Raw genomic sequence first — 57671 nt, 5'->3', positions numbered from 1 at the left:
GGTCGTCCAGACGCACGGCATGGTGGACCCGACGGAGAAGCGCGTCGCCCAGCTCACCGACCTGCTCGGTGTCCGCAAGGTGCTGCGCGGCGCCGACGCCGTCCTGTATCTGACGGAGATGGAACGCCTCGATGTGAATGCCGTCGCGGCCCCCGTCCCGCTCACCCGCACCGTACGGCTGGTCAACGGAGTCCGGCCGCAGGAGCGCAAGCCCGCCCGGGACCCCGGCAGGCCCCCGACGGTGCTCTTCCTCGCCCGTATCCAGGAGCGCAAGCGCCCGGAGGACTTCGTCGCCGCGATGCCGACGGTCCTGGCGAAGCACCCCGACGCGCGCTTCGTCCTGGCGGGCCCGGACACCGGTGCGCTGCCCGGCACCCTCGCACTCGCCCGCAGGCTGGGTGTGACGGACTCGCTCGACCATGTGGGACCCCTCGGTCACGAGGAGGTGCTCGCCGCCGGACGGGAGGCCGATGTGTACGTACTCCCGTCGATCGAAGAGCCGTTGGGCGTCTCCGTCCTCGAAGCGATGTCCGTCGGCACCCCCGTCGTCATCACCCGCACCTGCGGGCTCGGGCCCGATGTGGCCGAGGCGGGCGCGGGCCGGGTCGTCGACAGCCGCCCCGGCGAGGACGCCGCCAACGCGGAGAAGGTCGCGCAGGCAGTCCTCGAACTGCTGGAGCCCGAGGCCAACGAGCAAGCGGGCAAGGCCGCTTGGGGTCTGGTCAACGACCACTTCACCATCGAGGCCGTGACCGGAACCCTCCGGCGGACCTACGAGGACGTGGTCCGCCGGAGTCGCCGGTGACTCAACCCGTCTTTCCCTCACGGGACTTCAGCGCGATCTGCCACCGGTAGAAGCTCATCGCCAGAGCGAAGTCGAGCCCCGCCCGCCCGTCGAGGAAGCCCCGCCGGTAGAGATACATGTACGCGAAGGACACCAGAGGCTTGAACGGTGCCTTGTGGAAGAGCTGCCCCTGGCGGGACTTCACCTTCCGCACCTGCTCCTTGACGTCCGGGTGGTGTTCGAGCCACGCCTCCCAGTCCGAGTAGCGGTTGTGCCGCTCGAACCAGGCGGTGACGGGATCGAGGTCCTGGTGCTCGATCGGGTTGGCCAGCGAACCGCTCGTGGGCGCGACCGGCTGGTAGTGGCCCTCCACCTCGCCGATCCCGGGGGCGTCGAGGTCGCCGACCTCCGGATACTGGCAGCGGGTCCGGTCCGTCAGGGACCGCTTGCGGATGGTGTAGCCGTGCCGCAGCCGCTTCCCGGAGAACCAGTAGCCCAGCGGTATGTCGTACGCCGCCGGCTTCTCGGCGGCCGGGTCGGCGAAGATCTCCCGCAGTTCGGCGAGCAGCCCGGGACTGAGCCGTTCGTCGCCGTCGAGCAGCAGAATCCAGTCCAGGTCGGTACGGACATGGTCCAGGCACCATTGCTTCTTACGGGGATGGCCGCCGTCCCAGGTGTACGTGACCACCTCGGCCCCGCACTCCTGGGCGATTTTCGCCGTGTCGTCCGTGCTGTCGGAGTCCACCACGACGACCGCCTCGAAGTGGCCGAGTACCGATTTCACCGCCTCGGCGATGTTGAGACCCTCGTTCTTCGTGGGGATCGCGACCGCGATCGGCAGCTTGCTCATCCGTCGTCTCCTTCGGGCAGCCAGGCGTAGCAGCCTGTAGAGGTAAAGGTGCGCGCCGTGCGGGGAATGGTGATCCGTGTCGGCTTCCCGGTGTCGGACGAGCCCGAGTCCAGGGCCTTGCCCGCCCCGTCCTCGATTCTCCAGGTGCAGTCCTTGGTGGGGGCGGCCGAGCGGTAGCTGCCCGCCCGGAGCTTCTTGCCCGTGTGGGTGCCGTCGGCGTAACCGAGGGCGGCTTCGTCCACCAACTCCTGGTGCTGGGTGCACAGATGGGAGACGGCGGGCTTCGCGTCGGGGATCTCGCCGGTCACGATCGAGCCGACGGCCGTGTCCCGGTCGACCTTGACGAGGTAGCGGAGCTTGTCGCAGGTCTCCTGCCCGGTCTGGAGCACCGCGGCCGGGTCCATGCCCTCGGGCACCCGGTCTACCAGGAACTCCTTCTGTTTCTTCGTGAACGACCCGGTGGCCGGGGTGATCCGGTCCGCGGGCACCTTGGGCGGTTCGCTCGTCGCGCTCGCGGAGGCGTCGGGACCGGGTTCTTCCGGGGCTCCGGTAGACGGTCCGGCGACGGGGGGCCCGGAGGCCGCGGATTCTGTGGCACCCGCGGCCTCCGGCCCGTTCCCCTCGGCGGACGAGCCGCAGGCTGCCAGCGCCGCCGCCAGTACGACGACGGCGGCGCCGGCCAGGAACGGATACTTCATCAGCCCGTCCTCAGGGCGTAGTGCGCGCTGACCTGGGAAGAGCTCAGCGCGGTCGGGTAGACGGCGGTCTCGTCGAGCTGCCCGGCGAAGAAGTTGCTGGTGGGACGGTTCGGCCAACTGCTCAGGTTGTCCCCGCCGACCCGCCAGTAACCCGGGTAGTTCTCGTTGCCGGTGTACAGGAAGTTCGACGCACGCAGCTGCCCGTCCACGTACAACGCCATTCCGCTGGTGCCCTGGGTGGCGACGACATGGTGCCAGCCACCGTCGTTGTAGGCCCCGAGCGAGGTGACCGTCCTGGTTCCCCCGCTGTAGACGCCGAACACCAGCCGCCCGTCGTTGCGCATGTATACGTGCTTGTCGTACGAGGAACTGTTCTGCATGACCCGGTTGCCGAACCCGATGATCTTCCCTCCCCGGGTGGTGGTGGTCTTGATCCAGGTCTCCACCGAGAACCGGGCGGGCGCCGGCCGCAGCCTGTTGCTGTAGGCGTAGTCGGCGGTCCCGTCGAAACCGATCGCGGTCGAATCGCCCGCGACGGCGGCCGGGGTCTGCCGGTAGGCGGGTCCGTTGCGCAGGAAGCCGTTGTCCAGACCGGCGCCGATGTCCGCGGCGAAGGTCGAGGCCCCCTCGTCGTAGCGCCAGTACAGCGACGCCCCGTCGCTGAGGACCCGCGCCGGATACGCCTCGGCCGTGGCCGCCACGGTCGCAGACTGGGCGGGGGACTTGGCGCTGGTGTTGATGCCGTCGCTCGCGGTGATCCGGTACGAGTGGGTCTCGCCCGGGGCCACGTCGGTGTCCGTCCACTTCAGCTGCGGCCGGTCCCAGAAGAGGGAGTAACCCGTCGTGGTGTGTACGGGGGTGGTCGCCCCGTCCTTGTAGACGCGGTAGGTCAGTTCGCCGTCGTCGGTGTCGAAGCTGGTCTGCCAGTTGACGTCGATCTGCCCCGCCTTGACCGTCGACAGGCTGACGTTGGGCACCCAGGGGGCGCCGGTGTCCGGACCGTCGGCGAACCGGGTCAGGCTCTGCTGGGCAACGCCGTTGACCGTGGTGAACTCACCGCCGACCCACAGGTAGTGGCGGCCTCCGCTGTCCGTCTGGGACATCACCCGGGGCCCGACCGGCTCGCCGATGCCGTCGTTGGTGTCCGGGAACCAGGGCAGCAGCTTGGGATCGTTGACGGACTGGGCCAGCAGATGCTTGCGCGGCTGGTCGGGGAACGCGCCCATGCTGGAGCAGTCATGGGCGTGGCTGCCGCTGTACAGCACGCCGGAGTGGACCAGTACCGACTGGGTGGCACCCAGGCAGGTGTCGCGCCAGCGCTGCTGGAAGTCGTCCAGATCGACGGCGATCCGACCGTCGAAGACACCGCCTCCGGTGCCCTCGTTGGCGGTGTAGAAGCCGGTCGCGTCCGTGGTCAGGTCCTGCACGGTGGACGTGTTCGGGATGAAGCCGGGGTAGCTCTTGGTGAGCGCCCCCGTGGTGGCGTCGACCACGGCCAGTGCGTGCGAGGTGGTGCCGTTGACGGTGAAGAAGTCGCCGCCGAGCAGGACGTGCTGCCCGTCGGGTGTCACCTCGACGGCCCGGGCCACCTCGTCCGCGTTCGCCGTCCACGGCAGCAGGTCGGCGCCCGTGGTGACCGCCGCGAACTTGTTCCGGGTCTGCCCGCCGACGCTGTTGAAGTCACCGCCCAGATAGACGGTGCCGGAGGTGACGGCCAGGGCCCGTACCGTCGCCGAGACGCTGATCTTGAAGTCCTGGCGCGGGGTGCAGGTCGCCGTGTCGATCGCCGCGATATTGCTGACCCCGACATCGTTGACCGCGCCGAACTGACCGCCCGCGTAGAGGGTGTTGCCGTCCGGGGAGAGGGCCAGCGCCCGCACTGTGGCCGTTCCCGAGGCGAGCGTGAACGACAGGGTGCACCCCGTCGGTGCCCCGGTTCCCGCGTCGAACGCGGCGAAGTTCACCGCGGGCTGCTCGCCCGTGCCGGGTGCGGCGTCCGGCGGCCGGACGGTGGAGAAGGTACCTCCCGCGTACACGACCCCGTCGGTCGCGGCCATCGACCAGACGATTCCGTTGGTCTGCCAGGTCGTGAGATCGTCCGCGGTGATCGACACCGGCGGTGTTAGCGCGGCAGCCGTTGCGGCTCCCGCCACTGTGGCGGTCAGGGCTCCGGCCAGCAGGCACAGCGTGGCGGATGCGGCTCGCACCCGGCCACGTGGCCCCCCGGATCTCTGCCCCGTACGTCCGTTCATCATTCAGCTCCGAAGGTGAGAACGAGCTGCGGCCGGTAGGCCGCGGATGATGCCTCGCTCGACCAGATGCGCAGACTGTCCGTCCCGCTGCTGGTCAGGGCGAGTGAGTAGACGGAGCCCAGCGCTCCGCCCAGTGCGGACGCGTTCAGGTCCACCGAGTAGTCGGTGGAGACCGAGGCCGCGTCCGTGATGGTCCCCAGCACGGACGCGGAGAGCGCCGGCCGGGTGTTGTAGGTGACCGCCGACTCGGTCCAGGCGCCGGTGACCGGTACCAGGGTGTGGCTGTCGGTGGAGCCCGCCGTCGCGTCCGACGAGGTGCGGAAGTCGATGCGGGCGCTCCTGAGCACCTGCCCGGGCGGGGCCGCGGGCAGGGTGTAGCGCAGATAGCCCAGATACGGCGTACTGCCGCGCGAGGCGAGCTGGGTGTCGTTGTACGTGGTGTTCGCCGCCACGCCGTTGACGTACGCGTCCTCGTTCGGCGTGAGGGTGACCGTGGAGCCGGTGGGCGGGGGAGTGCTGTCCGCCAGATTGTGGTGGGCGGCCACCTGGGCGGCGGTCAGTGCCGTCGAGTAGACGGCGGTCTCGTCGACCTGACCGGCGAGGTAGGTGCTCGTGGGCCGGTTCGGCCAGGCGTTGCTCATGGCGTCGCCGCCGACCCGCCAGTAGCCGTTGTACGAGCGGTTCCCGGTCGCCGGGTTGGTGCCGACGGCCACCCCGTCCACGTACAGCACCATGCCGGCGGGGCCCTGGGTGGCGACGACGTGGTGCCAGTCGCCGTCGCTGTAGGAAGCGCCCGTGGTGATGGTGGGCCGGGTGGCGCTGCTCCCGATCTGGACGCCGAAGGCGAGGCGTCCGTTGTTCGTCAGATAGACGAGCTTGTCGGAGATGCTGCTGGCGTGGCCTTGGGCGGTTCCGACGCGGTTGCCGTACCCGACGAGCTGACCGCCGCTCGTCGAGGTGGTGCGGAACCACGTCTCGATGGAGTAGGGCGTGGGCGAGGTGTAGCGGTGCATCCGGTCGCTGTAGACGTACTCGTCGCTCCCGTTGAGCGAGAGCGCGGCGGAACCGGCCACGGCCGAGGGGGTGGAGCGGTACGTGGGTGTGTTCCCGTACACCCCGCCGTTGTCGGCCGACGACGCGTCCGCCGCGAACGCCCCACCCGCCTCGTCGTAACGCCAGTACAGCCCGGCACCGTCCGCGAGCGCCCGCTCCTGGTACGGGGACGCGGAGGAGGCGGCGGTGACGGAGGCGGTGGCGGACAGACCGCTGGTGTTGGTGCCGTCGCTCGCCGTGATCCGGTAGCTGTACGTCTGTCCGGCCACCACGTTCGTATCGGTGAACGTCAGCTGCGGCCGGCTGTAGAAGAGCGAGGAGCCGGTCGTGGTGTGGACGGGCGTGGAGCCGCCGTTGCGGTAGACCCGGTAGGTGAGCAGGCTGTCGTCCAGGTCGTGGCTGGAACGCCAGCTGACCTTGACCTGGCCGGCCCTCGGTGCGGACACACTGACCGCGGGCGCGCCGGGCGCGCCCGTGTCGGGACTGTTGGCGAACCGCGTCAGGGCCTGCTGGGCGACCCCGTTGACGGTGGTGAACTCGCCGCCCACCCAGAGGAAGTCGCGGCCGTCGCGGGACGAGACGGTCAGGGCCCGGGGGCCGACCGGCTCGCCGATTCCGTCGTTGGTGTCAGGGAGCCAGCCCAGCAGCGCCGGATCGTCGACGGACTGGGCGGTGAGGTGCTTGCGGACCTGGTTGGGGAAGCCGCCCATGGTCGAGCAGTCATGGACGTGACTGCCCGCGTACAGCACGCCCTTGTAGACCCGCAGCGCCTGGGTCGCCCCCTGGCAGGTGTCCCGCCAGCGCTGGTCGAAGGAGTCGAGCTCCATGGCGAGGCGCCCGTCGAAGGACGCACCGCCCCGGCCCTCGCCCGCCGCGTACCAGCCCTCGGACGCCGAGTCGGTGACGATGTCCTTGATGACGGCGGTCGACGGGATGAAGCCGCCGCTGTAGGCGCGGGTCAGTGCGCCGGTCGAGGCGCTGGTCACCGCGAGCGCGTGCGAGTCGGCGCCGCCGACGGTGAAGAAGTCCCCGCCGATCAGCGCACTCTGCCCGTCCGGGGTGGCCTTCAGTGCCCGGCCCGGGGCGTCCGCGTCGGGGTTCCATCCGGTGAGGGCCCCGGCGGCGGTGACCGCGCCGAAGAAACGCCGGGTCTGGCCGTTGACGGACTGGAAGTCGCCGCCCGCGTACACCGTGCCGTTCGGGGCGACGTCGAGTGCCCGCACGGTCGCGCTGAAGTCGGGCGAGAAGGCGGGGCGGGTCCGGCAGGTCGCGGTGTCGATGGCGACCAGGCCGTTGGCGCTCGCGCCGTTGACCGCGTTGAAGTAACCGCCCGCGTACAGGGTGGACTTGTCGGGCGAGACCGCGAGCGCGCGCACGGTCGCCGTGCCGCTGCTGCGGGTGAACGAGAGCGAGCAGCCGGTCGGCGCACCGGTGGCCGCGTTGAGGGCCGCGAAGTTCACGGCGGGCGTCGTGCTGCTCCCTGCGGGGGCGCCGGCCGGCCGGACATTGGAGAACGTGCCGCCCACGTAGACGACCCCGTTCGCCTCGGCCAGCGCCCAGACGATGCCGTTGGTCTGATAGGTGGAGAGGTGGTCGGCGGTGAAGCCGACCGGCGGTGTCAGTGCGGCGGCCGGGGGCGCGACGGCCCCGGCCGCGGACAGCACACCGGAGGCGAGGGCGAGCACCGCGGCGAGCGCACCGCAGCGGTTGCGTCCGAGGCGTCCCGGCCCTCTCATCGGTGCGCCCGGGCGGCTGCTCCGCTGAGCTGGTCGTCCAGCCGGCGGATGTCCGCGTCGACCATGATCCTGGCCAGCTCCTGCGACTTCACCGAAGGCTTCCAGCCGAGCAGCTCCTCGGCCTTGGACGCGTCCCCGATCAGCGCGTCGACCTCACTGGGACGCTCGTACTTCGGGTCGTAGCGCACATGCTCACGCCAGTCGAGCCCGGCGTGCTCGAAGGCGAACTCCAGGAACTGCCGGACGCTGACGCCCTCACCGGTGGCGACCACGTAGTCGTCCGGGCTGTCGCACTGGAGCATCCGCCACATCGCGTCCACGTACTCGGGGGCGTACCCCCAGTCCCGTACGGCATCGAGATTGCCGAGGTGCAGACGGTCCTGGAGCCCGGCCCTGATCCGGGCCACCCCACGGGTGATCTTCCGGGTCACGAAGGTCTCGCCCCGGCGCGGGGACTCATGGTTGAACAGAATGCCGTTGACCGCGAACATCCCGTACGCCTCACGGTAGTTGACCGTCGCCCAGTACGCGTAGACCTTGGCGACGCTGTACGGGCTGCGCGGGTGGAACGGCGTCCGCTCGTTCTGCGGCGGCGGGTTGGCGCCGAACATCTCGGACGAGGACGCCTGGTAGACCCGGGCGTCGATGCCACTGGCGCGCACGGCCTCCAGGAGCCGGATGGCACCGAGCCCCGTGACGTCACCGGTGTACAGCGGTGCGTCGAAGGAGACCCTGACGTGCGACTGCGCCCCCAGGTTGTAGACCTCGTCGGGCTGTATGTCGCGCAGCAGGTTCACCAGCGCGACGCCGTCCGCGAGATCGGCGTGATGGAGCACGAAGGAGCGGCCGGCTTCCTCCGGGCCCTGGTAGATGTGGTCGATCCGCTCGGTGTTGAAGCTCGACGAGCGGCGGATCAGGCCATGGACCGTGTACCCCTTCTCGAGCAGCAGCTCCGCCAGATACGAACCGTCCTGGCCGGTCACGCCGGTGATGAGCGCGGTCTTCGCCATGGTTCCCCCCTTCTGTCCGCCCGAGAGGCGGTCTCACCGAAATTTCAGAGTTTGAGTGTTCTGCGGTAAAGGTTCACTGACTCACATGGCTCCTGGCAGAATCCGAGCCATGACGACTGATCTCCCCGGCCTTCCCCAGGAATCCGTCCGCCCCCTGCTACGACCAGGCTCCCGCGTGTTCGTCGCGGGCCACCGAGGTCTGGTCGGCTCGGCGTTGGTGCGCCGCCTCGCCGCCGACGGCCACGAGGTGCTCACCCGCGGCCGGGACCTCCTCGATCTGCGCGACAGTGCGCAGACCGAGGCGTATCTGCGCGACGTCCGCCCGGACGCCGTCGTACTGGCCGCCGCCAAGGTGGGCGGGATCATGGCCAACAGCACCTACCCGGTGCAGTTCCTGGAGGACAACCTGCGCATCCAGCTCAGCGTGATCGCCGGGGCGCACGCGGCCGGCGCCGAGCGGCTGCTCTTCCTCGGCTCGTCCTGCATCTATCCCAAGCACGCCCCGCAGCCCATCCGCGAGGACTCCCTGCTCACCGGCCCGCTGGAGCCGACGAACGAGGCGTACGCGCTGGCGAAGATCGCCGGAATCACGCAGATCCGCTCCTATCGCAGGCAGTACGGCGCCGCGTACATCAGCGCCATGCCCACCAACCTCTACGGCCCCGGCGACAACTTCGACCTGGAGACCTCGCACGTCCTGCCCGCCCTGATCCGCCGGTTCCACGAGGCCAAGCGGGACAGCGCGCCCGAGGTGACCCTCTGGGGCTCGGGCAGCCCACGCCGCGAGTTCCTGCACGTCGACGATCTCGCCACCGCCTGTGTGCGGCTTCTGGAGTCCTACGACGGGGAGGACCCCGTGAACATCGGTTGCGGCGACGACCTGACGATCAGGGAACTCGCCGAAACCGTCCGTGATGTGACGGCGTATCAGGGAAGCATCGCCTGGGACACGTCCAAGCCCGACGGCACCCCGCGCAAGCTCCTGGACGTCTCCCGCCTGACCTCCCTCGGCTTCAAGCCGCAGATCCCGCTGCGCGACGGCATCGCGCGTACCTATGCCTGGTGGCTCGGACAGCGGTCCCCGCAGAGCTGAGGGCGCGGACCGGCCGCCACCGCGTACAGGGGCTCCTCGCATCCGTTCCCCGCCCACGTCAGTAGGCCCCGCGGCCGTCGGTGACGGCGCGCACCGTACGGGCGAGGAGCCCCATGTCCGTGGCCACCGACCAGTTGTCGACGTACCAGAGGTCGAGCGAGACGGTCTCCTGCCAGGACAGGTCCGAGCGCCCGCTGACCTGCCACAGGCCGGTCAGCCCCGGCTTGACCGCGAGCCGCCGGTGCTCGCGCTCGTCGTAACGGGACACCTCTTCCGGCAGTGGCGGACGGGGACCCACCAGTGACATGTCACCCCGCAGTACATTGATGAGCTGCGGGAGTTCATCGAGCGAGGCCCGGCGCAGCGCCCGGCCCACCCGCGTCACCCGCGGATCGCTGCGCATCTTGAACATCGGACCTTCGGCCTCGTTCGCCGCGCTGAGCTGCGCCTTGCGGACCTCGGCGTCCGCCACCATCGTGCGGAACTTCCACATGGTGAAGGGCCGGCTGTGCTGGCCGTGGCGGATCTGGCGATGGAACACCGGGCCGGGCGAGGTGATCCGTATGGCCATCGCGATCACGAGCAGCAGCGGAGCCAGGGACAGCAGCCCGAAAGCGGCGCCGACCCGGTCCACGAGCGTCTTGAGCACCGGCTGCGGACCGCTGCGCAGCGGCGGGGCGATGTGCAGCAGGGTCAGCCCGGCCGCGGAGGAGAGCCGCACCCGGTTCGCCGCGGTCTCCGACAGCTCCGAGAGCACGCACAGGGGCACTCCGCTGTCGTGCAGCCCCCACGACAGCCGCCGCAGCCGCTCCTCCGCGAGCTCCGGCCCGGGAGCCACCAGCACGAGATCGGCGTCGTGGGCGAAGGCCCCGCCCAGCACGGTGGAGAGGTCGTCCTCCGCCGGAGTTGCGGCGAGTCGGCCGGGAACCGGTGCCTCGCAGCTCAGAGGGGTGGCCCCCACGGGTATAGCGGCGGCCACCGTATAGGCGTGGTCCTTACGGGAGTTGAGCAGATTCACCGCCCGGTCCACGCCCGCCGCCTGGCCGACCACGAGCACACGGCGCACCGCGAGCCGCCGCCGGGCGGACGACAGCCACTGCCGCAGCCCCGATACCAGGAGCGTCACCGCGAGGCCGGGCACCAGGGCCACCACCGCGATCGCCGGGTCGACGGACTCACCGGACACGGTGAGCAGCACGGCGAGCACCCCCACGAGCAGCAGCCAGTCACCGGTGGCGCCCAGTGTGCCCCCGGTGGCCCCGGGCAGCCGCTGCGCGTACCGCCCGCGCGCGGAGCGCACGACGGCCCACACCAGCGCGGACAGCGCCGCAGTGATGAGCGGTGCGGGCTGGTCACCGGCCTGCTGGACGAGCCAGGCCGGACCCCCCAGTCCGAGTACATCCGCCAGGACGAGCAGCGGCAGCTGCCGGCCAGGACGCTTCCTGGCCCGGGGCCGCTCGGTGTGTGCGCGCTCCGCGGTCGGCGTCCTCCACAACTGCTCCAGGGCCGCGTTCCGGTTCCTGGACGCCGCGGTGCGTGGTCGTGGCGCTCCTGCCAGTCCAACGTGCCCGGATATGTCTGTGTCAGGTATTTCGACATGCCCCATGAACCCCCCAGCCCAAGTCGCATCCCCACAAACGGGACGCACCCGTCGATCCCATGGACTGACGGATGCGCCCTCGCTCGGTGCACGATATCCACACACGTGCCATTTCGCTGGAGTTCCAGTGAAGTTCAGACAGGTCGGACGGTTCGCATCTCGTCCGGTTCCGGGCGGGAACTCAGCTTCTGTGCACGCCTGTTCGGCTTTCCAGGGGTTCGGCAAGCGCTTGTCGACCGGACGAACCGGGCGTAACTACCTTACGCGGGTGCGATATTGAGTGGTCCTGGGCGCGAGAGGCGGTGGAGATTGACACATGCTGAGAACCCGTCCGTTCACCCTGCGGGACGCCGATGTGCTCACCGGCTGGCTCGACGGCCCCGACGCCCTGCGCCTCTGGTTCGGGCAAGCCTTCTCCTGGCCGCTCGACCCACCTCAAGGGCACCCATACCCCGGTAGGGTATGGGTTGGTCATATATACCCCCACCCTGTATCTCTGGCAAGTGGTCGGGGGATGTGCCGGGCATGGACTTCTCGACCGTCCTCATGGACTCTTCGGCGCTCGCGGCCACCGCCGGTGGCAGGGCCCCTAGGCTGACGGACCGTCATGACGCGGCAGCCCCGGCCGTTCTTGTCGCGTACGGGACCGCGTGACCCGGGCGATGCCCGGATGCCCCTTCAGCCAGCTGCCCTTGGAATCGCCACAGAAGGCTCTCCCCCGACTCCGAAGAGGTCCTCACCCGCATGCCTGAACTCAATCGCCGCCGCTTCCTGCAGATCGCAGGCGCGACCGCCGGCCTATCGGCCCTGCAGGACAGCATCGCCCGCGCCGCCTCGATCCCCGCCCGGCGCGTGTCCGGCACGCTGGCGGACGTCGAGCACATCGTCGTGCTGATGCAGGAGAACCGGTCCTTCGACCACTACTTCGGCTCGATGAAGGGCGTACGCGGATTCGGTGATCCGCGTCCCACGTCGCTCCCGAGCGGGAAGTCGGTCTGGCATCAGCCGGACGGCGCCAAGGATGTCCTGCCCTATCACCCGGACGCCGACGACCTCGGCATGCAGTTCATCGCAGGTCTCAACCACGACTGGGCCGGCGGCCACAGGGCCTTCAACAACGGCAAGTACGACCAGTGGATCCCCGCCAAGTCCGCGGGCACCATGGCGTATCTGACCCGCGAGGACATCCCGTTCCACTACGCGCTCGCGGACGCGTTCACGGTCTGCGACGCCTACCACTGCTCCTTCATCGGAGCCACGGACCCCAACCGCTACTACATGCTTTCGGGGCACACGGGCAACGACGCCAAGGGCGGCGGTCCCGTTCTCGGCAACGAGGAGGCCGGGTACGGCTGGACGACGTACCCCGAGCGCCTGGAGCAGGCCGGGGTCTCCTGGAAGGTGTACCAGGACATCGGCGACGGCCTGGACGCGAACGGGTCCTGGGGCTGGATCAACGACGCGTACCGCGGCAACTACGGTGACAACTCGCTGCTGTACTTCAACCAGTACCGCAATGCCAAGCCCGGAAACCCGCTGTTCGACAAGGCCCGCACCGGCACGGACGTATCGAAGGGCGACGGCCTCTTCGACGTCCTCCGCGCCGACGTCGGCGCCGGAGAGCTGCCGCAGATCTCCTGGATCGCGGCGCCGGAAGCCTTCACCGAACACCCGAACTGGCCCGCCAATTACGGCGCCTGGTACATATCCCAGGTTCTGGACGCACTGACCTCCAACCCGGAGGTGTGGAGCAGGACCGCCCTCTTCGTCACTTACGACGAGAACGACGGGTACTTCGACCACCTGATCCCGCCGTACCCGCCGTCCTCCGCGGCCCAGGGCCTCTCCACCGTGAGTACCGCGCTCGATCTCTTCCCCGGCAATTCCAAGTACGCGGCCGGTGTCTACGGCCTGGGCCAGCGGGTCCCGATGATCGCCGTCTCGCCCTGGAGCACGGGCGGTTACGTGTGTTCGGAGGTCTTCGACCACACGTCGATCCTCCGGTTCATGGAGCGCCGCTTCGGTGTGAGCGAACCGAACATCTCGCCGTGGCGGCGCGCCGTCTGCGGCGACCTCACCTCGGTCTTCGACTTCGGTCTCCGGGACACGACGCCCGCCTCGCTCCCCGGCACCGACGGCTACCGGCCGCCGGACGGCGACCGGCACCCCAGCTACGTACCGAAGCCGCCCGCGGTCGGTGTCCTGCCCGTCCAGGAACCGGGCTCACGCCCCTCCAGGCCGCTGCCGTACACCCTGGTGGCCGACGGTACGGCGACCCCCTCGACGGGCCGCTTCACGCTGTCCTTCGGCGCCGGTGCGCAGGCCGGCGCGTTCTTCCACGTCACGTCACCGAACCGCACCGACGGCCCGTGGACGTACACCGTGGAGGGCGGCAAGACGCTCACCGACACCTGGAACACGAGCTACTCGAAGGGCGTGTACGACCTCTGGGTGTACGGCCCCAACGGCTTCCTGCGCACCTTCCGCGGACCCGGCACGACCGCGGGCCCGGAAGTGACCGCCCGCCACGACAACGTCGCCGGCACGGTGGTGCTCACGATGAGGAACCCGGGCGTCACCGACGTCAACCTCACCCTGAGCAACGCCTACGGCGGCGCCCCGCAGACCTTCAAGGTGGCCAAGGGCGCCACGGTGACCCACACGGCCGACCTGCGGCCGAGCGCGCGCTGGTACGACCTGACCGTCGTCTCCGACGGGAACAGCACCTTCCGGCGACGGTTCGCCGGACACGTCGAGACGGGCGCCCCCGGCGTCAGCGACCCGGCGATCATCACCGGCTGACCGGCGTTCCTGCCCGGGGGCGGCCCCGGGCAGGAACGAGCACGGTCTCAGCCGCGCACCTCGAAGCGGTACAGCGAATAGCCGTACGTCGTCTGCCGTTTGATGCCCTGCATCCGCACATGGCGGGTGGTGACGGGCTCGGGGAGCTCCACGGTGTCGACGCCCGCAGCGGTCCTGGCGCGCCGCTCGGCGACGGTGCGCCACTGCGTACCGTCGTCCGAGACCTGGAGGTCGTAGTCGCGGCCTGCCGCCGCCTCCCAGTCGAGCTCGATACGGCGAACCGGCTGCGGCGCACCGAGATCGACGGCGATCCACTCGCTGTCGGTGTACTTCGAGGCCCAGCGGGTGCCGGGGTCCCCGTCGGTCGCGTTCGCCGCGACGAGGGTCGCGGTCTCCTCCGACGAGGCGGTGGTCGTGCGCCCGCGTGCCAGGTCGGGGATGTCGAAGACCTGCACCGACCAGAGCGTCCAGCGGATCTTGCCCGTCTCTCGCCCGCGCACCCGGACGAAGCGCGCCCGGGTGGCCTCGAAGACCAGCTCGTCCCAGCCGGGCCGGCTCCGGTCCCGGCGGCTCACGGCAGTACGCCACGCATCGCCGTCGTCCGAGACCTCGATGTCGTACGCACGCCCGTACTCGGGACCCCAGTCGAGCCGCACCCGCTGGACGTCGCGCACCTGTCCCAGGTCCACCCGCAGCCAGGGCCCGCCCTGCTCCGTCCCGCTGGTCCAGCGGGTGACCGGACTGCCGTCGGTGGCGTACCCGGCGTGCGTTCCCGAGGAGGCGGTCGCGGCGGCCCCGAAGGACACCTGCTCGGGTTCCGCGAGCGTCGGGGTGACGGTGGCCAGACCGGGACCGAGCGCACCACGCCGCAGCTGTGCGGTGAAGGCGGTGTACGGCAGGCCCGCCGCGGTCCCGCTCCACATCTTCTGGCCGAGGATGCCGAAGGTCTTCTCCACCAGGCCGTGGACATCCTGCTGGGTGTACGTGGCATGCACCAGGTCGTTCCAAACGGCCGACATGGCGCCGCGCAGCTGCGGGTGGCCGGGCGTCGGGCTCTCCTGGCCCGGGAAGACATGCGGTGCCCAAGTGTCGTACAGATAGCGGCCGTCGAGACCGTGCGGGTGGTAATAGGTGGCGAAGGGGACGATGTAGAGCAGGGAGTCATTGGTGTTGACGATCTCGTAGCCGTCGGATGTAGCGGCCCGCGGCCCGTACCAGCCGTTGTTCCAGCTGTGGATGGTGACGTCCCGGTCGTAGGTGCTCGTGTCCCCGGTCATCTCGGTGAGGCTGCCCCAGGCGCGCGGATGCTTGCCCAGGGACCGCAGATGGGCGGCCATCCCGTTGAAGTACGCGCGGTAGTGCGACTCCGGGCCGGTGTACTCGTCGGCCCCGTAATGAACTTCGGGGCTACGGAACCACGGAGTGAACTCGTTGAAGACCTCCTTCATGAAGGCCATCGTGTCCGGGTTGCCCAGGTCGAGATGGTCACTGTTCGCACCGCCCAGGCCGATGTCGGGGCGGACGCGCACGAAGGAGCGGGCGTGGGCCGGGGCGTCGATCTCCGGGGTGAGCTGTACGGCGTGCAGTGCCGCGGTGTCCTCGAAGGAGTCCCAGTCGGCACGCGAGTAGGAGCCGTCGGGCGCGGCGAGACCCTCGAACGCGGGGTTGTCGCTGCGCAGCCTGAAGGCGTCGTACGCCTTGCTCCAGTCACCCTCGGGCGGGCGGATCTCGTTGTCGTTCAGGTGGAGTTGGAGGTCGTTGAGCTTGAACCAGCCCATCACCCGCAGGTAGTCGCGGATGAAGCCGGGTGTGAAGAAGCGCCGGCCGACGTCCAGCATGAAGCCGCGCAACGCGTAGTCGGGCCAGTCCTGCGCGGTTCCGGCCGGGACGGTGCGGCGCTGTTCGTCACGGAGCAGGATCTGGAGCAGCGACCGGGTCCCGTAGTACACACCGCTGTACGCGGGCGCGGTGATCGTCAGGAGGTCCTCGCCGGCTTCGAACGCGTACCCCTCCTGCCGGTATCGCTCGCCACCCCTGTCGTGCCGGGCGTTGGGATCGAGCCGCAGTACGACGTCCCCCTCCCCGGCGCTGCCTGTGACCCGCGCCGCCGCCGGCCGGATGCCGGTGACATCGGCGATGTCCTGCGTCAACTGCCGTGCGAGCGGCATCAACTGCCGGGCATCCTCCGGGGCGACCACCACCCGTGAGGACCCGGTGAGCCGGAATGTCCCAGTGCCCCCGGCCCACTCCTGCAGAGCGGGAGCGACAACCGGCCGTGGGTTGAGGCCCTGCTCGGCCATGCCCCGGTCCTCGCTGCCGTCGGCGGCGTACGCGGTGAGAGCTGTGGGACCGACGGGGAGCGTCGTGGCGGCCATCGCCGTGACGACGCTCCGCCGGGAGAGGCGCGGAAGGGGTGATCTCTTGCTCATGCGTGGTCCTCCTGGAGACGTCATGAGGTGGGAGTCGTTCCTGTCAGCAGTGGACTACACCACTCAACGCACCTATGAGGCAAGAGGATCGACAGCCCCAGGTCGCGAGCGCAGCCCGCTGCGACGCCTGCCGGACAGGGGATGGTTCACCCCTTCCGGAGCGGCACCTCACGTACCAGCCAGGCGGCGGCGAAGGCGACGGCTCCCAGGAGCGCGGCCCCGAGCACCACCCCGTGCAGCCCGCTGGTGACCGCGGTCTCCACCGCCTCCCGTACACCCTCCGGCATCCCGCGCACCGCCTCGGGCGTCCACGAAGCGCCACCCTCCGGCATGCCGCTCGACGCGAGCCGGCTCGCATAGACCGCGCCGAGCACCGCGATGCCCAGCGAGCCGCCGATCGTGCGGACGAGGGTGGCGGTGCCGGTGGCTGCGCCCATGTCGCGCGGCTCCGCACTGTTGATGGTGAGGAGCAGCGTGCTCTGCATCAACAGGCCCATGCCGAAGCCGAGTACGAGGGTCAGCGCGGAGGTCACCGCCGTGGGGGTTTCCGTGCCGACCGTCAGCAGCGCGAGACCTCCCAGCGCTGTCAGCGCACCGCCGAGGACGGGATACACACGGTACCGGCCGCCGTTGGCGATGAGCTTCCCCACGAGAAGCTGCGCCCCGAACATGCCCCCCATCAGCGGGAGCAGCAGCATGCCGCTCGCCGTCGAGGACGCACCCCGTACGAACTGCATGTACAGCGGGAGATAGCTCGCCGCCCCGAGCATGGCCGCGCCCACCAGGAAGGTGAGCACCTGCGCGACGGTGAAGTTGCGGTCGGCGAAGAGCCGGGGCGGGATGACCGGCTCCGCGGCCCGTCGCTCGACCCGGGTGAACCAGACCAGGGCTCCGACGCCGAGCACACCGAGCCCGAGGATCTGCGGCGACGACCAGTCGTAGGTCGTGCCGCCCCAACTGGCCAGCAGTGTAAGGGCCAGAATGCCGGCGGAGAGCAGCGCGGCCCCCGCGTAGTCGATGCGCGCCGTGATCTTCTCGGTGTGCAGACGCAAGTGCAGTCCGATGATGAGCAGGGCGACGGCGCCGATGGGCACGTTGACGTAGAAGACCCAGCGCCAGTCCAGCTGGTCGGTGAGGAAGCCGCCGAGCAGGGGCCCGCCGACCAGGGCGACGGGCATCATGGCGCCGACCATCGACTGTGAACGGCCGGTCTGTGACGGCGGCAGCATGACGCCGATGATCGAGATCGCGCCGACCATGAGGCCGCCCGCGCCGAGCCCCTGCACGGCGCGGAACGCGATGAGCTGCACCATGTCCTGAGCGAGCCCGCAGAGCACGGAACCCGCGAGGAACACCACGATCGACCAGATGAAGCTGCCTTTGCGCCCGTACAGATCACCGAGCTTGCCCCAGATGGGAGTGGAGACGGAGGCGGTGAGCAGATAGGCGGTCACCACCCAGGGCAGGTGATCGAGGCCGCCCAGGTCGCCGACGATCGTGGGCAGGGCGGTGCCCACGATCGTGCCGTCGAGCAGTCCGAGCATGAGGCCGAGCAGCAGCCCGAAGAGCACGGACTTGGGCAGGCCGCTCTGCTCGGCGGGCGGCTGCGCGGTGCTGGTCTCTTCCGTACGTCGACTCATCGTTCCCCCTGTCGAAATGACATGCCGTCAGGCGCCGTACGGGTGGGTGGCCCTGGCGTCCCGAAGGGCATGCGCCCACCAGGAGAGCTGGTCGAGGAGCGCCTTGGCCGCGGTGTCGACCGCGGGGTCGTCGACGGCGCCTTCCTCGCCGAACCGGCCGTAGGCGTTGTGGAAGCTGACCGTGTTGCGGATGGTCGTGGCGTTCAACTCGGCCATGACGACGCGGAGTTGCTCGACGGCGCGGAGCCCGCCCGAGAGGCCGCCGTAGGAGACGAAGCCGATCGGCTTGGCGTGCCACTCCTTGTTGTGCCAGTCGATGGCGTTCTTCAGGGACGCCGGGAAGCTGTGGTTGTACTCCGGCGTGACGAAGACGAACGCGTCGGCCGCCGCGAGGCGCGGTGACACGAGCGCGAGGGCTTCGTCGGTGCCGGGCGCGGGCGGCTGCCCGAAGGCGGGGAGGACGGTGGGCAGCGAGGTCTCGGCGAGGTCGACGACGTCGGTCGTCATGTCGGCGCGCTGGGCGAGCTGCCCCTGCAGCCACTGGGTGACGACCGGCGCGAATCGGCCCTCGCGGGTGCTGCCGACGACGACGGCGATGCGGAGCGGGGTGGTGGTGCTGGTGCTGGACATGGGAGCCCCCGGGATGCTGGATGTGTACGGTGTATCCGATGCGTACAACGTATGCGCGAGTGTGTACGTTGTCTACTGAGGGATACGCTGTACGCTGATCCTCTACGGAGAGAGGGGCTCGCTGTGGCTGGCCAGAAGAAGGACGGCAAGGCGGCGCCGGACAAGTCGCTGTGGGAGCGCCTGGAACGGCCGGTGGCCGCACCCCGCGCCTCGCTGTCCCTGGAACGCATCGGAGCCGTCGCGGTGGAGGTCGCCGACACCGAGGGCTTCGCGGCCGTGACCATGCGACGGCTCGCCACCGAGCTCGGTGTCGCGCCCATGGCGGCGTACCGGCATGTCTCCGGCAAGGACGATCTGTGGGCGCTGATGGCCGAGCGGGTAGCTGCCGAGCAGCAGATCTCCGAGGAACTGACCAGCTGGCGAGAGGTGTTGCGGGCCTTCGGTCTGCGAACCCGCGACATGATGCTCCGGCACCCGTGGCTGGGTGAGCTGCCGACGGTTCTGTTCGTGCTCACCCCGGGGCGGATGGCCATCGCCGAGCGGCAGTTGGCCGCACTCGACGGACTCGGTCTCGACGAGGACGCGATGATGGTGGCCTTCCGCACCGTCAGCGCCTTCGCGCACGGGGCGGCCGAGTCGGAGGTGGCCCTGCGGGACTGGACACGGTCCGAGGGCTGGTCGTCGGGTGCCGAGACGCGGATGGGTCTGGCGCCGCAGATGACCTATCTCATGGAGACCGGCCGCTATCCCACGTACAAGCGCTACGGTCAGCGGGCGACCCGCAAGGACGACGCGACCTGGGCGTTCGAAACGGGCCTGGACTGCGTCCTGGACGGGATCGCGATCCGGTTCGGCATCTGAACGGTTCTCGCGAGGCCGGCGCACAGGCCGGCCGGCCACCGTGTTCCCTCTCCGGCCTCAGAGACGAGACCGCATCATGTCCGATCCCACCACGTCACCCGCGGACCGGCCCCGGCTGCGGCAGGTGGACATTGCCATCGTCGCCACGGCGGCCGAGCACGAAGCGCTGATGGACCGGATCACGGATGTGCTGTGCCCCGACGCCTCCCACGAGGGCCCGTGCGCCATCCCGTGGTCGATGAGCAGCGTCGACGGCGACTCGCTGTCCCGCCGTAAGCGCAGGAATCTCCTGGACGCGATCAAGGACACGAATCCGGACAGCGCGCCGACGGCCTGACGACCGTCGGGGCCTATCAGCCCCGGGAGTTGATCGTGCACGGGGCGAGCGGGCTGCGCTCACCAGCCGGCGAGCGGGCCCCGCCGACTGGTGCGGGGCCCGCTCCGATCCCGGGCGATCAGGCGGGGGTGATGTTCTCCGCCTGCGGGCCCTTCTGGCCCTGGACGACGTCGAAGTTCACCTTCTGGCCTTCCTGGAGCTCGCGGAAGCCCTGGGCGGCGATGTTGGAGTAGTGGGCGAACACGTCCGGGCCACCGCCGTCCTGCTCGATGAAACCGAAGCCCTTTTCCGCGTTGAACCACTTCACGGTTCCACTGGCCATTTTTTTGTCCTCCAAGCAGACACAGAAATCGGCGCCCGCACCGTACGGGCACCCGAGGTGATCGCCATGGTCCTCGGAGACACTGAAACAGCAGAACGCCCGCGAACTCGCGTCCACGGGGCGCTCCTTCCGAACCACGACAGCTGGAGCCGACGCTACACAGCCTTCTCGGCCCACGCCACGAACGACGCCCCGACCGGTGGCCCAATCACCTGCCAGGCCCAAAGGATTCTTCACCGGGGTTCAGCCGTGCGGGATGATTGCGCGATGAAAAGAAGACCCGGCAGGGGCGTTCGCCCACCTGCGGGGACCGGCGCCGGGCTGGTGAACTACCCGACGGAATGGTGGCACTGGTCCTTCGGCACGGGGTTCCGGATCAGCGACATCAGCAGCCTGTGGGTCTCGGCGTCGGCGGCGACGACAAGTCCGCGGCCCGTCGGCCCGAGCGGACCGCCGTCGATCCCGGTGACCACACAGCCGGCAGCCCGGCACAGAGCGATACCGGCGGCGAAGTGCACGCTCCCGGACAGGTCGCCGCCATCGGTGACGTACGCGGCACGCTTGCCCGCCGCGACCCAGGCCAGCGCCAGCGTCGTGGACACGACGCGCGGCCGGAACCGCTCGACGAACCCCGGGTGCCCCAGCAGCTCCACGGCCCGGAAGCCGGGAGAGCTCGGGAACGGCGGGTCCAGGTTGACGTCCACCAGGCCGCTGGCGGACGTAGGTGTCAGCGGTGCATCGGCCCCGTCGTGCCGCACCCGGGCGCTCTGGCCGTCGGTGAAGTAGACGTCGCCGCCGAACGGGTCGGCCACGGCCGCCGCCCCGTCGCGCAGCGCCACGTTCACCGCCACGACCATGGTGCCGGCGGTGTAGTTCAGGGTGCCGCACAGGGGGTCGACCAGCCACTGGCGTACGGCCCCGGAGGTGCCCTGATGCCCGCCTTCCTCGCCGAGCACCGCGTCATCGGGCCGAGCGGCGCGGATAACGCCGAGGATGGCCTTCTCGGCCCCGACATCGGCGGCGGTGGCGAAGTCCCCGGCACCCTTGTCGATACGCGCGAGCCGCTGGCCGTACATCCCGTGCACCACGTCCGCGCCGGCACGCGCGGCGGCTGTCGCCACCTCGGTATCGTCAAGGCCCGCATACGAGTTGATCATGCCGTACAGAGTATCGACGGCGCGGTCCCGTGCCCACGGGGCGCTCATTCCTCCATCGGCCGGCTTCCGCCGCGGCCGACCCCGCCCACCAGAACCCGCATCGTCCGTTCGGTTGACCCCCGTGTCGTCCGCCGGGGGTGCCGAGAGGAGCTTGTAGGTCGACCGGGGCGGGCCGGATTCGGGCCCAGGATGGATACCAGAGCGGGAACGCAGAGCTTCCCAGCCCCCACCGGGGTGAGCCCCAAGGAGTCATTGATCATGAAGAAGATGTCGCTGCGTACTCGTGTCCTGACCGGTGCCGTCGCTGCCGCCGCCCTCGGAGCCGGTACGGTCGGCGCGGTTTCCGCCAATGCTGGCACCCCGGCCGCCGCCCCCGCCGCGGTCAAGGCCGACGCGGCCAACAAGAACGTCATGCAGACGAGCCACCTGACGATCGCGGCCGCCACCGAGGCCGCGCAGGCGACGCTGGACGCCGCGAAGAAGGAGAACCAGCGTGTCTCCGTGGCCGTGGTCGACCGCAACGGCAACACCATCGTGACGCTGCGCGGCGACGGTGCAGGCCCGCAGTCGTACGAGGCGGCCGAGAAGAAGGCGTTCACCGCCGTCTCCTGGAACGCCCCCACCTCCGAGCTGACCAAGCGCCTGGAGCAGGCCCCGACGCTGAAGGACATCCCCGGCACCCTGTTCCTCGGCGGCGGCGCCCCGGTCCAGGTCAAGGGTGCCCCGGTCGCGGGCATCGGTGTCGCCGGTGCACCGAGCGGTGACCTGGACGAGAAGTTCGCCCAGGCGGGCGTCGCCTCACTCGCGAAGTAACCGCCCCACGATGTCCCGCCGTGCCGCGCTCATGCCGGGTAGGGGGCGGCGTTGCGCGCCGACCGGAGTGCGGCCGACCACCAGGCCAGCTGGTCCAGCACCGTCTTCGCGTACCCGGGGGCCTCGGAGTCCAGGGGGCGGCCGTCCTGCCAGGTCGTGAAGTAGTTCGGGAAGCTCAGACCGTCGCGAATCGTCACCGCGTGCAACTCGGTCAGTACGTTCTCCAGGTGCAGCACCGCGTGGCGGCCGCCTGCCGCACCGCCGTAGCTGACGAAGGCGACGGGCTTGGCCGTCCACTGCGTGAAGTGCCAGTCGATGGCAGCCTTCAGCGACGCGGGGTAGCTGTGGTTGTACTCCGGAGTGACCACGACGAACGCGTCGGCGCCCTCCAGAGCCGAGGTCAGTGCCGCCATCCCGGCCGGACGGGGGTAGTCGTCGCCTGCGAACTTCGGCGAGGCCGCGGGCAGCGCCAACGGGATCTCGATCTCGGCCAGATCGACGACGTCGACCTCGAAACCCCCATGAACGGCGGCCTGTTCGGCAACCCATGAGGCCACATTCGGGCCGAACCGTCCTTCGCGGACGCTTCCGACGATGATCACCAGCTTGCTCTTGTTCTCCATGGCCACCACGATCGGGCCGCACCGCGGCGGCAGCCAGGCCGTGCTCAGGCTGGCCCCGGCAGGGCCACTCCGAGCACTCGGCGGTCCGCGTCCGCCGCCGTATGCTCGCTGCATGGGAACGCCGTTGGGAGATTTCATCCGGGCCAAGCGTGACAGCATCCAGCCGGAATCGCTGGGACTGCCGGACCACGGCCGCCGCCGCTCACCGGGCCTGCGTCGCCTGGATCTCGCCGCGCGGGCCGGTATCAGCGTCGAATACCTGACCCGCATGGAACAGGGCCGTGACCGCAACCCCTCGGTGGCGGTCCTGAACGCGCTGGCCGATGCGCTCAGCCTCGACGCCTCGGAGCGCGACCACTTGCGCTACCTCGCGAAGATCACCGGCGGTGAGTGTTCCGCGCACACCCGGCCGGCACCACCGCGCCGCGACGTCCGCCCCTCGGTCCTGGAGACACTCCGCCTCCTCGAACCGGGAATCGCCCTGGTCACCAACCGGCTGGGCGACATCCTCGCCCACACGAGCGGCTACCAGTCCCTTGCGAGCGGAACGGGACTGCTCGACATCGACGCCCCGAACCTCACCCGGTACGTCTTCACCGACCCCCGCGCCCGGACGTTCTTCGCCGACTGGGACGAGGTCGCCGACGAGCAGGCCTTCGACCTGTGGCTCGGACCATCCGTGGAGAACTCCGAGTGGTTCACCTCGGAACTCGCCCCCGTCGCCGGCCCCGACTTCACGCGCCGCTTCAACCGCCATGTGGTGCCGCAACGGGGAACACTCCGGCTCAACCACCCGTCCGGGTGCGCACTGCACCTGCACCGCGAGACGTTTGAACTACCGGCTGACACGCAGCAGTTGGTGGTCCTCCTCCCGGCGGACGAGAGGACGGCCGAGGCTGTCGAGCAACTGCTCCGCCGACCGCACGGCAGGCTCCGGGCCATCTCGTAACCCCCCGCATCGAGCGGACCCACCAACCTGCCGCCGCGAGGCCCCCGGAATCAGCTGGCTACCGGTTTCCCGGGATCGGCCGGTGCCATGTCCCGCGCAACCTCGCGGGCTGTACGACCGAAGAGTTCTATGGCCCGGTTGCTGCCGTCGGACCGCCACATCAGTCCGTACCCGAGGGGCTTGCCCTCCTCCACCGGTACGTAGGCAATTCCGGGACGCCCGTGGTAGAGCGCGATATGGGCTCCCGCCAGTAAGCCCCCTTTCCCGCCGGCGACGAACGTCAGCGCCTCCTGGAAGTTGGTGACGGACGGCCCCCGTTCGATCGGCCTGCCGCTTGGCGTGCGCGTCGGAACCTGATGTTCCATCCAATGGTCCGGAATGTCGCCCTCAACGGTCAGCAAGGGCACACCGGCCAGATCGTCGAGTGTCACCGTGTCCCGTCCGGCCAGGAGGTGCCCGGTCGCGACAGCCAGCACCCTGTCTTCGGTGAGAAGCGTGGGGCCGCGCGTCAGGTCGTCCTCGTATGCGGGAAAGTCCGTCAGTTGAATGTCGTACTCGCCCCTGCGCAGCATTCCGTATGGGTCGGAGAGTGGAACCTCGCACACCTCGACGGCGAGTTCGGGATGCGTGACGCGCAGCCGTTCGGTCGCCTTCATCACCATCTCTCCTGCCAAGGGCGTGGAGAAGCCGACGTGCAGGACCCCCTCGATTCCGCGTGCCGCGGTGACAGCACGCGCCAAGGCATCCTCGATCCCGCGGTAGTGCGGTTCGAGGTCGTCACGGAGCCGGACGCCCAGAGCGGTGAGGGTCACACGGCGACTCGTGCGCGTGAACAGGGGAGCACCCACACGGCGCTCCAGCCGCTGGATGAGCTGGCTCACCCGGGCGCGTGAGAGACGCAGGCGGTCGGCGGTACGGCCGAAGTGCAGTTCCTCGGTGAGCACGAGAAAGGAGTGGAGCTCGCTCTGGTCCACGTACGTCTCCGGGGTGGCGGGGAGAAGAATCGGTAAGCCTGGCTTAACGAACGTTGCGATCATCGCTGTTGTTCCCGGGTACACCGTCGCGAAGGCTGGAGGCACCAGACAACCTCGTGCTCCGGAAGGAGTTCATCGTCATGAGTGCTTCAAGAGAGCTGGACGCGCGCAAGTGGGGCATCCTGCTCGTGCTGTGCGGCGCGATCTTCCTCGAAGGCATCGACGTAGCCATGCTCAATGTGGCCCTGCCGTCGATCCGTGCCGATCTCGGCCTGTCCACAGGTGAGTTGCAGTGGGTCATGAGCGCCTATGTACTCGGTTACGGCGGTTTCATGCTTCTCGGGGGACGGGCGGCCGATTTGTTCGGACGCCGTCGAATGTTCGTTCTCTGGCTCACGGTCTTCCTGGTGTTCTCCGGGCTGGGCGGTTTCGCCACCGAAGGATGGATGTTGATCGTCGCCCGGTTCGTCACGGGAGTCGCCGCCGCCTTCATGACTCCGGCGGGTCTCTCCATCATCACCACAGGCTTCGCGGAAGGTCCGGAGCGGAACAAGGCATTGCTCGTTTACTCGGGCACTGCCGCGGGAGGCTTCACGATCGGACTGGTCGCGGGCGGGCTGCTCACCGCCATCGGCTGGCGCTGGGTCTTCTTCGCGCCGGTTGCCCTGTCCTTTCTCATTCTGGTCGCGGCCCTGGTGTTCGTTCCCCGTTCGGCGCGTCCCGACAGGTCCGGAAGGCGCCTCGACGGGGCCGGCGCGCTCACCGTCACTGCCGGTCTGGTGCTGATTGTGCTGGGGGTCGAGCGTGCGGCACACGGCGCTCCCGCTTCCAGCCTCGGCACGCTCCTCGCCGGACTGGCGTTCCTCGTGGCCTTCGTCCTCATCGAACGCCGTGCCGCCGAGCCCTTGGTGCGCCTGGGTATCTTCCGTAACGGTTCCCTGGTGCGGGCGAATCTCGCGGCCATGCTGTTCGCCGCCGGATTCTTCGGCTTCCAGTTCCTCGTGGTGCTGTACCTCCAGGAACTGCGCGGCTGGACGACGCTGCAGACGAGCCTGGCGTTGCTGGTCATCGGTATCGACGCGGTCCTCTCGCCGACCCTGACCCCACGCCTCGTCAACCGCTTCGGCAACGCCAAGGTGATCTTCGGCGGCCTCGTGCTCGCAGCGCTCTCCTACGGGCTGTTTCTGCCACTGGGAGCGGACTGGAGTTACGGGGCCATGTTCCCGAGCCTGATCGTCCTCGGACTCGCCTTCTCCATGGCCTACGGCCCCCTGACCATCGTAGGTACAGAGGGGATCGCGGACGAGGAGCAAGGTCTCGCGGGCGGTCTCCTCTACACCGCCTTCCAGTTCGGTGCCGCTTTCGGTCTCTCCGCCGTCACCGCCGTCAGTGTTGCCGCCACCCGGGGCGACACTCCTGCCGCCTTGCTGGACGGCTATCGGGCCGGACTGTTCGTCCCGTTCGCCACGGCCGTCATCGCCGCCGCCGTCGGCGCCTTCGGCCTGCAGTCCCGTAGGGGCGGTACGCCGACCGTCGCAGCGGGGGACGGCGCCGAGCGTGTCGACGTACCCGTCTCTCACTGAACGCCGGAGGGGCAGGTTCGTGACCGTCAACCTTCAGCACCCCTCGCGCAGCCGGAACTCCCAGAAAAGCCCGAGGGCAGTCGTTGCACTGACATCTCCTACGCGGAGCCGCCTGGGGAAGGTCATCGGCGGCCCGAGTTGAGAAACGCCACCCGAACGCGCCCGGGCTCGACAGCGAGGGATCCCGGTGGTGCCCATGATGATGTGGGTGTGCTGACGAAAGAACTCCGGGCCGGCCTGGAACAGTGGTCCGCGCGGATCGCCGACTCGCGTCGGCGGGTGCGTGAGGCGGGTCCGGCGGAGAAGGCGACCCGGATCCGATATGCCGGACAGTGCCGACGCGAGGGATTCAAGTATCTGGCGATGGCCTGTGGCGTCTTGCGGGCCTGGCCGGGCGTGGAGCAGGTCGGTGAGCAGGGTGTGTTGGCTGCGCACCGGATTCTCCTGACCTTGGACGGGACGGAGATCCGCAAGGTCTTGCCGCTGGTCACCGCTGCGGTTGGGCAGGGGCGGATTCCGGCCCGGCATCTGGCCGAGGCCAAGGACGCGCTGTGCGTGGCAGAGCGGCGCCCGCAGGTGTATGGCACCGTATCCGGGCATCCGATCGCCGACGAGGCCCGTGTCGATGCTCTGCGCGCCGGACTTGGGCTGCCGCCTCTGGTTCCCCAGACCGTGCTCCAGCCGTCTTCGGGGAGCCGGGGGCAGCAGAGGGTCGGCCTGGTCTGTCCCGAACTTGCAGTTCTGGAAGGGATCTTGGCAGAGCTCCCGTCAGTGTCGCGGCTTCCCCGTACCGTGCGCCGTACCGTCGCCGAGCACACCGTATGGGGCTGTGCGTACTGCGGCGGTTCGGCTCGGCCGGATGCGGCCGAGCTGGAGATCCGGGGCCGTGTGTGGCGGATCTGCTCCTCGTGTGAGCAGTGCCCGGACACTCCTGAGGATCGCCTCCTCGACATGCTGGTGACCAAGGGCGGTGTCCCGGAGGAAACAGCCCGGGTCACATCGAAACTGGCCCGGCTCCAGGGCTGGAGACTGCCGCTGCGCTACCAACAGCTCAGGTCGCGCCCCAACCACCGCCCGCAGCCTCGCTGGAGCCACATCCCTGACACGGCGGTCACCAAGCTGACCGCCTTCGCTGAACAGCGGCGCCCTGCCATCACGCCCACCGTGATGCCGTCACAACGTCCAGCCGCTGTTCAGCCTCCGCACCCCGAATTGCTCGTGTCCTCGAAGGCGAAGGCTCTGTTGGCTCTGCTCCCCGAGCAGAGGCTGACGTCCACGCAGGTGGGCCAGGCGCTCCAGCTCGCGCCGTCGACCTTCGAGAATCGCGGCCTGGTGATCACCACAGCGGCAGAGTTCCAGGCCGCCTTTGCCTCACCTGCCAGCTGGCTGGTGGCCTACCACCGCACACTTGCCGAGAAGCGAACTGTCAACCAGAACCAGCAGCTCGGCCGCGCACCCAAGGCTCCCCGGCCTCGTCCCACGCCCCGGACCGGGCCCCCACACCCGCACCTGTTGATCTCGAGCCGAGCGGAACGGTTCCTGGCGCGCTCCCACACCGACGTGCTGGAGCCGAACCAGGTCGCCAAGGCCCTTCAGATCGCACACGCCACCACGGTCAAGCACCGCCTCGACGTTCGAACGGTCGGGGAACTGGCCGCCCTCTTCCATGACCCACCGTCCTGGCTCCTCAACTTTCACCGCAAGCTCACGGCCGAACGGGCAGCGAACCTCGTCCGACAGGCTGACACCAGCACCGGGGACGAGCCATCCGAGACGGTCCTGTGCAGGGCATCACCGGGAGAGTCCTGATCTCGTTTGTCGCGCAGAGCTGTGGACCCTGCCGTGCGGCAGGTCGCGAGAAACCGTACGTGCCCGGATTGCGCTGCGCCGCCCGGGGAGAAATGTGCGCCGGGTCGCGGTGGACGATCCGACGTTCACCGTGCAGAGGGGCACTCGATCATGGAGGTCTCGCGGCGGCTGCGGATCGCAAGGGAAACGGTCCGCTGGCAACGGGCAACGCAGGACCCGCTGGAGCCCACCCCGACAGTGGACGACCTCTTCGTGATCTACCTGGGCGAGCCGGTTGACCAGTCCCTGATCGACCGCCTGCAAGCTGCTGGTGGCACGCGCGTGCAGGCGCACAACCCGTACTGGGATACGCACGGCGTGACGATCGCCGATCCCGACGGCTACCGCCTGGTGCTCTGCTCCCGTACCTGGGCATAACCCATGCTGCGGGTCATGAGCGGAGCCGGAGCCGGAGCCGGGATCGAAGCGAACCAGCAGGTCAACCGCCAACACCGCGGCGCCCCGGCCTCCTCCGGTGGCTGCTGACGTACGTGACAGAGAAGGCCCCGGCTGTTGGCCGCGCAGGAACGCTCGGCAAGCCGGGGGCCGAGTCCGCGAGCTTCAAGGCCATCTGCCCATGGCGCAGATTCGATGCCTGCAGGGTCATACCGCGCAGAGTGCGGCAGCAGGTGACGTGGTCCCAGAGAAGTCCCACGGGTCCGCCGCACCCCTCCTGACCCGCGTTTTCACTGGTCAGATAGGGTGCGGCGGCCTTCGTCGGTCAGATGTCGCGGAAGATCTCGATCTGCGCGCCCACCGAGTTGAGGCGCTCAGCCAGGTCCTCGTAACCGCGGTTGATCACGTAGACGTTGCGCAGGACGGACGTGCCCTCGGCCGCCATCATCGCGAGCAGGACCACCACCGCCGGCCGCAGTGCCGGCGGGCACATCATTTCGGCGGCGCGCCAGCGGGTCGGGCCCTCGACCAACACCCGGTGGGGGTCGAGGAGCTGGAGCCTGCCGCCGAGGCGGTTGAGGTCGGTCAGATAGATGGCCCGGTTGTCGTAGACCCAGTCGTGGATCAGGGTCTGGCCGTGCGCGGAGGCCGCGATGGCGGCGAAGAACGGCACGTTGTCGATGTTGAGGCCGGGGAACGGCATCGGGTGGATCTTGTCGATCGGCGCCTCCAGTTTGGAGGGCCGGACGGTCAGGTCCACCAGTCGGGTGCGGCCGTTGTCGGCGGCGTACTCCGTCGTACGGTCGCAGTCGACGCCCATCTCCTCCAGCACCGCGAGCTCGATCTCCAGGAACTCGATCGGCACCCGGCGGATCGTCAGCTCGGACTCCGTCACCACCGCGGCGGCCAGCAGGCTCATCGCCTCGACCGGGTCCTCGGACGGGAAGTAGTCGACGTCCACATCGATCTGCGGGACGCCGTGCACGGTCAGCGTCGTCGTTCCGACGCCCTCGACCTTGACGCCCAGCGCCTCCAGGAAGAAGCACAGGTCCTGGACCATGTAGTTGGAGGAGGCGTTACGGATGATGGTGGTGCCGTCGTGCCGGGCGGCGGCCAGCAGCGCGTTCTCGGTCACCGTGTCGCCGCGCTCGGTCAGCACGATGGGGCGGTCGGGGGAGACCGAGTGGTCGACTTGCGCGTGGTAGAGCCCGTCCGTCGCGGCGATCTCCAGACCGAACCGGCGCAGCGCGATCATGTGGGGCTCGATGGTCCGCGTACCGAGGTCGCAGCCGCCCGCGTACGGGAGGGTGAACTGGTCGACCCGGTGCAGCAGCGGGCCGAGGAACATGATGATGGACCGGGTCCGGCGCGCGGCGTCCGCGTCGATCGACGCGAGGTCGAGCTGCGCGGGCGGGACGATTTCCAGGTCCACACCGTCGTTGATCCAGCGGGTGCGGACCCCGATGGAGTTCAGCACCTCCAGCAGCCGGAAGACCTCTTCGATGCGGGCCACCCGGCGCAGCACCGTACGGCCCTTGTTGAGGAGCGTGGCGCAGAGCAGCGCGACACATGCGTTCTTGCTCGTCTTGACGTCGATGGAGCCGGAGAGCCGGCGGCCGCCCACCACGCGGAGGTGCATGGGACCGGAGTAGCCGAGTGAAACGATCTCGCTGTCGAGAGCCTCGCCGATGCGGGCGATCATCTCAAGGCTGATGTTCTGGTTGCCGCGCTCGATCCGGTTGACCGCGCTCTGACTTGTGGCGAGCGCGTCGGCCAGCTGTGTCTGTGTCCAGCCCCGGTGCTGACGGGCGTCACGGATGAGCTTGCCGATGCGTACGAGGTAGTCGTCTTCCATGCCCGCACGTTATCTCAGATATGAGATGAAGATCGCGGCGGGGGTGGGGTGTCGCGAACCGGTGCCGCGTCCCCGCCCCTCACCGGCGCTGCGACCCCGCCCCTTCCGAATGGTCCGTCAGGCCCGACGGACCGGCGCATCGAGCGCGTCCGTACGGGTGGCGGCGGTCAGCCGAGCCAGCGGCCGTCGCGCATGAGATCGCGTCCCCGGAGCTCGTTCGCCTCACGCCAGGCCTGGATGCGCCGCGGTCGGATCAGGAAGAACCGGTAGGCCTGCTCATCGGGCTCGCGCGGGTCGAAACCGGTCTTGGCCGCGAACGCCTCGCCCGTCCCAGGAGCGAGGTCGGCGATGTTCACCGGCTCGGCGGTGGCGTCGACGATGACGACGTCGCGGGTCGGCCCGAAGCTGAGTCGCACCCGGTCGTCCGCCACCAGGTTGCGGCTGGTGATCGAGGTGCGCGGCGTCGAAACGAGGAACGTGGTCCCGTCCCAGAGGAACGAGAGCGGGATGAGGTGGACCCCGCCCGGGGAGCCGGACGTCGCGACCCAGAGATCGACGTCGCCCTCCAGCCTCGCACGCGTGTCCCGCAGCCTCTCCTCAAGTTCACGGGGCGGTGCGTCCGTCATGCTTCCTCCAGTCGCTTCGTGGCGAGCCCCTTCATAGGGGGAGGGGCTCCGTCCGGTCATCAGGCGTTCGTTTCGAGGCAGTGGGGCGACATCTCAGGATGCGGGTGCCGCCGACGTGGCCTCCCATGCGAACCCGTCCGGGTCGGTGAAGGGCCCGCCGTCGCCGCCGATCGCGAGCCGGTGCGATCCGGTGCCGTCGGGAGAGACGCCGACGTCCTTCGCAAGGGCACGGCGTCTGTACAGCGCCAGTTTGACGGGACTCGACCCGGCGGCGAACTCCACGTACATGCGGCCGAAGCTCTTCTCCACGACCAGGCCCTGGCCGACGTAGAACCGCTTGCTCGCGGCCACGTCCGCGACTCCCAGCAGGAGCACGATGTCGTCGATCTGCCGGGTGGCGGGGCCGGTGTCCTTCTTCGCCGAGGTCGCGATCTTCCAGATCGTCCCGTCCGGGGCCTGGACGAAACCGCCGTAGCCCCAGAGCGACTTCGCGGCAGGCTTGACCGTCGTGGCGCCGGCGTCGAGGGCGGCCTGGATGAGGCTGTTGACGGTGGACGGCTGGGAGACCGTGAGGGTCAGCGTGAACCCACGGAAGCCGGTGGTGGGTGCCTCCGAGGCCCGCAGGCGGATCTGCGAGTCCAGGCCGAAGGCGGTCGTGTAGAAGTGGTCGGCGGCCGCGGGGTCGGCCACGTCGAGGGTGATGGTTTCGATGGATGCCATGGTCATCACGCTAGTTGGGGTGCGGCGGCCGGTGCTTCTTGATTCCTGACCGGTCTAGTCACTTGTTTGGCCACACACGCCGGCACCCCCGCCACCGAGCCCGCTGCGCCGCGCCGGTAGGCGCTGGGCGATAGGCCGACCAGTTCGGTGAAGCGGGTGCTGAAGGTGCCGAGCGAGGAGCAGCCGACCGCGAAACAGACCTCGGTGACGCTGAGGTCGTCTCGGCGAAGCAGTGCCGTCGCGCGCTCTGTGCGACGCGTCATCAGGTACGCGTACGGCGACTCGCCGTAGGCCAGCCGGAACTGGCGGCTGAGGTGCCCCGGCGACATGTTCGCGCCGCGGGCGAGCGCCTCGACGTTCAGCGGCTGCGCGTATTCACGGTCGATCCGGTCGCGGACGCGGCGCAGCCGCGCGAGGTCGCTCAGATGGTGCGCCGCGGTGCGTGCGCGGGCCCACGAGGGGTGACACATGGGTGAACTCCTCTTCATCGATGTCGGCGAGCACCTGGATCGCATGGAGAGGTGGGCGGCGAGGCGCTCAATGGCGAGGGCGGCGGCCTCGAAGAGCTGGCCGCCGCCTTTGTGCGCAGGTGGTCGCGACGCCGGCCGTCATGACTGGACCGGCGACCGGATCGGTGACCGGACGGATCAGCGGAGCTCCTGGATGCGGATCAGGTTGCCCGCGGGATCGCGGAAGGCGCAGTCGCGGATGCCGTACGGCTGCTCGGTCGGCTCCTGGACGACTTCGGCGTCGCCGGCCTGCACCTTCTCGAAGGTGCCGTCGAGGTCCGGGGTGGCCAGCAGAATCCAGCCGTAGGTGCCCTTGGCCATCATCTCGGCGATGGTGCGGCGCTCGTCATCGGTGACCCCGGGGTCGGCGGCCGGCGGCGCCAGCAGGATGGACGTGCTGGGCTGGCCGACGGGGCCGACCGTGATCCAGCGCATCTTGCCCTGGCCGACGTCGCTGCGGACCTCGAAGCCGAGGGTGTCTCGGTAGAAGGCCAGGGACGCATCCGGGTCGTCGTGCGGGAGCGCGCTCGTGTGAATGGTGATGTCCATGCCGATCATGCTAGGCACGGCTCGGCGACCCGCGCTTCTCGATTCCTGACCGATCCGCCGCGTGTTTCCCGCGAGAGATCGGCCGAAGCCCCTGAACGGCGGCAGGGCACTCCAAGCCGTTCACGATCGTTGCCGTCCGGGAAGCTCGACCGGTTCCGGAGGCCACACCGCCGAGCTACATGTCGAGCGTGGTCGATCGAGGTCGGAGTTCAGGTGGAGGCAGCAGCGGAGTTCTCTGTTATGTCGCGCGGTGCGCGTCTGACCGCCCACAGAGCCGTCTCCGCGTCCCTGGCTCTGCTCGATGACCGCGCACTGCGCGCGCTCGTGGATACGGCCGAGCCGCTCGGTTCCGGCATCGGCGGGAAGTCGGCTCTGCTGGAGATCGCCGGAACCCAGGTCTTCGTGAAGCGGGTGCCGCTCACCGATCTGGAGAGGCAACCGGACGGCTTCATCCGGTCCACGGCGAACGTGTTCGCGTTGCCGGTCTTTTGTCAGTACGGCATCGGCGGGCCGGGCTTCGGGGCCTGGAGAGAACTTGCCGTGCACACCATGACAACGAACTGGGTACGAGCAGGGGAATACGAGGGCTTCCCCCTGATGTATCACTGGCGAGTGCTGCCGGACTCGACGCCCCTGCCCGAGGAACTGGCCGACGTCGAACGGGCTGTTGCCTACTGGGGCGGCGGATCGCAGGTACGCCGCCGGATCGAGGCGCTCCAGCAGTCCTCGGCGAGCGTCGCACTGTTCTTGGAGTACATCCCGCAGAACCTGCACCGGTGGCTTGGCCGGCAGATGGACGTCGGCGGCGAGGCCGCCGACCGGGCCTGCACGATGGTGGAGCGGGACCTGGAAGCCGGGACCTCGTTCATGAACAGCCGCGGACTGCTGCACTTCGACGCCCATTTCGAGAACATCCTGACCGACGGCCGACGGCTGTTCTTCACGGACTTCGGCCTTGCACTCTCCTCCCGGTTCGAGCTGTCCCAGGAGGAGGCCGACTTCTTCGACCGGCATCAGACCTACGATCGCTGTTACACAGCCAGCTACTTGGTGAACTGGCTGGTCACGGCCCTGCACGGACACGGAAGGGACGACCGCGAGGCGCAGGTGCGCGCCTATGCCCAAGGGGAGCGCCCCACAGGAAACCCAGAGGTGGCCGCGGCGATCCTCGCCCGCCATGCGCCGCTCGCCGCAGTGATGGCGGACTTCTTCCGTAAGCTCCAGTACGAGAGCAGGGAGACCCCGTACCCGCTGGAGGAGATCGGCCGCATCGCGGCCCGTGGGCGCCGAGGGACCTGCCGAGGGACGTAAGTGCCCCGAGTCGCGATTTCCGCCCGCTGCTCCCGGCGCTGTACGGAGACGCTGCCCGCCGCGAAGAGGCCGAGGTCGAAGGCGCCACGACATATCGACGGCGCCCGGGCATGACCGCGCGGCGGCGATGTACTAGAGTTATCTCGACATCGAGATATCTGCCGAGGCGTACCGCAGCCGCCGCTCGGTAAGGGTTACCTAACTAATCCTTACCTTAGCGGATGGTGGGGGCCGTAGGCGGCACCACGCGGCGCCGGCCGCCAATGAGGCGCGGCGCGGTAGTACGCGCACATTGAAGAAGGAGACTGTCGTGTCGGCGAACAGCTTCGACGCCCGCAGCACGCTGCGCGTGGGCGACGAGTCGTACGAGATCTTCAAGCTGGACAAGGTCGAGGGCTCCGCGCGCCTCCCTTACAGCCTGAAGGTGCTGCTGGAGAACCTGCTCCGCACCGAGGACGGCGCGAACATCACCGCCGACCACATCCGGGCGCTGGGCGGATGGGACTCGCAGGCCCAGCCCAGCCAGGAGATCCAGTTCACGCCGGCCCGCGTGATCATGCAGGACTTCACCGGCGTCCCCTGCGTCGTGGACCTCGCGACCATGCGTGAGGCCGTGAAGGAGCTGGGCGGCGACCCGGCGAAGATCAACCCGCTGGCCCCGGCCGAGCTGGTCATCGATCACTCCGTCATCGCCGACAAGTTCGGCACCAACGAGGCGTTCGCGCAGAACGTCGAGCTGGAGTACGGCCGCAACAAGGAGCGTTACCAGTTCCTGCGCTGGGGCCAGACCGCCTTCGACGAGTTCAAGGTCGTCCCCCCGGGCACCGGCATCGTCCACCAGGTCAACATCGAGCACCTGGCCCGTACGGTCATGGTCCGGGGTGGCCAGGCGTACCCCGACACCCTCGTCGGCACCGACTCGCACACCACGATGGTCAACGGCCTCGGCGTGCTGGGCTGGGGCGTCGGCGGCATCGAGGCCGAGGCCGCGATGCTCGGCCAGCCGGTCTCCATGCTCATCCCGCGCGTCGTCGGCTTCAAGCTGACCGGCGAGCTCCCGGCCGGCACCACCGCCACCGACCTCGTGCTGACCATCACCGAGATGCTCCGCAAGCACGGCGTCGTCGGCAAGTTCGTCGAGTTCTACGGCGAGGGCGTCTCCGCCACCTCCCTCGCGAACCGCGCCACCATCGGCAACATGTCGCCGGAGTTCGGCTCCACCGCCGCGATCTTCCCGATCGACGACGAGACGCTGAAGTACCTCCGTCTGACCGGCCGCGACGCCCAGCAGGTCGCGCTCGTCGAGGCGTACGCCAAGGAGCAGGGCCTCTGGCTGGACCCGGCCGCCGAGCCGGACTTCTCCGAGAAGCTGGAGCTCGACCTCTCCACGGTCGTCCCCTCCATCGCCGGCCCGAAGCGCCCGCAGGACCGCATCGTCCTCGCGAACGCCAAGGAGCAGTTCGCCCAGGACGTCCGCAACTACGTCTCGGACGACATGGAGGCGAGCAAGGAGTCCTTCCCGGCCTCCGACTCCCCGGCCGTGTCCCCCGACGGCGTCCCGTCGAACCCGGTCACCGTGACCGCCCCCGACGGCACGACGTACGAGCTCGACCACGGCGCCGTCACCGTCGCCGCGATCACCTCGTGCACCAACACGTCGAACCCGTACGTCATGGTCGCCGCCGCGCTCGTCGCGAAGAAGGCCGTGGAGAAGGGCCTGACCCGCAAGCCGTGGGTCAAGACCACCCTGGCCCCGGGCTCGAAGGTCGTCACCGACTACTTCGACAAGGCGGGCCTGACCCCGTACCTCGACAAGGTCGGCTTCAACCTCGTCGGCTACGGCTGCACCACCTGCATCGGCAACTCCGGCCCGCTGCCGGAAGAGGTCTCCAAGGCGGTCAACGAGCACGACCTGGCCGTCACCTCGGTGCTCTCCGGCAACCGTAACTTCGAGGGCCGGATCAACCCCGACGTCAAGATGAACTACCTGGCGTCCCCGCCGCTGGTCGTCGCGTACGCCCTCGCCGGCTCGATGAAGGTCGACATCACCAAGGACGCCCTCGGCGTCGACCAGGACGGCAAGCCCGTCTTCCTCCAGGACATCTGGCCCTCCGAGGCCGAGGTCAACGACGTCGTCGCCAACTCCATCGGCGAGGACATGTTCAACAAGTCCTATAAGGACGTCTTCGCGGGCGACGCCCAGTGGCAGGCGCTGGCGATCCCGACCGGCAACACCTTCGAGTGGGACTCCGAGTCCACCTACGTGCGGAAGCCCCCGTACTTCGACGGCATGACGATGGAGACGACCCCGGTCGAGGACATCACCGGCGCCCGTGTCCTCGCCAAGCTGGGCGACTCGGTCACCACCGACCACATCTCCCCGGCCGGTGCGATCAAGGCCGACACCCCGGCCGGCAAGTACCTCACGGAGCACGGCATCGAGCGCCGTGACTTCAACTCCTACGGCTCGCGCCGTGGTAACCACGAGGTCATGATCCGCGGCACGTTCGCCAACATCCGCCTGCGCAACCAGATCGCGCCGGGCACCGAGGGCGGCTTCACCCGTGACTTCACCCGGTCCGATGAAGGTGCGCCGGTGTCGTTCATCTACGACGCCTCGCAGAACTACCAGGCCGCGGGCACCCCGCTCGTCATCCTGGCGGGCAAGGAGTACGGCTCCGGCTCGTCCCGCGACTGGGCGGCCAAGGGCACCGCGCTCCTGGGCGTCAAGGCCGTCATCGCCGAGTCCTACGAGCGCATCCACCGCTCGAACCTCATCGGCATGGGCGTCCTGCCGCTCCAGTTCCCGGAGGGCCATACGGCCGCGTCCCTCGGCCTGACCGGCGAGGAGACCTTCTCCTTCACCGGCGTGACCGAGCTGAACAACGGCACCACGCCGCGCACGGTGAAGGTCACCACCGACACCGGTGTGGAGTTCGACGGCGTCGTCCGCATCGACACCCCCGGCGAGGCGGACTACTACCGCAACGGCGGCATCCTGCAGTACGTGCTCCGCAGCCTGATCCGCAATTGAAGTGCTCTCCCGGCTGAGGCCGGGAGATTCCTGCTTACCTTGCGGTAGCGGGTTTGACGCGCTTCGCGCGCCTGACGACTGCCCTCCCGGCAGCCGGGATGAGCGCGAGGCCCATCCGGTACAGGTGCAAGACGTTCCGGGCTGCGTTGTGGTCGGCATTGCCCGACCATCCGCAGTCCGGGTTCTTGCACACGAACACGGCCTGGGACTCCCGGTTGCCGGGCGTGATGAGTCCACACGCTGAGCAGCGTCGGGAGGTGTGGGGCGCCGGGACCTTGACCAGGGTGCCGCCGTGCTGGGCGGTCTTGTACGTCAGCATGGTGACCGTGCGGCCCCACGCCTCCCCGGCGATGGAGCGGTTCAGCCCGGACTTCTGGGCGACGTTCTTCCCCGGATTCTCGACGGTGCCCCTGGCGGATCTGACCATGTTCGTGATGGTGAGTGCTTCGACCACGACGGTGCCGTAGGTGCGGGCGATGGTGGTGGTCGTGCGGTGCTGCCAGTCCAGGGCCCTGCGCTTGGCTTTCGCGCGGAGTCCTGCGATCTGGTCATAGGTGCGGTGCAGCCGGTGGCTGGTGCGCTCACCAGGCTTGCGGTGCCGCTTACGCCGGGTGGCACGCTGCTCCAAGTCCAGGAGCTTGGCCTTCTCCTTCGTGGTCAGCCACTCGCCGTGTTCGTACGTCTGGCCGTCGGAGAGGGCGATGGGCACGGTGATACCGACGTCGATGCCGACTTCCGGCCCCTGGTGGGGCTCGGCCTTGGCCTCAACGCTCTGGACACGGAAGGCGATGTGCCAGCCGAGCGTGTCCTTGACCAGTCGTGCCCCAGTGATCCGGTTCTCCGCGTTGGCGTGCTTGGCGACCGGCAGGTCCTTGGTCCAGCGGAAGCGGACCCGGCCCACTTTGGGAATGTTGGCCATGCCCCAGCGGCGATGCACACGCACGATGTTCAGGTCTCTGCCCTGCGGAATGTCGACGGACATCACCGTGCGGAACCGGCCCTTGAAGTCCGGCGCGCCGGCCCGGCCCTCCCAGCAGTTCTTCCACGCCTGGAAGTACGTCTTGAGTACCGCCTGCGCGGCCTGCGCGGGAAGGACAGCGAGGAAGTCGATGTCTTTGCGGGCCTGGCGGATCGCGGCGTCCGCGTGTCCAAGAGTTCGCTTTTCCTTCGGCATCATCTGCCACCAGGCGTGCAGCAGGTTCCACATGGTGCGGGCCGCGTGCGCCTGGTCATCGGTCTTCAACACCTCGGCAGGCGACAGTGCAAGCCGGGCACGGTGCCCGAACTGCCGCTTGACCACAGTGCTTTGACTCACAACCGGGAACATAGCGCTGGTTAATGTCACCGCGCTGGAATTCGCATCCCGATGTCGGAACCGGTCGCCATGTTGTCCACAACCTGCACGTTCTCTTGGTCCTTGTCACGAAGTACCGTCGGAATGCGCTCACTAACGACCCCTGACCGTGGTCAAGCAGTACATCGGAAACCAGCTCCCGCCTGACCGCTACCCCAAAAGCGCAGAGCACTCCAGCGCTCCGCACCTCCGGGCCAAGGGCGGCCTTTACTCCCCGCCTCCGAAGGGTGGAGCACTGGCCAAGATCAGAGGTAGAGCGCAGCGGACACCACTTAGGGCCGCACCCCCTCGTCACGGGGTGCGGCCCTTCGGTCTGGTTCCGGTTCGTTCCGGGGGGCGTGCGGTCAGCCGGCCGCCGGAGTCCGGTGCACGTCGGAGATCCGGCACTTCGTGTCGCGCGGGGCCTCGCCGAGCCCCTGCGCTTTCTTCTTCGCCGTCTTTCCCGGCGCGAGGCCGACCACGCCGACGATCCCGTCCGCCACCCGGGCGCCGTCCCCGTCCACGAACTCCACGGTCACGACGTAATCGGCCGCGGCCCCTGAGCCGTTCACTATCTCCATCCGGGCGGACGGCCACGAGGTCAGCGAGTCCACGGCACACCCGGCGATCCGGACGTCGTCCTCTGCATCCGTTCCGGTGGGCGTAGGACTGGGCGTGACCGTGGGTTCCTGGCTCGGCAGCGCCTCGGCCGACGGAGTGGTGCGCGGCCCCTCGGACTCGGTGACGACCTGGCCCAGGAAGTAGAGGAACGTGCCCAGGAGGGCCAGCACGAAGACGGCACCTCCGACGGACAGGCCGACGGCCAGCCCCGTACTGCTCTTGCGCGGCGGCGGCTTTCCCCACCCGGGCGGCGTCACCCACGGCTGTTGCTGCTGTGGCTGGTGGGGCGGTGGTGGCGGCGGAAAACTGTGGGACATGAGGCCCCCCTCGGGAAAACGTGCAGGCAGGGCCCCTACGGTAAGTGACTACCGCTTGAGGCTCCGCACGAATTCCGCCCAGCCGGCGGCCCGGAAGGCGAGCACCGGGCTGTCGGCCAGCTTGGAGTCACGCACGGGCACGAAGCCGGGGACGTTGTCGGCGACCTGAACGCAGTTGCCGCCGTCGCCGTTGCTGTACGAGGAGGTACGCCAGGCAGCGGTGCGCAGGTCAGGTGCGGTGCTCATCGGTCGCGAACTCCCTTGCCGCCGAGACGATCCGAGCCAGGGACGCCTCCGGCGACAGTGCGGCAGCCCTCGCCAGATCGTATGCGGAGCGGCACTGCTCCACCAGCAGCGGTTCTTCGATGAGTTGGCCGCTGTACGCGCTCTCGGTGTACACGACGGCGGGGGAGGCATCGAACCGCATCAGAGTCACTGCTGAGTCCAGCAGACTGTGCACCCCTGCGGAGAATGGGAGCACCTGGGTGACGACACGAGGGCGCGCTTGGGTCTGCTCCGCGAGGTAGCTGAGCTGTTCGGCCATCACGGCTGGCCCGCCCACCGGCAGCAGCAGCGTGGCTTCGTGAATCACGATCCAGAGCACGGGTGGCCGGGGAGAGTTGAGGAGAGATGCGCGTTCCATGCGCGTCCTCACGTGGCCCTCGATGACTTCTGATTCCGCGAACGGATGCGAGGCCCTGGTGAGCGCCCGGGCGTAGGAGTCGGTCTGCAGCAGGCCGGGGATGAGCATCGACGAGAATTCGTCGATGTACGAAGCCTGCACCTGAAGCTCCGCCGCATCCGCGAAGTACTCCGCCACCTTCGACTGCCGCGCCAGCCTGCACAGCCGCTGAAGATGCTCGCCGCTTCCCAGCAGCTCGTCGAACGCCTTCGACATGTCCTCCTGCGGACGCCGGGCCGCTGCCTCGAACATGCCGATGTACGCCCCCGAGCAGAACACCCGTTCGCCCAACTGCTCCTGTGACATCCCGGCGGCCTCGCGCAGTCGCCGTAACTCGGCACCGTAGAAGGCCCGCGGATTGGTGTACGGATCCAGATCCTTCGGCAGCGGCATGCACCACAACGTAGCGTCGAGCGGCGCGCCGCTGGGGCGATCGGGCAACGCTCATCCGTAAGTGCGATCGTGGGCCCGCGCGTTCGCACCTGCGACAGCCGCGCCACCGATATACCAGAGAGCGGAACAACCACCATGGGCGAGCTGATCCTGATCCGCCACGGCGAGACCGAGTGGTCCCGTTCCGGGCAGCACACGAGCTACACCGACCTGCCGCTCACCGAGGTCGGTGAGCGACAGGCCCGTGCGCTCGTCCCGCTGTTGGCCGACCGGAACATCGTGCTCGCGCTCGTCAGCCCCGCCCTGCGGGCCCGGCGCACCGCGGCGCTCGCCGGTCTCGCCTCGGCCCGCGTCACACCGGAGCTGCGCGAGTGGGACTACGGCGGTTACGAGGGCATCACCACTCGCGAGATCCAGCGCACGCGGCCCCTCTGGAACCTGTGGACCGATGGGGTCGACCCCGGCGCCGAGGAGCACCCGGGGGAGAGCCCGGAGCAGGTCGGGGAGCGGGCCGACTTGGTGCTGGCGGGCGTGCGGTCCGCGCCCGAGCGTACTGGGGAAGGTGACATTGCACTGGTAGCGCACTCGCACTTCCTGCGGGTGCTGACCGCCCGCTACCTCGGGCTGACACCGGCCGAGGGCCGCCTCTTCCAGCTCGCCACCGGTGCCGTGTCCCGGCTCGGTACGGAACACGGCCGGCCGGTCGTCGCGGCGCTGAACCTGGCGCTTCCGGAGAGACTCCAGGAGCGCTGACCGGACAGGGCGGGGACTGGCCCGGCCCGGGGGCGGCACGCGCCGACGGCCGGCGCCCCCGAGGGGCACCGGCCGCCGGCGTGGGACCAGGGGTCAGGACAGCAGTTCCACCTCCGCGAGTTCGGCCGAACCGTCCAGCACCAGCCGGTACTTCGTGAAGTCACCCGGTGTGCTCACCGAGAAGACCCGCGTCTGCTTGTTCCAGGCGAACGACTGGGCGGACCGCTGATCGAGGTCCTTCCACGTCGTGCCGTCCGACGAGCCCTGGAGGACCCAGCCGGCCGGGGCCTTGTCCGCCGCGGACGAGGTCAGTGTGTACTGGAGCGCCTTCGTGGCCGAGGCCACCGGCAGCTCCACCGACTCGACCGTGGCCTTCGTGGCCGAGGTGTTGTCGAAGAGTGCGCCGTCGCCCTTGAGCGCGTCGCCCTTGGGGGTCGGCACCTCGTCGTCCTGGGTGATCGAGACCGGCGCCGCGTTCTTGCCGGTGCCCCAGGCGGAGGGCTTGGCGCCCATGTCGAACTCCAGCACGCCGCCCTTGGCCAGCAGGTCGTGCGGCAGGGAAGTGGACGTCCACTGCTTGCCGTTGACCTTCAAGCCCTGAACGTAGATGTTCGTCGCGCTGTTCTTCGGGGCCTTCACCACGAGCTCCCGGCCGTTCTCCAGGTGCACCGTGGTCTTCGTGAAGAGCGGCGAGCCGATCGCGTACTCGCCACTGCCCATCACCAGCGGGTAGAAGCCGAGCGAGGAGAAGAGGAACCACGCCGACTGCTCGCCGTTGTCCTCGTCACCGTGGTAGCCCTGACCGATCTCGCTGCCCGTGTAGAGGCGGCCGAGGACCTCGCGGACCTTCTCCTGCGTCTTCCACGGCTGCGAGGCCGCGTCGTACATGTACGTGGCGTGGTGGGCGACCTGGTTGCTGTGGCCGTACATGCCCATCCGTACGTCGCGGGCCTCCGTCATCTCGTGGATGACGCCCCCGTACGAGCCGACGAACTCCGGTCCCGCGGTCTCCGGTGTGTCGAAGTACGTGTCCAGCTTCTTGGCGAGGCCCGCGCGACCGCCGTAGAGGTTGGCCAGGCCGCGGCTGTCCTGCGGGGCGGTGAAGGCGTAGCCCCAGCCGTTGGTCTCGGTGTAGTCGTAGCCCCAGACCCGCGGGTCGTACTGGTCCGAGGGGACCCGCCACTCGCCCTTGGCGTTCTTGCCCTGGAAGAAGCCGGCCTTGTCGTCGAAGAGCTTGACGTAGTTGCGGGCGCGGTTCAGGAAGTAGTCGGACTCCTCCTTGTAGCGCTCGTTCTTCGTCTTCTTGTAGAGGGCCTTGCCCATCTGCGCGATGCCGTAGTCGTTGAGGTAGCCCTCCAGCGACCAGGAAAGACCCTCGTGCGTCACCGTGTTCGCGTATCCGGTGAAGGGCGAGGTCTCCATGCCCTTGCGTCCTACGCCGGAGGTCGGCGGGACCACGGTGGCGTTCTTCAGCGCCGCCTCGTACGCCGCTTTCGCGTCGAACTTCACGCCCTTGACGTACGCGTCGGCGAACGCCACGTCCGAACTGGTGCCGGTCATCAGGTCCGCATAACCCGGGGACGACCAGCGGGAGACCCAGCCGCCGTCCTTGTACTGCTGGACGAAGCCGTCCACCATCTCGCCGGCCTTCTTCGGGGTGAGGAAGGAGTAGGCGGGCCACGTCGTCCGGTAGGTGTCCCAGAAGCCGTTGTTGACGTACACCGTGCCGTCGACGATCTTCGCGCCCGTGTGGGTCGGGGTGTCGGGGCCGGTCTGCGGGGAGAAGGGGCTGGCGTACTTGTTCGTGCCGTCGACCTTCTCGAAGCCCGAGTTCGGGTACAGGTACAGCCGGTAGAGGCTGGAGTAGAGCGTGGTCAGCTGGTCCGCGTTGGCCCCTTCGACCTCGACCTTGCCCAGGATGCGGTCCCAGGCGCTCCGCGCCCGGTCCCTGGTCTGTTCGAAGGAGGCCGATTCCGGGAGCTCCATGGCGAGGTTCTGCTTCGCCTGGTCCACGCTGATGAGCGAGGTCGCGAGGCGCAGACCGACCGTACGGTCCTCACCGGCGTCGAAGCGGAAGTACCCGGTGACGTCGGCGCCGCCACCGCCGCTCAGCTTGCCGCTGCCGGTGACCGGCGCGTCGAAGACGCCGTATACGAAGAGCCGGGTGGCTCCGGTCGAGAGGCCGCTCTTCACGTCGGAGAAGCCGGTGAAGGAACCGGTCTTCGCGTCGAGGGTCAGCCCGCCGGCGTTGGAGATGTTGTCGAAGACCATGCTCGCGTCGTCACCGGGGTAGGTGAAGCGCATGCGCGCCGCGTGGTCGGTGGGCGTCATCTCGGCCTTGAGTCCACTGTCAAATGTCACACCGTAGTAGTGCGGCTTCGCCGTCTCGTTCTCGTGGTGGAACGGCAGCGCGCGCGCCGAACGGGAGGCGTCCGGCGTGCCCTCGGCCGCCGACGGCATCATCTGGAAGGTCTGGCGGTCACCCATCCAGGGGCTCGGCTCGTGGCTGGCGCTGAACGCCTGGATCTCGGGCAGGTTGTCCTCGTTGTTGCCCCGGGCGTAGTCGTACAGCCAGCTCGTCGAGCCGGCGTTGGTGACCGGCGTCCAGAAGTTGAAGCCATGGGGGACGGCGGTGGCCGGGATGTTGTTGCCGCGCGAGAACCCGCCGCTGGAGTTCGTGCCGCGTGTGGTCAGCGCGTAGTCCGCCAGGTGGGCCTTGCGCTTCTCCGGGGCCTTCGGGGCGATCGTGATGTCGTCGATCCAGCCCTGGAACTTCGACGGGCCCTTGGGGGAGTCGTACGCCACCAGGACACGGTCGACGGTCTTGCCCGCCGCGACCGTGCCGATGCGCGAGGCGACCTTGTTCCACTGGTTCACGTACAGCCGCTTGGCATCGGCCTGGCCCTGCGGGGTCAGCACGCCGCCGTGGCTGTCGGTCGCCTTGAGGCCGCTGAGGTACGTGCCGTCGGTGAACGCGAGGTCGACCGCGATGTGCGTCGCCGGGTAGTCGAGGTCCGTCTCGCCCATCTGCGGGTAGACGAGATAGGAGAGCTCGGTGTCCTTCGTGACGGCCGTGTCGACGTCGAAGACCTTGTTGTACGAGTAGGCGCGGCCGTCCGGCTTGTGCGTACCGGCGTACCGCAGAGCCTTCTTCCCGCTGAACCCGGCGCCCGACTTCGCGGTGGGGGAGCCGGACGGGCCGCGGTCGGCCTGGCTGCGCATCTCGTCCGGGGTGGGCGCGGAGGTGTCACCGTCGGAGAACTGGACGTCGGCGAGCTGGAGCACGTCCGAAGCGCCGTTGTTCTTCGTGATCTCCAGACGGAAGTGCTGGTAGGCCGCATCGGCCGTGAAATCGTACGACTTGGTCTGGAATCGCTCGGAGAAGGTCTGGCCGGTGCGGGTGTCCAGGTCCTTCCATGTGGTGCCGTCGGTGGAGCCCTTCAGCGTCCAGTCGCTCGGGTCGCGTTCGTCGTGGTCGTTGGCCGAAGTCAGGGCGTATGTCACAACCTTGACCGGTTCAGCCAGGTCGAATTCGACCCATCCGGTCGGTGCGAAGGTCAGCCACTTCGTGCCGGATTCGACATCGACGAGATTCTCTTTCACCTCTCCGCTGCCGGTGTTCTCCCCACTGGCGCGCAGGTCCGTCACCTTGTCGGTGACATTGCCCGGTATTCCGGCGGAGAATCCGCCATCAACACCTGATGACCGGTTCTTTCCGTCGGGCCCCTCTTCGACGGTGTTACGCCAGTCTGGCTGTCTTTCATCCGTTTCGAACGAGGTGCTGAACTCCCGGCCGCTGTCGACCGGCTGGTCCGGAGCGGCGGAGGGCCGGGCGGTGGCGGTGGAAGGAGCGGTCACCACAAGGAGCGAAGCGGCCGCCACCAGGGCGGTCACATGGGCTCTCATATGGACTCTTGTCGCGACTGCATGGACTCTCTTGATACCGGTCTTCCGGATCATCCCGAGCGATTCCTCCCCTGAAAAAGGCGTTGGACAACGTTGTCAAACCCGATTCGCAGGGTCCAGTAGGGAGGTAAGGGCGCAGTGGTGTCAAGGGTGTTGCCGGGGAAACGGTGCTGAAATCAGCCGTCGTGGGGAAATTGATACCTTGCGGCGGCGGCGCGCGGAGTCCGGCGTGATCCGACTGGGGAGAGCGCGGGTAGCGGTGAGGTCTCAACTCGGGAAAGACTGCCGCCCAAACCTGCACTCGATCTTGCTGAGTTGGCGACAAGTGGACTATACCTGTCGGCATCTGCACGGCCGCTTCACACGGCGGTGCACTCGGGGGCACGGGGGACGGTTGCGGGAGACGCCTGGGGCGTTCGAAGCGGTACGTTTCCCCGGCGCCCCCACCGCACACAAGATCCGAAAATCTGTACGACCCAAGCGCAACTGACCGCGGTGGCGGGGCCCTTCGCCTGAGGCGATATCGACGGGTGACCGATACACCGCCTGAGTCCTGGAGAAGGCGAGGACTTGAGCATGGGATCCACCTCCGCCCACAACAATGAGGGCCTTGGCCGTCGTAATCTGATCAAGCGGTCTGCCGCACTCGGTCTGGTCACCATTCCGACGATGAGCTTCCTTTCCGCCTGCGCCACCGGCGGTGGCGGCACCGAAGACAAGGGCACCAAGAAGCCCGAGGGCGAGAAGTCGGCGAAGAACCCGCTCGGTGTCAAGAAGGGCGCCCCGCTGGAGGCGTTCATCTTCAAGGGCGGCCTGGGCGACCAGTACGCCATCGACGCGGAAACCGACTTCAAGGCGACCTACGGCGCCACGGTCAAGCACACCGGCACGCAGCAGGTCGGCCCCAAGCTGACCCCGCGCTTCGCCGGCGGCAACCCCCCGGACGTCATCGACAACTCCGGTGCCGACCACCTGGACATGAACAAGCTGTCCACCCAGGGCCAGCTGCAGGACCTCGGTGTCCTTCTCGACGCGGCGTCGATGGACGACGCGGCCAAGAAGATCCGCGACACCATTCACCCGAGCACGCTCGAAAAGGGCATGCACGGCGACGTCTTCGACGTCCTGTACTACGCCTTCACCATCTACGGCACCTGGTACTCCGAGAAGCTGCTGACGGACAAGGGCTGGGCGTACCCCAAGACCCTCGACGAGATGGTCGCGACCTGCGCGGAGATCAAGAAGGCGGGCATCGCGCCCTGGACGTACGCGGGCAAGTTCCCGTACTACGTCCACTTCAACCTCTTCGCGCAGATCGCCAAGATCGGCGGCATGCCGGGGTGGATCGAGATCGACAACCTCGAGCCGAACGCCTGGGCCAAGAACGACGCGGTCAAGGTCGTCGTCGAGCACTACGAGGAGCTGGCCGCCAAGAAGTACTTCCTGGAGGGCAGCCAGGGCCTGACCCACATCCAGTCGCAGACCGCCTGGAACAAGGGCAAGGCCGTGTTCATCCCGAACGGTTCGTGGGTCGAGAACGAGGCCGCTTCGACCACGCCCAAGGACTTCGGCATGGCCGTCGGCGCGCTCTTCGACGGGGGTGCGGACGACAAGATGCCCGCCGCCTCGCTGCGCGCCGAGCCCAGTGAGCCGTTCATCGTCCCGAGCAAGGGCAAGAACCCGGCGGGCGGCATGGAAATGCTGCGCATCATGCTCTCGAAGAAGCACGCGCAGAACTTCGCCACCAAGGTGAAGTCGCTGACCTGTGTCACCGGCGCCACCGACGGCATGACCCTTTCCCCGGGTCTCGCCTCGGCCAGCAAGGTCTTCGGTGAGGCCGGTAACAACCTCATCAGCCTCCAGCTGCAGGAGTGGTACCCGGCGCTCACCGACGAGAAGATCGGCGGTCTCACGGGCCAGCTCCTCACGGGCGACCTGAAGGCTTCCGACTGGATCAAGAAGACCCAGAAGTACTGCGACGACGTCGCACGGGACAGCTCGGTCAAGAAGTTCAAGCGCACTGCCTGATGTGCCCGCGGACTCGTGAGCCGCGGTTCACGAGTCCGCGGTTCCGATTCCGCACCTGGCAGTAGAAGGCAAACGAGGGGAAGGGCCGGGAAGCACTATGCAACACGGCAAATACCGATTCATAGCGGGCTTCCTGGCCCTGCCTCTGATCATCTACGCGATCTTCGTGCTCTCGCCGTTCGTCCAGGCGTTCCAGATCTCGATGACCGACTGGTCGGGACTGGTCGGCACGTCGAAGTTCGTCGGCCTGGACAACTTCGAGAGGCTCTGGGAGAGCGACGACTTCTGGAACGCGCTGCGGCACAACATCTACATGCTCGTCGCGATCCCGGTCGTCACGCTCGGCATGGGGCTCTTCTTCGCCTTCATGCTCAATGTCGGCGGCCGGCGCAAGAAGAACGAAGTGGTCGGCGGCGTCACAGGATCGAAGTTCTACAAGCTCATCTTCTTCTTCCCGCAGGTCATCTCCATCACGATCATCGCGGTCATCTGGTTCAACATCTACAACCCCGATCCCCAGGACGGCATGCTCAACTCCCTCCTGGGAACGGTGGGTCTCGACAGCCTGCAGAACGCCTGGCTGGGCGAGAAGAGCCTGGCGCTCATCTGCATCAGCGCCGTCATGGTCTGGTCCAATGTCGGTTTCTATGTGGTGCTCTTCTCCGCGGCGATGGCATCCATCCCGCGGGAGATCTACGAGGCGTCCCTGCTCGACGGGGCCAACCGCATCCACACCTTCTTCAGGATCACCCTCCCGCTGCTGTGGGACACCGTTCAGACCGGCTGGGTCTACATGGGCATCATCGCCCTCGACGCGTTCGCCCTGGTCCAGATCATGTCGGTGAACATGGGCGGTCCGGACGGCGCCACGGATGTCATGCCGCTGAGGCTCTACCAGACGGCCTTCCGTGACAGCCAGTTCGGCTACGCCTCGGCGATGGGCGTCGCGATGCTCGTCGTGACCATGACGTTCGCAGTGCTCACCATGCGCTTTGCGCGGCGTGAGCGGATCGAGTTCTAGGGGTACGGGCGGATGACGATCAAGACCGACGAGACACCGAAGCAGGGCGTCATACCCGGCGCGAGGAAGCCGAGCTCCGCCAAGAGCGGCAAAAGCGGCAAGGGCGGCAAGGAGGGAGGCGTACTCAACGTCTTCTCCCACGGCATGCTGGTCGTCTGGGCGCTGATGGTGGGAGTCCCGCTCCTGTGGGTGCTGTGGAGCTCCTTCAAGACCAGTAACGGCATCCTCACCGACCCGTGGGGCCTGCCCAGCAGCCTTCACTGGGAGAACTGGTCCAACGCCTGGAACAAGGCGAACATGGGCCAGTACTTCATCAACACGGTGATCGTCGTGGGCGGTTCGGTCATCGGCACGATGGTGCTGGGCTCGATGGCCGCCTACGTCCTGGCCCGCTTCGAGTTCCCGGGCAACCGCTTCATCTACTACCTGTTCGTGGCCGGCATGTCCTTCCCCGTCTTCATGCTGGTGATCCCGCTCTTCTTCGTCATGCGGGACTTCCCGACCGGGTCGCTGCTCACCACGTACCAGGGCATGATCCTGGTCTACATCGCCTACTCGCTGCCGTTCACCGTCTTCTTCATGACGTCGTTCTTCCGGACGCTGCCGACCTCGGTGGCCGAAGCGGCGATGATCGACGGGGCCTCGCACACCCGGACGTTCTTCCAGGTCATGCTGCCGATGGCCAAGCCCGGCCTGATCAGCATCGGCATCTTCAACTTCCTCGGACAGTGGAACCAGTACCTGCTGCCCATGGTGCTGAACCAGGAGGAGAAGGACTACGTGCTGACCCAGGGCCTCGCGATGATCGCCCTGCAGCAGGGTTACGAGAACGACTGGGGCGCACTGATGGCGGGCATGATGATCGCCATGCTGCCCGTCCTGGTCGTGTACTTCATCTTCCAGCGCCAGGTCCAGGCCGGTCTGACGGCGGGCGCGATGAAGTAGTACGGCACATCCGCTCCGGCAACGCCCGGGTCCAGCTGCTTCAGGCAGCCGGACCCGGGCGTTCCGCGTTCTCCGCCACTGCGCTCAACCGAGGCCCTCCCCGCTCAGGTCTTGACGGGAGGTGGTCCCTAAGACTCTGCTTAGAGTTCACATGTTAGAGAAAACGGCAGGAGTGAGAGAGTCGATGGAGACTCCGGGGTCGCAGACATCTCTGCATCGGGCCAATCTTGAGCGCGTCGTACGGGCCGTACGAATGGCGGGATCGCTCACCCAGGCGGAGATCGCCAGGGGCACCGGCCTTTCCGCGGCCACCGTCTCCAATATCGTTCGCGAGCTGAAGGACAGCGGCACGGTCGAGGTCACCCCGACCTCGGCGGGCGGCCGCAGGGCCCGCAGCGTCTCGCTCAGCGGCGACGCGGGCATCGTGGTCGGCGTGGACTTCGGCCATACGCACCTCAGGGTGGCCGTGGGCAACCTGGCCCACCAGGTGCTGGCCGAGGAGTCCGAGCCGCTGGACGTCGACGCTTCGTCGGCACAGGGCTTCGACCGGGCGGAACAGCTGGTGAACCGGCTGATCGAGGCCACCGGGATCGCTCCGGAGAAGGTGATCGGCGTCGGGCTCGGCGTGCCGGGACCGATCGACGTGGAGTCCGGCACGCTGGGCTCCACCTCGATCCTGCCGGGCTGGACGGGCATCAACCCCAGCGAGGAACTGGCCGGACGCCTCGGCGTGCCGGTGTACGTCGACAACGACGCCAACCTCGGGGCGCTGGGCGAGCTGGTCTGGGGGAGCGGGCGCGGGGTCAAGGATCTCGCGTACATCAAGGTCGCGAGCGGGGTCGGCGCCGGTCTGGTGATCGACGGCTCCATCTACCGGGGCCCGGGCGGCACGGCAGGCGAGATCGGGCACATCACGCTCGACGAGTCGGGCCCCGTGTGCCGCTGCGGCAACCGCGGCTGCCTGGAGACCTTCGCCGCAGCCCGGTACGTCCTGCCCCTGCTCCAGCCCAGCCACGGGCCCGATCTGACCATGGAGCGCGTGGTCCAGCTGGCCCGTGAGGGCGATCCGGGCTGCCGCCGGGTGATCGGGGACGTCGGACGGCACATCGGCAGCGGAGTCGCCAACCTGTGCAACCTGCTGAACCCGAGCCGGGTGGTGCTCGGCGGGTCCCTCGCCGAGGCGGGGGAGCTGGTGCTCGGGCCGATCCGCGACTCGGTCTCCCGGTATGCCATTCCGAGTGCGGCGCGGCAGCTGTCGGTGCTGCCGGGAGCCCTCGGCGGCCGGGCGGAAGTGCTGGGCGCGCTGGCCCTCGTACTCAACGAGATGGGCGATTCGACCCTTTTGGAGAGCACCCTCTCCCCGGCTGCTCCTGCCTTCACTTAGATAACGAATGGCACCGTTGTCATCTCGTTAAGAATTTACTCCTTGACGACGGCCTCGCGGCCGAGTTGACTTCCAGCCACCTCGGCCGCAACGTCGCGGCCTCGTCAGGGAGGTTCGAGAATGAACACGCGTATGCGTCGTGCCGCCGTTGCCGTTGCCGCCACCGCCATGGCTGTCTCGCTTGCCGCTTGCGGCAGCGCCAAGGAGTCCGGCGACAAGACCGAAGACAGTTCGGCGAAGAAGGGCGACGACCTGAAGATAGGTCTGCTCCTTCCGGAGAACCAGACAGCCCGGTACGAGAAGTTCGACAAGCCGCTCATCGAAGAGAAGGTCAGCGAGCTCACCGGTGGCAAGGCGAAGGTCATCTACGCCAACGCCAAGCAGGACGCCACGCTGCAGTCGCAGCAGGTCGAGACCATGATCACCAACAAGGTCGACGCGCTGATCATCGACGCGGTGGACTCCAAGGCCATCGCCAGCGGTGTGAAGAAGGCCAAGGACGCCGGCATCCCCGTCGTCGCCTTCGACCGCCTCGCCGAGGGCCCGATCGACGCCTACACCTCCTTCGACAACGAAGAGGTCGGCCACGTCCAGGGCAAGGCTCTGCTGGAGGCCCTCGGCGACAAGGCCGACGGCGGCACGATCGTGATGATGAACGGCGCGATCACCGACCCGAACGCCGCCCTCTTCAAGAAGGGCGCCAAGGCCGAGCTCGACGGCAAGGTCAAGTACGGCAAGGAGTACGACACCAAGGAGTGGAAGCCGGAGAACGCCAACGCCAACATGGAGGCGGCGATCACGGCTCTCGGCAAGGACAAGATCGTCGGCGTCTACTCCGCCAACGACGGCATGGCTGGCGGCATCATCACCGCCCTCAAGGCCGCCGGTCTCTCCAAGCTCCCGCCGGTCACCGGCCAGGACGCCGAACTCGCCGGTGTGCAGCGCATCGTCGCCGGTGAGCAGTTCATGAGCGTCTACAAGCCGTACGCCCCCGAGGGTGCGGCCGCCGCCGAGATGGCCGTCGCGCTGGCCAAGGGCGAGAAGCTCGACTCGATCGCCACGTCCACGGTCGACAGCCCGACCCAGAAGGCCGTTCCCACCGTCCTGGTCCCGGTCGTCTCGCTGACCCAGGCCAACATCCAGGACACCGTCCTCAAGGACGGCATCTACACGGTCGACGAGATCTGCACGGCCAAGTACAAGGCCGCCTGCGACAAGCTCGGCCTGAAGTAGTCCGTCGAGGGTCCGGCCGCTCCCGGCCGGACCCGCGCGGCAGGCCGGCCACCGTGACCGCACGGTGCGAAGGCCGCCACCCGGCGCAAGTCCGCTGACGTACAAGCGACTTGCGCCCACGAAGCCTGTCCGGTGCCTCGCCCACCAACTGTCCCGCTGCCGGGCGGGGCGCCGGACGGAACACTTCACCGCAGCCTCTGCTGCGCCCTCTTGTTTCTCTTCTGCTCGACCCACCGCGCCTCCCCCCAGGCGCGGCATCCCCGCCGGTCAGGCGGCGAAGGAGATGGTTCACGTGTCCGCTACGCCCGTGTTGGCGTTGCGAGGGGTCTCCAAGCGATTCGGTGCCGTTCAGGCGCTCACCGATGTACAGCTTGAGGTCCACGCCGGCGAGGTGGTCGCCCTCGTCGGCGACAACGGCGCCGGTAAATCAACGCTGGTCAAGACGATTGCCGGTGTGCACCCCATCGATGACGGAGTCATCGAGTGGGAGGGCAACGCCGTCCAGATCAACAAGCCGCACGACGCCCAGAATCTGGGCATCGCGACCGTCTATCAGGACCTCGCGCTGTGCGACAACATCGATGTCGTCGGCAACCTCTACCTCGGCCGGGAACTCCGTAAGTTCGGCGTGCTCAACGAGGTCGAGATGGAGCGCCGCTCCCGCGAGCTCCTCAGCACGCTGTCGATCCGCATCCCCAGCGTCCGTATCCCGATCGCCTCGCTCTCCGGCGGCCAGCGCCAGACCGTGGCCATCGCCCGGTCGATGCTCGGTGAGCCCAAGCTCGTCATCCTCGACGAGCCCACCGCGGCCCTCGGTGTCGAGCAGACCGCCCAGGTCCTCGACCTCGTCGAGCGGCTGCGCGAGCGCGGCCACGCGGTCATCCTCATCAGCCACAACATGGCCGATGTGAAGGCCGTCGCCGACAAGGTGGCGGTGCTCAGGCTGGGCCGTAACAACGGGGTCTTCGACGTGAAGACCACCTCGCAGGAAGAGATCATCTCCGCAATCACCGGCGCCACGGAAAACGCCGTGACCCGACGTGCGGCGCGCAACGCGGAGGTCCAGAAGTGAAGACCGACAAGACGGCCGCCCCCGCCGGCGCCCCCGTGGTGAACCCGGACGCCGCCAAGGGCGCGGCCACCGCGGTCGACCCCCGGCTCCTCGTACGCGAGCAGGGCCTCGGCGGATACCTCACCGAGTTCAAACGCAAGATGAGCGCGGGTGACCTCGGCTCGATCCCCGTGATCATCGGCCTGGTCATCATCTGCGTGGTCTTCCAGAGCCTGAACTCGGAGTTCCTCTCCGCGAAGAACCTCAGCGACATCGCCGTCGCGATGGTCGCCACCGGCATGATGGCCGTCGGCATCATCTTCGTGCTGCTGCTCGGTGAGATCGACCTGTCGGTCGGCTCGGTCAGCGGCGTCTCCGGCGCACTCGTGGCCGTGCTGAGCGTCACCCAGGGCATGAACGAGTGGCTGGCCGTCGTCATCGCGATCGCCAGCGGCGCGGCCATCGGCGCGATCCACGGCTTCTTCTTCGCCCGGATAGGTGCGCCCGCCTTCGCCGTCACCCTCGCCGGCCTGCTGTTCTGGCTGGGCTTCATGCTCCAGCTCCTCGGCGACACCGGCACGATCAACCTGGACGGCGACGGCGTCGTCGGTCACCTCACCACGTACTACTTCGCCGATGTCGCGGCCGCGTACGGCCTCGCCGCGGTCGCCGTCGTGGGCTACTTCCTCTCCGCGTTCCTGGACAGCCGCCGCCGCGAGGCGGCGGGCATCCCGGCCCGGCCGCTCACCGACATCGTGGTGCGCACCGTCGTGCTCGCGGTGTTCGCCTTCGCCGCCGCGATCATGTTCAACCAGTACCGGGGCCTGCCCCTGGCCCTGGTCCTCTTCCTCGTGGTCCTGGTGGCGACGGACTTCGTCCTGCGCCGCACGGCGTACGGCCGGAAGATCTTCGCGCTCGGCGGCAGCGTCGAGGCGTCCCGCCGCGCGGGCATCAACGTCACGGCGATCCGGGTCTCGGTCTTCGCCATCGCGGGTACGTTCGCGGCGATCGGCGGTCTGTTCTGGGCCTCCAAGATCGCGGCGGTCAACCAGGGCTCCGGCACCGGCGACCTGCTGATGAACGTCATCGCGGCGGCCGTCATCGGTGGCACCAGCCTCTTCGGCGGACGCGGCAGGACCTGGAACGCGCTGCTCGGCGTCATGGTCATCGTCTCGATCCAGTACGGCCTGTCCCTGGAGGGCATCGCCACCCCGATCAACTACATGATCACCGGTGGCGTCCTCCTCATCACGGTCGTCATCGACTCCGTCACACGCAAGACGCAGAAGTCGGCCGGTCGCGCCTGACCGCTCGACCACGCACCTGCCCGGCATCCTCCGAGGTGCCGGGCTCGTGCGTGTCCGCGTTTCCCTGTTGTGCACGGGTGTGCCATGTCATACGTCACCCGATCGCATGACACGGAACGCACCGCCCGCTGACGGCGCACGCGGGCGGAACATTAGACTCGTCGGATCGGCACGCTCGACCAGCTCAAACGCAAGGAGGCACGGGTGGATCTGCTGACCCGCATCGGGGGACCGCGCGACCTGGACCGGCTCAGCCTTGAGCAGCTGGAGCAGCTCGCCGGGGAGATCCGTACGTTCCTCGTCGACGCGGTATCCAAGACCGGCGGCCACCTCGGCCCCAACCTGGGTGTGGTCGAACTGACCATCGCCCTGCACCGGGTGTTCGAGTCGCCACGGGACAAGGTCCTCTTCGACACCGGCCACCAGAGCTATGTGCACAAGCTGCTCACCGGCCGCCAGGACTTCTCGAAGCTCAAGAGCAAGGGCGGCCTCTCCGGCTACCCCTCCCGGGCCGAGTCCGAGCACGACATCATCGAGAACTCGCATGCCTCGACCGTGCTCGGCTGGGCCGACGGCCTCGCCAAGGCCAATGAGGTACTGGAGAAGGACGACCACGTCGTCGCGGTCATCGGAGACGGTGCGCTCACCGGCGGAATGGCCTGGGAGGCGCTGAACAACATCGCCGCCGCCAAGGACCGCCCCCTCGTCATCGTCGTCAACGACAACGAGCGCTCGTACGCCCCGACCATCGGCGGCCTCGCGAACCACCTCGCCACCCTCCGCACGACGGACGGGTACGAGCGGTTCCTGGCCCGCGGCAAGGACCTCCTGGAGCGCACTCCCGTCGTCGGGAGGCCGCTGTACGAGACTCTGCACGGCGCCAAGAAGGGCCTCAAGGACTTCATCGCCCCCCAGGGCATGTTCGAGGACCTCGGCCTGAAGTACGTCGGACCGATCGACGGCCACGACATCGAGGCCCTGGAGTCCGCGCTGCAGCGGGCCAAGCGCTTCGGCGGCCCCGTCATCGTCCACTGCCTCACGGAGAAGGGCCGCGGCTACACCCCGGCCCTCCAGGACGAGGCGGACCGCTTCCACGCGGTCGGCAAGATCCACCCGGACACCGGACTGCCGATCTCCACCTCCGGCCTCGACTGGACCTCGGTCTTCGGCGAGGAGATGGTCAAGCTCGGCAAGGAGCGCAAGGACATCGTCGCGATCACCGCGGCCATGCTCCAGCCGGTCGGACTCGGCAAGTTCGAGGAGGCCTTCCCGGACCGGATCTACGACGTCGGCATCGCCGAGCAGCACGGCGCGGTTTCCGCGGCCGGCCTCGCCACCGGCGGACTGCACCCGGTCTTCGCGGTCTACGCGACCTTCCTCAACCGTGCCTTCGACCAGGTCCTGATGGATGTCGCCCTGCACAAGTGCGGGGTCACCTTCGTCCTGGACCGCGCCGGAGTCACCGGTACGGACGGCGCCTCGCACAACGGCATGTGGGACATGTCGATCCTCCAGTGCGTGCCGACCCTGCGGATCGCCGCCCCGCGCGACGCCGACCAGGTCCGTGCCCAGCTGCGCGAGGCCGTCGACGTCGACGACGCACCCACCGTGGTGCGCTTCTCCAAGGGCGCGGTCGGCCCGGCGGTCACGGCCGTCGGCAGGGTCGGCGGTATGGACGTCCTGCGCGAGGCCGGCACCAAGCGGCCCGACGTGCTGCTGGTGTCCATCGGAGCGCTCGCCCCGATGTGCCTGGAGATCGCCGCGCTGCTGGAGGCCCAGGGCATCTCCACCACGGTGGTCGACCCCCGCTGGGTCAAGCCCGTCGACGAGGCCATGGCCCCGCTCGCCGAGCAGCACCGGGTCGTCGTCACCGTCGAGGACAACAGCCGCGCCGGCGGTGTCGGCTCCGCCGTCGCCCAGGCGCTGCGCGACGCCGGCGTCGACGTACCGCTGCGGGACTTCGGTATCCCGCCGGTCTTCCTCGACCATGCCTCGCGCAAGGAGGTCATGGCCGAGATCGGGCTGACCGCCCCGGACATCGCCCGTCAGGTCACCGGTCTGGTGGCCAAGCTCGACGGCCGGTACGAGAGCCGGGACGCCGAGCCGCGTTCGGTGGAGCCCGCTCGCGACTGATCGCACCACCGCGTCACCCGTCTGCGCCCCTCGGTCCCACCGGACCGGGGGGCGCAGACGTGTCCCGTGTTCCGGGCCCTACGGAGGCGCCAGGGGCTCCCGTCTACTCCGTACGGCCCAGTGGTCTTCGCTCTCCCGGGCCCCATCGGGTGAATCGCCCCGCGCGACCGCCCGCATGCCGCGCGCCCTCTCGATCATGGCCGTGATTCGGGAATCGCGAGGGCCCCGGCGACGGACGAGACGAACGATCACGGAGGCAGACCGGTGAGCACAATGTTCCGGACGAAAACGGTCGAACAGTCGATCAGGGACACGGAGGAACCGGAGCACAAACTCAGGAAATCGCTCTCGGCACTGGACCTGACGGTCTTCGGTGTCGGAGTCATCATCGGCACCGGCATCTTCGTCCTCACGGGCAAGGTCGCCAAGGAGACGGCGGGCCCCGCCACCGCACTCGCCTTCGTCGCCGCGGGCATCGTCTGCGCGCTGGCCGCGCTCTGTTACGCGGAGTTCGCCTCCACCGTCCCGGTGGCCGGGTCCGCGTACACCTTCTCGTACGCCTCACTCGGCGAACTGGTCGCCTGGACCATCGGCTGGGACCTGATCCTGGAATTCACGCTGGGCACGGCCGTGGTGGCGGTCGGCTGGTCCGGCTACGTCCGCTCGCTGATGGACAACGTCGGCTGGACCATGCCCGAAGCACTCTCGGGGCCCGATGTGGCCGACGGGTTCGGCTTCGACATCCTGGCCTTCGCGCTGGTCCTGGTGCTCACGGTCATCCTGGTGCTCGGCATGAAGCTGTCCGCACGCGTCACCGCGGTCGTCGTCGCCATCAAGGTGACGGTGGTCCTGATCGTGATCATCGCGGGCTCCTTCTTCATCGAGACCGACAACTACTCGCCGTTCATCCCCGACGCCGTGGAGCAGCCCGCCGGTGCGGGCCTGGACGCACCGCTGGTCCAGCTGATGTTCGGTTACGAACCCACGAACTTCGGCATCATGGGCATCTTCACCGCCGCCTCCGTCGTCTTCTTCGCCTTCATCGGCTTCGACGTCGTGGCCACCGCCGCCGAGGAGACCAAGATCCCACAGCGGGACATGCCGCGCGGCATCCTGGGCTCGCTCCTGATCTGCACCGTGCTCTACGTCGCCGTGTCCATCGTCGTCACCGGCATGCAGCACTACAGCGAGCTGTCGGTGAGCGCCCCGCTCGCCGACGCGTTCAAGGCCGCCGGGCACCCCTTCTACGCCGGTGTCATCAGCTTCGGCGCCGCGGTCGGCCTCACGACCGTCTGCATGATCCTGCTGCTCGGGCAGACCCGGGTGTTCTTCGCGATGAGCCGGGACGGGCTGCTTCCGCGGTTCTTCTCCGTGACGCACCCGCGGTTCGGCACGCCGTACCGGCCGACCATCCTGCTCGGGGTGATCATCGCGATCATCGCGGGCTTCACGAGCATCAACGAACTGGCGACGCTGGTGAACATCGGCACGCTCTTCGCGTTCGTCGTCGTCGCGCTGGG

The 57671-nt window shown here is 68.5% G+C and carries 46 protein-coding genes (2 of these 46 only partly in view); 23 read left to right on the top strand and 23 right to left on the bottom strand.

All coding sequences use genetic code 11. The annotated features are described in order from the left end of the window. Positions 1–805, top strand: partial view of a glycosyltransferase gene (locus ACFT7S_RS02095; protein WP_382725653.1) — the 3' portion only. It extends 356 nt beyond the left edge of the window; 805 of the gene's 1161 nt are visible here — the last part of the coding sequence; its start codon lies off the left edge, out of view; its stop codon occupies positions 803–805. Between the two features lies 1 nt (position 806). Here ACFT7S_RS02095 and ACFT7S_RS02090 read toward each other — a convergent pair whose 3' ends face one another. Genes ACFT7S_RS02090 through gmd form a run of 5 tightly spaced genes read right to left on the bottom strand, consistent with a single transcriptional unit; the run spans position 807 to position 8383 of the window. Continuing rightward, positions 807–1634 carry a glycosyltransferase family 2 protein gene (locus tag ACFT7S_RS02090; RefSeq protein ID WP_382725650.1) on the bottom strand — a complete coding sequence of 276 codons (828 nt, stop codon included), beginning with the start codon at positions 1632–1634 and terminating at the stop codon, positions 807–809. Further along, positions 1631–2332 (bottom strand): hypothetical protein, encoded by a 702-nt coding sequence (locus ACFT7S_RS02085; RefSeq protein ID WP_382725647.1) that lies wholly within the window; start codon positions 2330–2332, stop codon positions 1631–1633. The genes ACFT7S_RS02090 and ACFT7S_RS02085 overlap by 4 nt, the downstream gene beginning before the upstream one ends. Further along, a complete protein-coding gene (locus ACFT7S_RS02080; protein WP_382725645.1) occupies positions 2332–4587 on the bottom strand; it encodes a LamG-like jellyroll fold domain-containing protein in 2256 nt (751 codons plus the stop codon). Before ACFT7S_RS02080 ends, ACFT7S_RS02085 begins: the two co-directional genes overlap by 1 nt. After that, positions 4584–7373, bottom strand: coding sequence for a LamG-like jellyroll fold domain-containing protein (locus ACFT7S_RS02075; protein WP_382725643.1), 2790 nt, complete (start codon positions 7371–7373; stop codon positions 4584–4586). Before ACFT7S_RS02075 ends, ACFT7S_RS02080 begins: the two co-directional genes overlap by 4 nt. Further along, on the bottom strand, positions 7370–8383 hold the full coding sequence (gmd, locus tag ACFT7S_RS02070; RefSeq protein ID WP_382725640.1) for a GDP-mannose 4,6-dehydratase: 1014 nt from the start codon (positions 8381–8383) through the stop codon (positions 7370–7372). The genes ACFT7S_RS02075 and gmd overlap by 4 nt, the downstream gene beginning before the upstream one ends. A 109-nt stretch (positions 8384–8492) precedes the next feature. Between gmd and ACFT7S_RS02065 the strand changes: the two genes are divergently transcribed. After that, positions 8493–9476, top strand: a complete 984-nt coding sequence (locus tag ACFT7S_RS02065) for a GDP-L-fucose synthase family protein (protein WP_382725637.1) — start codon at positions 8493–8495, stop codon at positions 9474–9476. Between the two features lie 58 nt (positions 9477–9534). Here ACFT7S_RS02065 and ACFT7S_RS02060 read toward each other — a convergent pair whose 3' ends face one another. Beyond that, positions 9535–11082 carry a sugar transferase gene (locus ACFT7S_RS02060; protein WP_382725635.1) on the bottom strand — a complete coding sequence of 516 codons (1548 nt, stop codon included), beginning with the start codon at positions 11080–11082 and terminating at the stop codon, positions 9535–9537. Positions 11083–11601: 519 nt separating this feature from the next. Here ACFT7S_RS02060 and ACFT7S_RS02055 point away from each other — a divergent pair. Further along, positions 11602–11730, top strand: coding sequence for a hypothetical protein (locus ACFT7S_RS02055; RefSeq protein ID WP_382725633.1), 129 nt, complete (start codon positions 11602–11604; stop codon positions 11728–11730). Positions 11731–11820: 90 nt separating this feature from the next. Then, complete coding sequence (locus tag ACFT7S_RS02050; protein WP_382725630.1) at positions 11821–13878, top strand: phosphocholine-specific phospholipase C; 2058 nt, start codon at positions 11821–11823, stop codon at positions 13876–13878. A gap of 47 nt (positions 13879–13925) precedes the next feature. On the opposite strand, the gene ACFT7S_RS02045 is transcribed toward ACFT7S_RS02050, so the two are convergent. From ACFT7S_RS02045 to ACFT7S_RS02035, 3 genes are all read right to left on the bottom strand, one after another. Beyond that, entirely contained in the window at positions 13926–16307 is a 2382-nt protein-coding gene (locus ACFT7S_RS02045) for a discoidin domain-containing protein (protein WP_382725627.1), read from the bottom strand. A gap of 146 nt (positions 16308–16453) precedes the next feature. After that, on the bottom strand, positions 16454–17947 hold the full coding sequence (locus ACFT7S_RS02040; RefSeq protein ID WP_382725624.1) for a DHA2 family efflux MFS transporter permease subunit: 1494 nt from the start codon (positions 17945–17947) through the stop codon (positions 16454–16456). Between the two features lie 27 nt (positions 17948–17974). Beyond that, complete coding sequence (locus tag ACFT7S_RS02035; RefSeq protein WP_382725622.1) at positions 17975–18577, bottom strand: NADPH-dependent FMN reductase; 603 nt, start codon at positions 18575–18577, stop codon at positions 17975–17977. Between the two features lie 123 nt (positions 18578–18700). On the opposite strand from ACFT7S_RS02035, the gene ACFT7S_RS02030 reads away from it, so the two are divergent. Beyond that, positions 18701–19438, top strand: coding sequence for a TetR/AcrR family transcriptional regulator (locus ACFT7S_RS02030; protein ID WP_382725620.1), 738 nt, complete (start codon positions 18701–18703; stop codon positions 19436–19438). A gap of 76 nt (positions 19439–19514) precedes the next feature. After that, positions 19515–19775 (top strand): hypothetical protein, encoded by a 261-nt coding sequence (locus tag ACFT7S_RS02025; RefSeq protein ID WP_382725618.1) that lies wholly within the window; start codon positions 19515–19517, stop codon positions 19773–19775. A gap of 118 nt (positions 19776–19893) precedes the next feature. On the opposite strand, the gene ACFT7S_RS02020 is transcribed toward ACFT7S_RS02025, so the two are convergent. Continuing rightward, the gene (locus tag ACFT7S_RS02020; protein ID WP_382725616.1) at positions 19894–20097 is read right to left on the bottom strand and encodes a cold-shock protein; all 204 of its coding nucleotides are present in this window, start codon (positions 20095–20097) and stop codon (positions 19894–19896) included. Positions 20098–20426: 329 nt separating this feature from the next. Beyond that, the gene (locus tag ACFT7S_RS02015) at positions 20427–21254 is read right to left on the bottom strand and encodes an inositol monophosphatase family protein (protein WP_382725901.1); all 828 of its coding nucleotides are present in this window, start codon (positions 21252–21254) and stop codon (positions 20427–20429) included. A 258-nt stretch (positions 21255–21512) separates the two neighbouring features. On the opposite strand from ACFT7S_RS02015, the gene ACFT7S_RS02010 reads away from it, so the two are divergent. After that, complete coding sequence (locus tag ACFT7S_RS02010) at positions 21513–22067, top strand: heme-binding protein (protein ID WP_382725614.1); 555 nt, start codon at positions 21513–21515, stop codon at positions 22065–22067. Between the two features lie 29 nt (positions 22068–22096). Here the strand turns inward: ACFT7S_RS02010 and ACFT7S_RS02005 are convergent, their stop codons facing one another. Beyond that, the gene (locus tag ACFT7S_RS02005; RefSeq protein WP_382725611.1) at positions 22097–22690 is read right to left on the bottom strand and encodes an NADPH-dependent FMN reductase; all 594 of its coding nucleotides are present in this window, start codon (positions 22688–22690) and stop codon (positions 22097–22099) included. A gap of 112 nt (positions 22691–22802) precedes the next feature. Between ACFT7S_RS02005 and ACFT7S_RS02000 the strand changes: the two genes are divergently transcribed. After that, entirely contained in the window at positions 22803–23639 is an 837-nt protein-coding gene (locus tag ACFT7S_RS02000; protein WP_382725609.1) for a helix-turn-helix domain-containing protein, read from the top strand. A gap of 50 nt (positions 23640–23689) precedes the next feature. On the opposite strand, the gene ACFT7S_RS01995 is transcribed toward ACFT7S_RS02000, so the two are convergent. Next, positions 23690–24613 (bottom strand): LysR family transcriptional regulator, encoded by a 924-nt coding sequence (locus tag ACFT7S_RS01995; protein ID WP_382725607.1) that lies wholly within the window; start codon positions 24611–24613, stop codon positions 23690–23692. Between the two features lie 140 nt (positions 24614–24753). Between ACFT7S_RS01995 and ACFT7S_RS01990 the strand changes: the two genes are divergently transcribed. The 3 genes from ACFT7S_RS01990 (at position 24754) to ACFT7S_RS01980 (ending at position 28422) form a co-directional block, all read left to right on the top strand. Further along, the gene (locus ACFT7S_RS01990; protein WP_382725605.1) at positions 24754–26196 is read left to right on the top strand and encodes an MFS transporter; all 1443 of its coding nucleotides are present in this window, start codon (positions 24754–24756) and stop codon (positions 26194–26196) included. A gap of 210 nt (positions 26197–26406) precedes the next feature. After that, positions 26407–28005 carry a hypothetical protein gene (locus ACFT7S_RS01985; protein WP_382725602.1) on the top strand — a complete coding sequence of 533 codons (1599 nt, stop codon included), beginning with the start codon at positions 26407–26409 and terminating at the stop codon, positions 28003–28005. Between the two features lie 150 nt (positions 28006–28155). Further along, a complete protein-coding gene (locus tag ACFT7S_RS01980) occupies positions 28156–28422 on the top strand; it encodes a hypothetical protein (RefSeq protein ID WP_382725600.1) in 267 nt (88 codons plus the stop codon). Positions 28423–28765: 343 nt separating this feature from the next. On the opposite strand, the gene ACFT7S_RS01975 is transcribed toward ACFT7S_RS01980, so the two are convergent. The 5 genes from ACFT7S_RS01975 to ACFT7S_RS01955 all read right to left on the bottom strand — a co-directional run bounded on the left by ACFT7S_RS01975 (position 28766) and on the right by ACFT7S_RS01955 (position 32699). Then, the gene (locus ACFT7S_RS01975; protein ID WP_382725597.1) at positions 28766–30295 is read right to left on the bottom strand and encodes a helix-turn-helix domain-containing protein; all 1530 of its coding nucleotides are present in this window, start codon (positions 30293–30295) and stop codon (positions 28766–28768) included. 167 nt (positions 30296–30462) lie between these two features. After that, positions 30463–30921, bottom strand: coding sequence for a pyridoxamine 5'-phosphate oxidase family protein (locus ACFT7S_RS01970; RefSeq protein ID WP_382725595.1), 459 nt, complete (start codon positions 30919–30921; stop codon positions 30463–30465). Between the two features lie 93 nt (positions 30922–31014). Next, on the bottom strand, positions 31015–31641 hold the full coding sequence (locus ACFT7S_RS01965; RefSeq protein WP_382725592.1) for a glyoxalase: 627 nt from the start codon (positions 31639–31641) through the stop codon (positions 31015–31017). 5 nt (positions 31642–31646) lie between these two features. Then, entirely contained in the window at positions 31647–32111 is a 465-nt protein-coding gene (locus ACFT7S_RS01960; RefSeq protein ID WP_382725589.1) for a helix-turn-helix transcriptional regulator, read from the bottom strand. Between the two features lie 177 nt (positions 32112–32288). Continuing rightward, the gene (locus ACFT7S_RS01955) at positions 32289–32699 is read right to left on the bottom strand and encodes a VOC family protein (RefSeq protein WP_382725586.1); all 411 of its coding nucleotides are present in this window, start codon (positions 32697–32699) and stop codon (positions 32289–32291) included. Positions 32700–32939: 240 nt separating this feature from the next. Here ACFT7S_RS01955 and ACFT7S_RS01950 point away from each other — a divergent pair, with 240 nt between their 5' ends. After that, positions 32940–34010: a protein kinase family protein gene (locus ACFT7S_RS01950; protein ID WP_382725584.1), complete on the top strand. Its 1071-nt coding sequence runs from the start codon at positions 32940–32942 to the stop codon at positions 34008–34010. Positions 34011–34320: 310 nt separating this feature from the next. Next, on the top strand, positions 34321–37044 hold the full coding sequence (gene acnA, locus ACFT7S_RS01945) for an aconitate hydratase AcnA (protein ID WP_382725582.1): 2724 nt from the start codon (positions 34321–34323) through the stop codon (positions 37042–37044). A gap of 34 nt (positions 37045–37078) precedes the next feature. Here the strand turns inward: acnA and ACFT7S_RS01940 are convergent, their stop codons facing one another. The 4 genes from ACFT7S_RS01940 to ACFT7S_RS01925 form a co-directional block, all read right to left on the bottom strand. Next, positions 37079–38359: an RNA-guided endonuclease InsQ/TnpB family protein gene (locus ACFT7S_RS01940; RefSeq protein ID WP_382725579.1), complete on the bottom strand. Its 1281-nt coding sequence runs from the start codon at positions 38357–38359 to the stop codon at positions 37079–37081. Positions 38360–38742: 383 nt separating this feature from the next. Further along, complete coding sequence (locus ACFT7S_RS01935; RefSeq protein ID WP_382725576.1) at positions 38743–39315, bottom strand: hypothetical protein; 573 nt, start codon at positions 39313–39315, stop codon at positions 38743–38745. A 48-nt stretch (positions 39316–39363) separates the two neighbouring features. Next, on the bottom strand, positions 39364–39561 hold the full coding sequence (locus ACFT7S_RS01930; protein ID WP_382725573.1) for a DUF397 domain-containing protein: 198 nt from the start codon (positions 39559–39561) through the stop codon (positions 39364–39366). Then, complete coding sequence (locus ACFT7S_RS01925) at positions 39545–40390, bottom strand: Scr1 family TA system antitoxin-like transcriptional regulator (protein ID WP_382725570.1); 846 nt, start codon at positions 40388–40390, stop codon at positions 39545–39547. Before ACFT7S_RS01925 ends, ACFT7S_RS01930 begins: the two co-directional genes overlap by 17 nt. Positions 40391–40525: 135 nt before the next feature. Here ACFT7S_RS01925 and ACFT7S_RS01920 point away from each other — a divergent pair, with 135 nt between their 5' ends. Next, on the top strand, positions 40526–41143 hold the full coding sequence (locus tag ACFT7S_RS01920; RefSeq protein ID WP_382725567.1) for a histidine phosphatase family protein: 618 nt from the start codon (positions 40526–40528) through the stop codon (positions 41141–41143). Between the two features lie 93 nt (positions 41144–41236). On the opposite strand, the gene ACFT7S_RS01915 is transcribed toward ACFT7S_RS01920, so the two are convergent. Then, the gene (locus tag ACFT7S_RS01915; RefSeq protein WP_382725564.1) at positions 41237–45049 is read right to left on the bottom strand and encodes a GH92 family glycosyl hydrolase; all 3813 of its coding nucleotides are present in this window, start codon (positions 45047–45049) and stop codon (positions 41237–41239) included. 576 nt (positions 45050–45625) lie between these two features. On the opposite strand from ACFT7S_RS01915, the gene ngcE reads away from it, so the two are divergent. The 9 genes from ngcE to ACFT7S_RS01870 all read left to right on the top strand — a co-directional run. Further along, complete coding sequence (gene ngcE / locus ACFT7S_RS01910; protein WP_382725560.1) at positions 45626–47077, top strand: N-acetylglucosamine/diacetylchitobiose ABC transporter substrate-binding protein; 1452 nt, start codon at positions 45626–45628, stop codon at positions 47075–47077. A 97-nt stretch (positions 47078–47174) separates the two neighbouring features. Continuing rightward, positions 47175–48098 carry a carbohydrate ABC transporter permease gene (locus ACFT7S_RS01905; protein ID WP_382725558.1) on the top strand — a complete coding sequence of 308 codons (924 nt, stop codon included), beginning with the start codon at positions 47175–47177 and terminating at the stop codon, positions 48096–48098. Positions 48099–48116: 18 nt separating this feature from the next. Beyond that, positions 48117–49043, top strand: coding sequence for a carbohydrate ABC transporter permease (locus ACFT7S_RS01900; RefSeq protein ID WP_382725899.1), 927 nt, complete (start codon positions 48117–48119; stop codon positions 49041–49043). A gap of 184 nt (positions 49044–49227) precedes the next feature. Next, a complete protein-coding gene (locus ACFT7S_RS01895; RefSeq protein ID WP_382725555.1) occupies positions 49228–50427 on the top strand; it encodes an ROK family protein in 1200 nt (399 codons plus the stop codon). 120 nt (positions 50428–50547) lie between these two features. Further along, entirely contained in the window at positions 50548–51660 is a 1113-nt protein-coding gene (locus ACFT7S_RS01890; RefSeq protein WP_382725553.1) for a substrate-binding domain-containing protein, read from the top strand. A 283-nt stretch (positions 51661–51943) separates the two neighbouring features. Then, a complete protein-coding gene (locus ACFT7S_RS01885; protein WP_382725550.1) occupies positions 51944–52732 on the top strand; it encodes an ATP-binding cassette domain-containing protein in 789 nt (262 codons plus the stop codon). After that, the gene (locus ACFT7S_RS01880; RefSeq protein ID WP_382725547.1) at positions 52729–54018 is read left to right on the top strand and encodes a sugar ABC transporter permease; all 1290 of its coding nucleotides are present in this window, start codon (positions 52729–52731) and stop codon (positions 54016–54018) included. The genes ACFT7S_RS01885 and ACFT7S_RS01880 overlap by 4 nt, the downstream gene beginning before the upstream one ends. A gap of 204 nt (positions 54019–54222) precedes the next feature. Then, complete coding sequence (gene dxs / locus ACFT7S_RS01875; protein ID WP_382725544.1) at positions 54223–56151, top strand: 1-deoxy-D-xylulose-5-phosphate synthase; 1929 nt, start codon at positions 54223–54225, stop codon at positions 56149–56151. A 273-nt stretch (positions 56152–56424) separates the two neighbouring features. Continuing rightward, a protein-coding gene (locus ACFT7S_RS01870; protein ID WP_382725897.1) for an amino acid permease crosses the window boundary here: on the top strand, positions 56425–57671 show its 5' portion. It continues 235 nt past the right edge of the window; only the first 1247 of its 1482 coding nucleotides appear in the window; it begins with the start codon at positions 56425–56427; its stop codon lies off the right edge, out of view.

This window comes from Streptomyces sp. NPDC057136, from assembly GCF_042670885.1.
In the GTDB taxonomy this organism is placed as follows: Bacteria; Actinomycetota; Actinomycetes; order Streptomycetales; family Streptomycetaceae; genus Streptomyces.
The sequence above is the reverse complement of the archived record's forward strand: the minus strand, read 5'-3'. Positions and strand labels throughout refer to the sequence as shown.

Bases quoted from the DNA above. Each gene is read 5' to 3' on its own strand.
- ACFT7S_RS01895 (WP_382725555.1), top strand. From the start codon at position 49,228: ATGGAGACTCCGGGGTCGCAGACATCTCTGCATCGGGCCAATCTTGAG.
- ACFT7S_RS02040 (WP_382725624.1), bottom strand. From the start codon at position 17,947: ATGAGTCGACGTACGGAAGAGACCAGCACCGCGCAGCCGCCCGCCGAG.
- ACFT7S_RS02025 (WP_382725618.1), top strand. From the start codon at position 19,515: ATGTCCGATCCCACCACGTCACCCGCGGACCGGCCCCGGCTGCGGCAG.
- ACFT7S_RS01930 (WP_382725573.1), bottom strand. From the start codon at position 39,561: ATGAGCACCGCACCTGACCTGCGCACCGCTGCCTGGCGTACCTCCTCG.
- ACFT7S_RS01935 (WP_382725576.1), bottom strand. From the start codon at position 39,315: ATGTCCCACAGTTTTCCGCCGCCACCACCGCCCCACCAGCCACAGCAG.
- ACFT7S_RS01960 (WP_382725589.1), bottom strand. From the start codon at position 32,111: ATGTGTCACCCCTCGTGGGCCCGCGCACGCACCGCGGCGCACCATCTG.
- ACFT7S_RS01980 (WP_382725600.1), top strand. From the start codon at position 28,156: ATGGAGGTCTCGCGGCGGCTGCGGATCGCAAGGGAAACGGTCCGCTGG.
- ACFT7S_RS01925 (WP_382725570.1), bottom strand. From the start codon at position 40,390: ATGCCGCTGCCGAAGGATCTGGATCCGTACACCAATCCGCGGGCCTTC.
- ACFT7S_RS01970 (WP_382725595.1), bottom strand. From the start codon at position 30,921: ATGACGGACGCACCGCCCCGTGAACTTGAGGAGAGGCTGCGGGACACG.
- ACFT7S_RS01905 (WP_382725558.1), top strand. From the start codon at position 47,175: ATGCAACACGGCAAATACCGATTCATAGCGGGCTTCCTGGCCCTGCCT.
- ACFT7S_RS01990 (WP_382725605.1), top strand. From the start codon at position 24,754: ATGAGTGCTTCAAGAGAGCTGGACGCGCGCAAGTGGGGCATCCTGCTC.
- ACFT7S_RS02020 (WP_382725616.1), bottom strand. From the start codon at position 20,097: ATGGCCAGTGGAACCGTGAAGTGGTTCAACGCGGAAAAGGGCTTCGGT.
- ACFT7S_RS01890 (WP_382725553.1), top strand. From the start codon at position 50,548: ATGAACACGCGTATGCGTCGTGCCGCCGTTGCCGTTGCCGCCACCGCC.
- ACFT7S_RS01950 (WP_382725584.1), top strand. From the start codon at position 32,940: ATGTCGCGCGGTGCGCGTCTGACCGCCCACAGAGCCGTCTCCGCGTCC.
- ACFT7S_RS02010 (WP_382725614.1), top strand. From the start codon at position 21,513: ATGAAGAAGATGTCGCTGCGTACTCGTGTCCTGACCGGTGCCGTCGCT.
- ACFT7S_RS02035 (WP_382725622.1), bottom strand. From the start codon at position 18,577: ATGTCCAGCACCAGCACCACCACCCCGCTCCGCATCGCCGTCGTCGTC.
- ACFT7S_RS02055 (WP_382725633.1), top strand. From the start codon at position 11,602: ATGGACTTCTCGACCGTCCTCATGGACTCTTCGGCGCTCGCGGCCACC.
- ACFT7S_RS01965 (WP_382725592.1), bottom strand. From the start codon at position 31,641: ATGGCATCCATCGAAACCATCACCCTCGACGTGGCCGACCCCGCGGCC.
- gmd (WP_382725640.1), bottom strand. From the start codon at position 8,383: ATGGCGAAGACCGCGCTCATCACCGGCGTGACCGGCCAGGACGGTTCG.
- ACFT7S_RS02045 (WP_382725627.1), bottom strand. From the start codon at position 16,307: ATGAGCAAGAGATCACCCCTTCCGCGCCTCTCCCGGCGGAGCGTCGTC.
- ACFT7S_RS02060 (WP_382725635.1), bottom strand. From the start codon at position 11,082: ATGGGGCATGTCGAAATACCTGACACAGACATATCCGGGCACGTTGGA.
- ACFT7S_RS02065 (WP_382725637.1), top strand. From the start codon at position 8,493: ATGACGACTGATCTCCCCGGCCTTCCCCAGGAATCCGTCCGCCCCCTG.
- ACFT7S_RS02015 (WP_382725901.1), bottom strand. From the start codon at position 21,254: ATGATCAACTCGTATGCGGGCCTTGACGATACCGAGGTGGCGACAGCC.
- ACFT7S_RS02080 (WP_382725645.1), bottom strand. From the start codon at position 4,587: ATGATGAACGGACGTACGGGGCAGAGATCCGGGGGGCCACGTGGCCGG.
- ACFT7S_RS01920 (WP_382725567.1), top strand. From the start codon at position 40,526: ATGGGCGAGCTGATCCTGATCCGCCACGGCGAGACCGAGTGGTCCCGT.
- ACFT7S_RS02075 (WP_382725643.1), bottom strand. From the start codon at position 7,373: ATGAGAGGGCCGGGACGCCTCGGACGCAACCGCTGCGGTGCGCTCGCC.
- ACFT7S_RS01915 (WP_382725564.1), bottom strand. From the start codon at position 45,049: ATGAGAGCCCATGTGACCGCCCTGGTGGCGGCCGCTTCGCTCCTTGTG.
- ACFT7S_RS02050 (WP_382725630.1), top strand. From the start codon at position 11,821: ATGCCTGAACTCAATCGCCGCCGCTTCCTGCAGATCGCAGGCGCGACC.
- ACFT7S_RS01955 (WP_382725586.1), bottom strand. From the start codon at position 32,699: ATGGACATCACCATTCACACGAGCGCGCTCCCGCACGACGACCCGGAT.
- ACFT7S_RS02000 (WP_382725609.1), top strand. From the start codon at position 22,803: ATGGGAACGCCGTTGGGAGATTTCATCCGGGCCAAGCGTGACAGCATC.
- ACFT7S_RS01975 (WP_382725597.1), bottom strand. From the start codon at position 30,295: ATGGAAGACGACTACCTCGTACGCATCGGCAAGCTCATCCGTGACGCC.
- ACFT7S_RS02005 (WP_382725611.1), bottom strand. From the start codon at position 22,690: ATGGAGAACAAGAGCAAGCTGGTGATCATCGTCGGAAGCGTCCGCGAA.
- ACFT7S_RS02090 (WP_382725650.1), bottom strand. From the start codon at position 1,634: ATGAGCAAGCTGCCGATCGCGGTCGCGATCCCCACGAAGAACGAGGGT.
- ACFT7S_RS02085 (WP_382725647.1), bottom strand. From the start codon at position 2,332: ATGAAGTATCCGTTCCTGGCCGGCGCCGCCGTCGTCGTACTGGCGGCG.
- ACFT7S_RS01885 (WP_382725550.1), top strand. From the start codon at position 51,944: ATGGTTCACGTGTCCGCTACGCCCGTGTTGGCGTTGCGAGGGGTCTCC.
- ngcE (WP_382725560.1), top strand. From the start codon at position 45,626: ATGGGATCCACCTCCGCCCACAACAATGAGGGCCTTGGCCGTCGTAAT.